Origin of the sequence: Lysinibacillus cavernae (assembly GCF_009724685.1) — a bacterium.
Classification (GTDB): domain Bacteria; phylum Bacillota; class Bacilli; order Bacillales_A; family Planococcaceae; genus Lysinibacillus; species Lysinibacillus cavernae.
In genome coordinates this window covers 1-57671 of record NZ_WMEF01000012.1, presented here as the reverse complement: position 1 = coordinate 57671, position 57671 = coordinate 1, and the positions used below count along the sequence as shown (strand labels likewise).

Below are 57671 nucleotides of genomic sequence, written 5' to 3'. Positions count from 1 at the left end.
GTAAAAGTGGGTGTCAATATCCAACCAGGTCAGTACTTGTTAGTGAATACATCAGTAGAAGCTTTAGATTTTGCGCGTTTAGTTGTAAAAGAGGCATATAAAGCCGGCGCAGGGCGTGTTCATGTTAATTTTTCAGATGATGAAATGGATCGTGCGTATTTTGAATATGCTTCCGATGAGGAATTTACTCGCTTCCCTGAATGGGTCGTGAAAATGCGTGATGAGGTCATTGAACGTAAAGGTGCTCTATTATGGATTGATGCAGCAGATCCTGATAAATTGACAGGGATAGCTGCAGACAGATTAGCCACACATCAAAAAGTATCTGGGGTTGCATTGAAAAATTATCGTAATGCAGTCATGAAGGATTTAATTGCTTGGTCTATTGTTGCAGTACCTTCACCAAAATGGGCGGCTAAGGTATTCCCAAATTTAACAAAAGAAGAGCAAGTACCTGCATTATGGGAAGCGATCTTTAAAACGGTTCATATTGGGGAAGGCAATGCAGTTGAAAATTGGAGTGAACATGTAGTCAATTTAGAATCTCGTGCACAACTTCTAAATAATAAAAAATATGCAAAACTTCACTATACAGCACCAGGTACAGATTTTACAATCGCCTTAGCACCACAGCATAAATGGCTTACGGGTGGTAGTAAAACGCCAGAGGGTAATGTCTTTATAGCCAATATGCCGACAGAGGAAGTTTATACGCTTCCGATGAAACAAGGTGTAAACGGCTATGTAAGTAATACGAAGCCTTTAGTGTATCAAGGAAATATCATTGATGGTTTTAAATTAACATTTGAAGAGGGCAAAATTATCAAGGCAGAAGCTGAAGTAGGTCATGATTTATTGCAGGAGCTTATTCAAGTGGATGAGGGCTCAAGCTATTTAGGTGAAGTAGCACTTGTTCCGCATGAATCACCAATTTCGGCGTCAGAGATACTATATTTTAATACGCTATTCGATGAAAATGCTTCAAACCATTTAGCTATTGGTGAAGCATATCCCACATGCTTAGAAGGTGGTAGAGACTTAGAGAACGGTCAACTTGAAGCATTAGGCGCTAATATTTCTGTGACGCATGAAGATTTCATGATTGGTAGCGGTGAAATGGATATAGATGGTATTTTACCAGATGGTACTGTAGAGCCAATTTTCCGTAAGGGTAGCTGGGCTTTTTAATCTTTAGTCAAGAAGAAATGGAGGAGAGCAGATGAAGCGATTATGGAGCTTGGTGTGTATTATGATAGTATCAATGACTTGTTGGGCTTCATCTGCTTTTGCTCAAACAGAAAACTATGTAGCTATTGGCGATTCCTTAGCTGCTGGTCAAACTCCTTATCAAGAAATTGATATGGGGTATAGTGACTTAATTGCCATGAAATTAAGCTCGATTGGTCAATTGAGCTTTTATACAAAAGAACTTGCTTTTCCAGGCTTTACAACGGCAGATGTGTTAGAACGAATACAATCTGAGGAAGCACGCGACTTATTAGCAAACGCAACACTTATTACTGTTTCGGCAGGTGCCAATGATTTATTACGTCTTGTCCAGATGAACCCGACTGCTGGTACATTAGCCTTTTCACAGCTTCAAACAGATTACGCTTTAAATATGGCGAGAAAAAATATGGGAACAATTTTAGATGAATTGGTCGAGCGTGCACCAAAGGCTAAAATTTATATCATGGGCTATTATTTTGCCTATCCAACTGTTCATCCGTCACAAAAAGAAGGAACCAATGCACAGCTAGTCAAGTTAAATACGATTTTACAGCAACAGGCGGAACTTGCAGGAGCGGTTTATGTAGATGTCTATGATGTCTTTGGATTGAATGCAACAAACTACTTACCAAATAATGCTGATGTCCATCCGAATTTTGAGGGCTATCGTCAAATGGCTAATGCATTTTTACAAGCTTATAGTGGTAGTGATGTGTTAACTATCTTTTCATCGGAATTGCCCAAACCGAATCCTCGCTCGTTTGAGGAAATCTTAAAGGAACAATCGACGGTGAAGTCAAAGAAAAAAGAAGTATCACAGCAACAAACTGCTCATACGGCATATATTATTCAGGGTTTCCCTGGGTATATAGCTTTTATGGAGAACATCTAAATAATCGTTATAACAAGGCATCTTACTTATAGGATGCTTTTTTATATGAAAGCCAGTATTGGATAGAACTGCTAAACGCAAGGATAACACTAGAGAGGCAATAGTCATGCTAAAATATAAAGAAGACTAGGAGGTACAACAATGAAAATATTTCATACAGCAGATTGGCATTTAGGAAAGCTTGTACAAGGTGTCTATATGACAGAAGATCAACATTATATTCTACAGCAATTCATACAAGCAATTGATGAGGAAAAACCAGATGTAATTGTCATAGCAGGTGATCTATACGACCGTTCGATGCCTCCTATTGAGGCAGTCAATTTACTAAATGATGTCTTAGCGAAAATAGTATTAGAAAAGAAGATTCCTGTTTTAGCAGTTGCGGGAAATCATGATAGTGCAGGTCGATTAAATTTTGGTAGTCGTTTAATGAGGGATAGTGGTTTATATATTAAGGGCCAATTTACGAAAGATTATGCACCTATTATTTTAAATGATCCATATGGGGAAGTGTATTTTCATCTTATTCCATATGTGGAGCCTGCTTCTATTCGTAGTATCTTTGAAGAGGAAACAATTCGTTCTCATCAAGACGCCATGCAGAAAATTATAGAGCATATAACTCAGGGTATGGACTCAAGCAAACGTCATGTTTTTGTAGGACATGCATTTGTGACGAAATATGGCGAGGAGGAAGCCAATACAAGTGATTCAGAGCGACCGCTTTCCATAGGGGGGTCAGATTGTGTGAATGCAGCTTTATTTAAACCTTTTCACTATACAGCCCTTGGGCATTTACATAAGGCACATTATGTCTTAAATGAAACCATTCGATATGCAGGCTCTCCGTTAAAATATTCATTATCTGAGCATTTACATGAAAAAGGCTTTTTGATCGTTAATATAGATGAACATGGTCATAGTACAGTAACAAAAAGAAAGTTAGTGCCAAGAAGGGATTTACGAGTAGTAGAAGGTCAATTAGAGGATCTATTAACACTCGCACCAAGTGATGATTATGTATTTGTCAGATTGACGGATACAACATCCGTATCTTCGCCGATGGAACGCATTCGCACCGTTTTTCCACACGCTATGCATGTGGAACGAAAAGTACTACGACAAGAGATGCCACGTGAACTGCAAGTAGTAGAAACTGAAAAATTAGAGGATATTGATTTATTCCGCTCTTTCTTTACAAATATTATCGGCATTCAGCCAGATGAAGATACCGAACGTCTTTTTACTGAAATGTTACAGGAATTATTAGATGAGGAGCGAGAGACAGTAAAATGAAGCCATTAAAGTTAACGATAACTGCATTTGGTCCATATAAAGACACTGAAGTGATTGATTTTCAAGAACTAGGGGAACACCGTTTGTTCGCCATTTCAGGTAAAACAGGTGCTGGGAAAACAACAATTTTCGATGCAATTTGTTATGCGCTCTATGGATCTGGCAGTGGTGAGGATCGTCAGGATACGGCTTTACTGCGAAGCGGCTTTGCTTATGATGATGTCTATACAGCTGTAGAACTCATTTTTGAAATGCACGGAAGAGTCTATCAAATAGTACGTCAGCCAGGACACATCAAGGAAAAAAATAAAACGATCACTGGTAAGAAAATCGAGTTAGCAGAAGTAAAAGAGGGCAAGCTTGATTATAGTATTGTTGAAAAGCAGCAAACGCTTGAAGTCGATAAAAAATTGCAGGAAATTATAGGTCTCACAAAAGATCAATTTAGCCAAATTGTGATGTTACCACAAGGTGAGTTTCGCAAACTATTAACTTCTGATTCTACAAATAAAGAAGTTATTTTACGGAAAATCTTTAAAACAGACCGCTTCGGTGTTATGACTAAAATGCTGGATGCCAAACGAAAAGAGGCAGAAAATGATCTTGAACGTGCAAAGCAATTAAAAGAACATCTACTTGGTCAAATTGTTGGTGCTTTACCACAACGGCCATCCCCTTTATTCACTCTGATTGCTAACAATACGGAGAATTTGCACCAATTGAAGCAGGCACTTGATGAAGAGTTTACCTACTATACGAAATGTATAGAGGAGGAACAGCTACAATACAAAGAAGCTTATAGTCATCACCAAAAAGAGCAGGAAAGTTATCGATTAGCTAAAACGCTTAATGAGCAATTCGATGAGCAAGAAAATCGTCAGCAACGGCTACAAATACTGTTAAATGAGCAGGATATTTACCGTGCGAAGGAGCAGGAGATTGCTTTAGCGGAACAGGCAGAGCGACTTGTGCTGCTGGAACAACAATGCATTGATGTACGGGCTGAACTAAATTTAAAAGAACAAGCTTTTCAACAGGCGAAGGGTAAACAGCAACAAACAGAAGAACTCCTACAACGAGCACAAGAAAAATATGTGGTAGAAGAGACAAAGGAACCTGAACGTCAACAGATAGTGCAGCAGGAATTGCAGTTACAAGCGCTATTGCCAAAATTCGAAGCATATGAGAACAACGTCCAGCAGCTACAAATTGCCAATCAATATGTTGAAACTGCGAAGCGAGCAGTGGCTGATAACCTTTTACTATTGGAGAAAGAGCAAGGGCAGTTACAGCAATTTACACAAACAATGGAACACTATGAGACGCAAGTCGAGCCCTATGAGAGCTACTTAGAGCAGTTACCAAAACTACGAGAACAGGTAACTTTAGTAAAGCAAGTTGAAAAATATACAAGTGACGTAGAATTAGCTAAGCAGGATGTAGGTACTTCAAACGCTCACTATCAAGAAAGTAAAAAAGCTCTTCAACTATTAGAGCAACGCTGGCTTACAAATCAGGCTAGCATTTTAGCAGAACAGCTAAAGGAAGGGGAGCCTTGTCCTGTTTGTGGAAGTATGACGCACCAAAAAACACATACAGAGCAACTAGAAGTTGTTGATCTTGCGCAGGTGGAAACGTTGAGAGTAAAGGCTTCTTCAGACGAGCGTATATATCTAGAGAAAGCAGCGCTTTTAACAACCAAGCAACAGCTTCTTCAAGATGCACGTATGCAACTAGAAGCTCAGCATATTAATCAAGAAGAACAAGCACTTTTAGTCGCTTCGTTGCACAAGGTTGAGCAAGAAATCGCTAACTTAAAAGTGATCAATCATCAATTAGCAGATGTGAGATTAAAACTAAAAAGTCAGCGTGATAGAATTGAACAGCTGCGGAACAAACATATAAAATTAGAGCACTATTTGGCTGAACAGATGAAAGAATGGGCTAGATTTCAAGCAGTTGTAGAAGAACAGCAGAAACAGATGCCAGCCAATTTGCCAACTATACAGCAATTAAGGCAAGAACTAACTAATGTAAGTAAACAGAAAATGGTTCTGCAAAAAATATGGCAAGAGAGTCAAGAAAATTTACATGCTGCAAAGGAAGTTACAAGCAATGCAAAACTGACTGCGGAAATTGCAAAACAATCTTTTGAAGAATTACAACTCAAAATGAATGAAAAGCGTAAGCAATTTTCAGCCAGCATGCAAGAGATAGGCTTTGACAGCTACGAGGAATACGCTGCTGCCAAACGGAGTGCGATACAATTAGAGGCACTTCGAAAAGTATGCAGTGATTATGCTTTACAAGTACACACCTTGCAAATCCAAATTACTGAAGGGGCTATGTATCTGAAAGGAAAGGAAAAGCAAGATTTAGTGTCTATGGAAGAGAAAGTAGAACAACTTCGTATCTCATATGAGGAAGCATTTAAACGTTTGCAACAAATGAAAGGTTTTGCGCAATCATGCCAAAGCTTTATTGATAAGGTGGAAGAAATAGCGAGAGAGCTCCTTTTACTTGAAAAAGAAGCAGGGAGAGTAAAGGAGCTCTACGGATTATTGAATGGGCAGAATTCGAAAAAGCTGTCCTTTGAGCGTTATATTCAGATTAATTACTTAGACCAAATTACTGAAGCTGCAAATATTCGTCTTTATCATTTATCAAACGGTCAATTTGAGCTTAGACGCTCAGATAGGCTGGAAAAGCATGCGAAACAAAGTGGACTTGGTCTTGATGTTTATGATGCCTACACGGACCAATTGCGAGATGTTAAAACACTATCAGGTGGCGAAAAGTTTAATGCCTCATTAAGTCTTGCTTTAGGAATGGCAGATGTCATTCAAAGCTACCAAGGTAATATTCATATAGAAACCATGTTTATTGATGAGGGCTTTGGTACGCTCGACGAGGAATCATTGAATAAAGCAATTGATACATTAATTGATTTGCAGGATTCAGGTCGAATGATCGGCGTTATCTCTCATGTGCCTGAATTAAAGTCTGCGATGCCAGCTGTTTTACATGTTGAAAAAACGTTGAACGGACATAGTCAAACACACTTTGACGTGAAATAAAAGGAAGGCGTATTTCCGAAAAGGGAATACGCCTTCCTTTTATTTTTTTCGAGGAGTGGCTGTAGGAGGAGTTGAGCCTTTCTTTGCAGCCATTACTTTTTTTACGATAGGGATAACAATTGGTGCTAATTTTACGGCAGTTTTTACAACATTTGATACTTTCATCAAAAAACAGCTCCTTTTATCTTGATTCAGTGGGTGTTCAAGCATCCGCTGAAATAGTGTCACGAATCCTAAGGTGGATGTTAAAGATTTGCACAGAGGCCAGTATGACACAAGTCAGTTAGTTCGAAAAAATTTGAACGTATTGTTTATCTGTGCGAAAGAGAAGCACCAGTGGCAATTATGTTGAGGCGTAATTGATAATTACTTTACCTGTTTAACGTAAAAATGAAACATTAGCGGACAACACGAATAGCCTGAATAATGTTCCATATAACGATACCAAGTGAGACGATGGCATAAATGGCGAACGAAACGAACCAAATAATCATCATCGAATTAGTATTGGAAGTTGGATCTATACTAAATGTAGAAAAAACAAAGACAATAAAGAACAGGATACCAAAAACAAAAGGAATTAAATGAGAGACAAGTGCACGAATCGAATGTCTTTTTACGTCGCTATCTTTCGTAACAAAGTAAACAATTAATGGGACAATAAATGGGGCGAAGAAAATACTAAGATAACTAAAGGCAGATAAAATTTTTTGGTTCTCCATAGTTGTACCTCCTTTTTTAATATTTACGCATGAAAAACAGCAAAGTTTCAAAAATAATAGATGGAAGAGGTTGTAATCCTTCTATCCTTTGCGTACAATGAGAATGTTCAAATAAATAAATTCAGATGTAACGACCACAAGGGGAGCTGATGATGTCAGCTGAGACTGGGCACGTAATGCCTTCACTCTTTGAACCTGTAAGCTAACACTTGCGTAGGGATGTGGATAGAAACCGACACTTGTACGATGTGAGGCTCTGTCCTGGCATCGTTTTTTCATTCTTGATGGAATAAAAAGATGTCAGAGAGAGACATATCAGCGCATTTCTATTCCTGCTCTTGTATCCTACATCGGAACAAAGGAGAGAATATATATGGACAAAAAAAGACTATTAATGCTTGTGGAGATTGCGATATTTGCAGCGATTGGTCTTGTGCTTGATCAGGTTTCCTTTAAAGTATGGGCACAAGGTGGCTCTGTTAGTCTTGTAATGGTACCGATTATGTTAATAGCATTTCGTTGGGGCTTAGTAGCGGGACTAACGACTGGTCTACTCGTTGGTGTTATGCAAACAATGTTTGGTGCATATATTGTGCACTGGCTCCAAGGGTTATTGGATTATGGTGTTGCCTTCACAGTTGTAGGGCTAGCCGCAGTCGTACGTGGGCCGGTACTGGAGGCTGCTAAAAATCTAAACAAAACAAAAATGGCACTTTACATTATTGTAGGTACTGTATTTGCAGGTTTCTTACGATATGCAGCACACACTGTTGCTGGAGCTGTATTTTTTGCAGAATATGCTGGAGATCAAAATGCATGGATCTATTCCATCATCTATAATGGTACATATATGCTCCCAGCAACCATCCTAACAGCAATTGTGGGCGTTCTTTTATTCACAGCCGCTCCACAATTAATGCAAAGAAAAGCATAGAGCAAACCCCTTCACATTAGTGAGGGGGATTTTTTTATCGCTACAATAGGTAAACAGCTCTTTTAGCACTTTGCAAAGTAGGGAAGCATACAATATTTAAAGCGTTTATCGTTATACGCATAAAAAGTTATGTTATATTAATTAGTAGATATTAGATGAAAGGGACGTTAGACATGATTGTAAAAACGCAAGAAGAAATTGAAGCTTTTAAAAAAATAGGACGCATTTGTGCTGAAATTCGTGAAGCGATGAAAGCTGCTACAAAACCAGGTGTTACAACACTTGAATTAGATGAAATTGCTGGTCGTATGTTTGCGGAGGCAGGTGCAATTTCTGGACCTAAAGGGGAATACGACTTCCCAGGATATACTTGTATTAGTGTCAATGAAGAAGTGGCGCATGGTATTCCAGGAAAACGTGTTATTCAAGAAGGTGACATTGTTAATATTGATGTTTCTGGCTCATTGAATGGTTACTTTGCAGACACGGGTATTTCATTTGTCGTTGGGGATGGCTATGAAGACAAAGAAAAGCTATGTCGCGTTGCTAAAAGTGCTTTTGATCGAGCGATGACAAAGGTAAGGGCTGGATCTAAACTCAATCAAATTGGTAAAGCAGTTGAACGTGAAGCGAATGCTAATGACTTAACTGTTATTATGAATTTAACAGGACATGGCTTAGGTAAATCCTTACATGATGAGCCAAATCATATTTTAAATTACTATGATGCATGGGATTCTACGATTATGAAGGAAGGCATGGTTCTTGCGGTTGAGCCGTTTATCTCAGCGCAAGCAGAACATATTGTAGAAGCTGGTGATGGTTGGACATTCGTCACACCTGATAAATCACTTGTTGCTCAAATTGAACATTCAGTCATTGTTACAAAAGATAAACCAATTATTTTAACTTCATTAGAAGAAGAATAAGATGCAATTAAAAATCCTGCTAACCAATTTATTTTTGGTAGGCAGGATTTTTTTTAATAAATAAAATACCAACAAAGAGAACACCACATAAAAAGAAGGCGGCTGTCGTTACAAGTAGCTCATCAAAACCATTATGTAAAGCGATTCCTATATAGGCCCAAATAAAAACACTTGGATACATGATATCAAAGTGATGAAAACGGATATGTAGCGCGATTGCTCCACCTAATGTCAGTAAAATCACTGCCCAAAGAGGTGTGCTAAGACCAAAACCGTTCCAACCATAAGCTGTTAACGTAAAGCTGATATTCGTAATCAAAATAAATGTCATCCATGCAAAATAAATGGCGAAAGGAATACGACCAGACAATGCTTTGTTATGAAGAGGGTACGTATTATACAACATAAATAAATACAAGACTAAAAGTAATGTAATGCCAAGAGAAACAATAAATAACTCATGATGCCATACGTATATTGTCAATGCTTGCAAAATATTTATGCAACTAAAGAGAGCAGACTGTTTCATAGATGTCTTTTTGATGTTCATAACTAACCAATAACCGATTAACATATAGATGATAATCCAAATTACATGACTTATATCAACAGGTGCAAATACCACAGAAAACCGATTAGAAATTTCTAGAGAAGATTGACCGTTTATCTTCATGAAAAAGGACGAAAAGGTTAGGATGAGTGAGACAAGATAAGAGATTGTCATCAAAATAAACCGAGGCATTGTTTCCTCTCCCTTCGTGTTAGATTGTATAGGGAAAAGACAAATAAGTATAGTACTGTCACTTTTTTATTATAACGGAAATTTACATCAATGTATCGTGTTGTTTTGCGAATAATATCTACAATTTACCATCTCAATAGGCATCCATATATTTCTTTAGTACAATAAGATTATGCAAATAAAAGGAGTGAGTTTCATGGCACAAAATTTGAAAAATCTAGACCTATCCATTGAACTAGATAAAAAGATGTACAAAAAGAAATTAAAAGTACTCCAATATGAAATGTTAAACGCTCAGCAATTTTTATTAAAAAACAAAATTGGCTTGATCTTGGTATTTGAAGGTATGGATGCTGCTGGTAAAGGTGGCGCTATTAAACGACTGATTGAACGCGTTGATCCGCGCGGTTATGTTGTTCATCCAATTTCAGCTCCACAGCCACACGAATTACGCTACAACTATTTACAGCGATTCTGGAGAAAATTACCTCAGCATGGCCAAATCGCGATTTTTGATCGTTCTTGGTATGGTCGTGTATTAGTAGAGCGTATTGAAGGGTTCGCAATGAAGGATGAATGGTCTCGTGCTTATGAAGAAATTAATAATTTTGAGAAGATTTTAACTGCAGGAGATTACATAATCATTAAGTTCTGGCTTCATGTTTCAGATGAGGAGCAATTAAAACGCTTTAAAGAACGTGAACAAAATCCTTATAAGTCTTGGAAGCTAACAGACGAGGATTGGCGAAATCGTGACAAAACCCCACAGTATATTGAAGCAGCAAATGCAATGTTTGAAAAGACAGATAAAAAAGATGCTCCATGGATTTTAGTAGCTGGAGATGATAAAAAACATGCACGTGTTCAGGTGCTTCAAGAAACGATTGCACACATTGAACGTGAGGCTAAAAAACGTGGTCTCCATCTAACAAATGTATTAGACAATGGTCAACTTGAGGATGCTGAATCATCCAGTTTAGAAATAATTAACGAGAAAATGAAAGAGCAAAAAACCAAATAAGATAATCGTGCTGCTGTGACAATAAGACTGAGCTGTTTTAGTTGTAGCAGCATCTTTTTTTACATACAATAAAAAAACTAGGGTTTTCAACGACTGGATTGTAGCTCGTGAGAACAAAGAATAAGAAATGTACTGATTTTTATTGGAAGGCTAGTGTGGAGAAATGGTGCTTAAAATTTGGAATCTACTGAGAAAAAAGGGTGGGAATGTGGTAACGATAAAGGGGGAAAAATGCTACATCCGCACATTCCAAGAAAAAGATGCACGAAGTTTAACGGGTCTCGTAAGCCGCAATAAATACTTTTGGTCTGTTTACGAGCCACTACAAAGACCAGAATATTATACAATTGACGCTCAATATAAAAAAATTCAAGAGAGTCTCTATTTATTGGAGTCAAAGCGAGAATTTACTTTTGGTATTTTTGAGCATGGTACAAATAATCTAATAGGGCATATTGCACTTTATGCTGTAAAACGCTTACCGTACTCGAGTGCATTTGTTGGCTATGCGATGGATGAAATTTATGTAGGTAAGGGAATCGTCACAGAGGCAGTGAATATGGTGGTCCGATTCGCATTCGATCAAATTGGCTTACATCGCGTAGAGGCATATGTATCGACACAAAATAGCGCCTCAATGCGTGTATTAGAGAAGTCGGGATTTCAGCAAGAAGGGCTGTTGAAAAAGCTATTATATATTAACGGTCATTGGGTAGACCACTATATGTATGCACGTTTAGAGGACGAATAGAAAAAACAAGTGCCTATCTTTCACAAAATGAAAGGTAGGCACTTGTTCATCTAGTAACTTTAAATCAAGAAGTGATTTCTATTGTTTAGTACCATCTGCAATTAAATCTAAATGTCCCGTATTTGGATCAATAATTAAGCCGTGAACAGGTACATCCTTTACCATTAATGGGTGGTTACGAATCGTATCGACACTTTTCTTAACACTTGTTGCAACGTCACCGAAACCACGTAAAAATTCTTTTAAATCAAAACCGGAATATTCCAACATAGAAATTGTTTCTGGATTAATACCTCTTTTAACCATTTCACTTAACATGGCATCAGGATCAACGGCACTCATTCCACAGTCATAATGTCCAACGACATAAACTTCATCGGCTTGTAGACCATAGACAGCAACTAATAAACTACGCATAACTGCTCCGAAAGGATGGCTCACTAATGCGCCAGCACTTTTCACTATTTTTACATCGCCATTACGCAAATTCATTGCTTTTGGTAAAAGCTCTACAAGACGAGTATCCATACAAGATAAAACAACAATACGTTTATCAGGATATTTCGTGGTGATGAATGGTTCATATTTTTTTTCTTGTACAAACTCTTTGTTAAATTCTAAAATATCTTGTAACATTGTCATGAATATTGCTCCCTTCCTTACAAAAAATATTTTAGAGCAAAACTTTAAATATGCAAACAATAAAGACTTTATTCAGATAATTTTTACAATAAAGGAGCAGTTTTATACGCTTTAGTAGATTAAAAATAAATTTTAACCTAAAAAAACAGCTACCTTTTCAGTAGCTGTTTTTTAAACATTAAAATTTTTCACTTGGCTTTGGATCTACAGTTACTGAAGACTTGCTATCTAAACCAACTTGTAGGTAGTGGATGAAGAATCCCGTTGAAATTAATAAAACTGCTGAAAAACCAAGAACAGTTGTAATGAACATTATTAGAGCTCCTCTCTACTTAAATGATCTATTAAAATACTCTACAACAATTATACAATAGGTTACTAGGAAAATCTAAGGATAATTTATGACAACCTTAACATACTTAGCCTAGAATACTATTAGTAGGAATGGATTATTTAGAATGCCCAATTTCCATCGCGGAATATTGGGTCTTTTTGATCATCATGAGTAATACCATCTATATTCATTTTGTTCGATCCGATCATAAAGTCTACATGTGTCAAGCTTTGGTTAAGACCATGGGCACTTAATTCCTCAGAAGTCATTTCTTTACCACCCTCAATACAAAATGCATAGGCACTACCAATGGCTAAATGATTTGAGGCATTTTCATCGAACAACGTATTGTAAAATAATAAATTGGATTGTGAAATAGGCGATTTGTGTGGCACTAATGCTATTTCACCAAGGTAATGAGCGCCCTCATCTGTTTCGATAAGGGAAGCTAAAATTTCTTGCCCTTGTTCAGCTTTTACGTCAACGATACGCCCATCTTTAAATGTTAATGTAAAGTTATCAATAATGTTACCGCCATAGCTTAATGGCTTAGTGCTCGTTACATAGCCATTCACACCTGTTTTTAAAGGTGCTGCAAAAATTTCTTCTGTAGGCATGTTTGCCATAAATGCTTGGCCTTGTGTGTTGACACTACTACCACCTGTCCACAAGTGATGTGCAGGTAACTCAATTGTTAGGTCTGTGCCTGGAGCAGTATAGTGAAGTGACTTATACTGTTTATTATTTAAATAATCAGCTTTGCTATGTAATTCCTTATCATGTGCAAGCCAAGCATCCACAGAATGTTCAACGTCAATACGTGTCGCTGCAAAGATTGCTTCCCATAATGCATCCATTTGTTGTTCTTCTGGTAAATGAGGAAATACTTTTGACGCCCAAGCCTTGGAAGGAGCAGCAATGACTGACCAGCTAAATTTATCTGCTTGTAACCATTGATAATAGTTAGAAAGTGCTTGACCAGATGCTTTTTGGAAAGCCATGATTCTGTCACGCTCAATCCCTTTTAATAGATCTGGATTTTGTGAGCTAATGCTTAAGAAAGCGGCGCCGTGTTCAGCCAACCATTCACGCTCTTGCACTTTCCAAGGCGGAAAGAAATCAAATGAGTCTTTTGGTGCTCCTTCATAACGAGCACGTACAAGTTCGTCATCTGATAAATCGACAAATACTTGTTTTGCACCATTTTCATAAGCGATTTTAGTAATTATTTGTGCTAGTTTTAAGTTGTCGGTCGAACAGCTTATATAAAGATACTGACCTTTTTGGATATTTACTCCTACTTTTACTGCTAATTCGGCATATTTTAGTAATTTTGTGTTGAATGATAATAACAAATTCATATCCCCTTTCGATTTAAGACGGTTTAGTGTAATATTCTTAATTCAATATAATCAAAAATGGTCGAAATGTGAATAAAAAGCATTAATTTCATCGAAAAATAACTGAAATACATTTATACTAGGTTTATACATATTTAAATTATGGAAAAACAGCCGAAATTAACATTATTAGTAGATTTGGAGGTTCTAGAATGGATAAATCGTCGATTATAGGGTTAATAATTGCGTTTATAGCGCTGTTAACAGGGATGGTAATGAAGGGTGTAAGTTTAACAGCTTTTTATAATCCTGCAGCCATTCTAATTATCATCTTCGGTACTATTTCCGCAGTAACAATTGCCTTTCCTATGCAAGAGTTAAAGCGTGTACCAAAGCTATTTAAAATTCTTTTTAAAGAAACAAAATTAGCGGATGAAATAGAAATAATTAAAATGTTTTCACAATGGGCTGATTTAGCTCGCCGTGAAGGGCTATTAGCACTTGAAAGTAAGGCTTCAGAAATTGAAGACCCATTTTTAAAAAATGGTCTTACATTAGCAATTGATGGTCAAAATGCTGATTACATCCGTGATGTACTAACGGAAGAAGTAGAAGCAATGGAAGAACGTCATGCTAGTGGGTCTGCTATTTTTACGCAAGCAGGTACATATGCACCAACTTTAGGGGTTCTTGGTGCAGTGGTAGGGTTAATCGCCGCATTGGCTGATATGAACGATATCGAAAAGCTTGGACATGCTATTTCGGCAGCATTCATGGCTACATTACTCGGTATCTTTACAGGTTATGTTTTATGGCACCCATTTGCGAACAAGTTAAAGCGTAAGTCTGCTTTAGAAGTAAAACAAAAGAGAATGATGATTGAGGGTATCCTTTCAGTATTAGAAGGGGAGGCTCCACGTGTAATTGAACAGAAACTATCATCATACTTAACGATGGAAGAACGTCGTCAAATTTCTGGTGAAAGCGGGGCGGGTGGCCTTGGCAAAGAAAGCTAAGAAAAAAAAGCATGATGAACATATTGATGAATCTTGGTTAGTTCCTTACGCAGATATTTTAACTTTGCTCTTAGCTGTGTTTATTATTTTATTTGCATCAAGTTCAGTTGACCAAGAAAAGTTAGAGAAAATGTCGGCGGTATTTAGTCAAGTATTTGACGGTGGAACAAGCTTTCTAGAGCAACCTGCACCAGTACCAAGTCCGAATGCAGATAGCGACCAAACCCCACAGCAAAATTCAGCCTATTTAAAAGATCAGCAGGAGTTAGCTGAAATTAAAGATAGTGTGGATAACTTTATTGCTGTCAATGAGATGGAAGGTCAATTTGCTACGGAAATGACAGATGAAGGGCTGCTTGTAACTATTCGTGATAGTATTTTATTTGATCCGGGTCAAGCAACGATTAAACCAGAATATATTCCAATTGCAAAAGAACTTGCGGATGTATTAGTGTCTAATCCACCACGTAATATTGTCATTACAGGTCATACAGATAATGTGCCAGCGGGCCCTAACTTCTCATCAAACTTAGAGCTATCATTAATGCGTGCGTCCAACTTTTACATGGTATTATTAGACAGTAATTCGCAATTAAAGTCTGAGAACTTTAGTGCGAAAGGCTATGGTGAAAACCGAGCGATTGCTCCAAATGATACAGCAGAAGGTCGTTCACAGAATCGTCGTGTAGAAGTGCTCATCCAGCCATTAGTTACCGAGGATGGTTCAGAAGCAAAAAATACACAATAAAAAAAAGCTATTAGCAGCTGACCAATCGTCACACGCTAATAGCTTTTATTTACTTTATTTACGTAAAGATCCCAATTCAGCAACAATCGCCTGCATTTCACTTGGACTAAATGTTTCTCTTTTCATCACCATCTCATATAAATACACTAAATCTTCATAATTAGCTTCATCGAAATGTTCTGATTTCATCGCGTCGACATTAACCATACGTAGTTTATCTTTCATTTGATCAACCATATAAATAACGTTTTCTTTAGATGGAACTGATAAATCCATTTTTTACCCTACCTTTCGTACTCCTCGCACATATCATTTCATTGAATAAAAAAAATGTCAACTCTCTATTTGAGCATTGCTTTAAAAATAGACAGTAATTGGGTAGAATAAGGACAGTAGACTGTTTAATTATGAAATAATAGGGAATATGCAATTACACAAGCAGGAGGTTATTAATATGGGTCAAAGTAAATTATTAGCATCTATCGTAGCAGGAGCAGCAGTCGGTGCTGCATTAAGTATGCTTGATCGCGCTACTCGTGAAAAAACGATTGCCACAACTAAGAAAATGAAGGAAGCCATTTCATACTACGCGTCAAATCGAGAAGAATTACAGGTTTTAGTTGAGGAAAAAGTACTGGCAGCGAAGGTACTTTGTGAGAGTGTGTCAGAAAATGTCAATACAATTGCAGGAAAGGTTGATGAATTTAAAGATTTACCTACCACGATACAAGGGATGATTGAGGACACGAAATCAGCCTTCACTGTCCCTCATAAGGAATAACGGTAGTTTTAGGAGGAATTGTATGGAGAAGAGAAAAGCAACTATGCATAATGCTTTTGGTTATGTAAAATCGTTTGTCTCGCCTGAGGAGGAAACGATAGATGTGATGACATCCAAAGGCTTTGTCCAAGATTTAATAGGTCGGCTAAAGCGAGTAGAAATGTCTGCGCTTGCTGCACAATTAGCTTATTTCTTTCTACTATCGTTCTTTCCCTTACTTATATTTTTAGTGACGTTATTGCCATATCTTAATTTAGAAACGACGCAGGTATATTCGTTTTTAGTAAATGTATTGCCAGATGAAGTTTATAAACTGATTGAAAATACACTGAATGAAATATTAACGAATCGTAATAGTAGTTTATTATCCATTGGGGTTCTAGGTACAGTTTGGTCTGCATCTAAAGGGATTAATGCGTTGATTAGAGCCTTAAATAAAGCCTACGATACAGAGGGTAGGGCAGGTATTTTAGATAGAGGGCTGTCACTAGTTTTTACAATTGCTCTAGTTTTTGTAATGGCTTTGGCTCTCTTATTACCAGTCTTTGGACAGCAAATTGGACATTTTCTTTTTTCGATAGTTGGAATAGAGGAGCAATTTGAGTCGGTTTGGCATAGATTAAGATGGTCGATACCACCACTACTTATTTTTATCGTTTTAATGGGGATTTACTGGTTTGTACCTAATACAAGTCCGCGTTTGAAAATAATGGGCGTTTGGCCAGGAGCTATGTTTGCTACAATCGCCTGGTTAGCAGTCACATATGGTTTCTCTTTTTACATTAATAATTTTGCGAATTATTCAGCTACATATGGTAGTATTGGTGGCGTCATTATTTTAATGCTTTGGCTATATTTTACCGGTATTATCATAATATTTGGTGGCGTATTAAATGCTACAATGCAGAAAAGAGCGTTGCAAAAAGAAATTCATGACTAAGGAAATGCCAATATTAAAAAAAGCCTTGCTTTTCTTGTTTAGAGAAGCGAGGCTATTTTGTCGTTATACATTTTTATTTAGCATACGTAAACCGTTTAAAATAACTAGAATTGTACTACCCTCATGCCCGATTACACCTAAAGGTAGGTCGACTACTTGTAAAAAGTTAGAGGCGATTAATAACACAATAACCCCGATAGAGAAGAATATATTTTGTTTCACAATACGCTGCATTTTCCGAGACAAGCGTACAGCATAAGCAATTTTAGATAAATCATTTTTCATTAATACAACATCAGCTGTTTCTAGTGCAACGTCTGTACCTTCACCCATAGCAATACCAGTGGTTGCAGTAGCAAGTGCAGGTGCATCATTAATGCCGTCGCCGACCATTCCAACAAATTGATGTTCTGTAAGTAAACGTTTCATTTCTGTTACCTTTGTTTCAGGTAGACATTCCGCAACATATTCAGTAACTCCAGCTTCCTTAGCAATAACTCTAGCCGTTTTTTCGTTGTCACCTGTGAGCATCACCACTTGAATGCCAAGCTCTTTTAATAATGCTACAGCTTTTTTAGCTTCGTTGCGTACGGTATCTTTTAGAGCTGTTAAAGCGACAACCCCATGTTGATCACGAATGAAAATAACTGTTTTCCCTTCCGATGCAAGTTTTGTGGCAGCGCTGTTTGCAAAATCATTAGCAAGTTGGACACCAACAAACTCTGGTTTTCCTACTTGATATACCTTGTTTTGAATTGTGCCCTTTATACCCCAGCCAGGAATATCCTCAATTGTTGCTTGTGGCAATGTGCTGATTCCTTCAGCCTTAGCATATGAAGTAATGGCTTGGGCGAGTGGGTGATTTGACTGAGACTCAATTCCAGCAAGAATTGCTAAAGTCATATCACGATCTACGCCATTTCGAACAATAAAATCTGTAACGACTGGTTTACCTTGTGTTAAGGTACCTGTTTTATCGACAGCCAGTGCACGTAAAACACTGATATGCTCTAAATGTAAACCGCCTTTAAATAGCACACCATTTTTCGCACCATTTGAGATTGCAGCAAGTGTAGCAGGCATAATGGATGCTACGAGTGCACAAGGGGAAGCAACTACTAATAATACCATTGCTCGGTAAAATGTTGTTGTCCAATCCCAACCAAGCAAGAAGTGGGGAAGGAACATCATGATTGCAACACTTAATAAAACAAACTTTACATAAGTCCCTTCAAATTTTTCAATAAACTGTTGAGAGGGAGACTTTTCACTTTGAGCACTTTGGACAAGCTGTATAATTTTTTGGAACAGTGTTTCTGAATTTGCTTTTGTCATTTCCATTGTAATCGCACCGTTCAAGTTAACTGTACCTGCGAATATTTCATCCCCTTCACTTTTTAAGACAGGTAGTGGCTCACCGCTAATGGCGGATTCATCAATTGAAGATTGTCCTTTAAAAATAACACCATCAGCTGGGATGCGTTCGCCTGGTTTAATCAACAAATGATCGCCTATTTGTAACGTAGAAACTGCTACTTTCATAGGCTCAAAACCGCCACGGACTAACCAAGCTTCTTCTGGCTGTAAATTCATTAGTGCTGATATTTCACGATGACTTTTGTTCATAGCATACGTTTCAAGTGCACCACTTACTGCAAAGATGAAAATAAGAATGGCACCCTCTGTCCAATAGCCGATTGCCGCTGAGCCAATTGCCGCTAGTACCATCAGTAGCTCCACATTTAGCTTTCGATCCTCTATCGTTTCTTCGATACCTTCTTTTGCTTTTGCAAAACCACCTATACAAAATGCAATTAAATACAGTAAAACAGAAGCTGTTGTTTGTCCGCTGGTATCTAAACGCCATGCTAGTAAGATGAAAATACCTGCTATAAGTGCAGCTAGTAATTCTGCATGCTCTTTAATTTTCTCAATTAAATTTATATTTTCTCGATTAGAGTATTCCATTCATATCCCTCCTGATAATGAAAATCAATATCAAAACCTTTATATACAAACATTTTGATTAAATTTGTAATTGAAAATGGATTTCAATTACCATCTCTTTTATTTAGAATTATTATAACAAAGGAATATATAAAAATAAAGTAGGAAGTTTGAAAGAGATTTTATGATCGTAAAGAATTAGGAGAGGTTGTTTAAGAAGTGTTTGTTAAATAGAAAAAAGGCACAGTCTATTCAATAGGAATATTCTGTGCCTTACAATATTGTGCAGTAAAACGGGTTACTGCTTACATTTATTTAATTAGAAAACTCTTTCCGCATGCAAAGCAAGTTTTTCTAATGATGATTTATCAACATCTGCATGTAGTGAGTTACCGTGTGAGTCCATTGTTACAACTGCTGTAAATTTTTCAACATTTAAGTGCCACATAGCTTCTGGGACACCAAATTCCATTAAATCAACACCGTCAACGCCTTTAATGCAATCTGCATAGTATTGAGCTGCACCACCGATGGCATTTAAGTAAACGCCACCATGTTCATTAAGCGCTTTTAACGTTTTTGGTCCCATTCCGCCTTTACCAATAACAGCACGGATACCGAATTTTTTCATGATATCACCTTGGTAAGGCTCCTCACGAATAGAAGTAGTTGGACCAGCCGCTTTTACTGTCCAATTGCCTTCTTCATCTTTTGCCATAACAGGTCCACAGTGATAAATAACTTGACCATTTAAATCAACTGGCGCATCATGACTCATTAAATGATGGTGGATAGCGTCACGGCCAGTATACATACGACCAGTAATAGAAACAACATCTCCAACTTTTAGTGAGCGAATTTGTTCTTCTGTAATTGGTGCAGTAAGCTCTACTTCAGTAGTAGTATCTTCAGTTGTTGCAGCTACTTCATCTTCTTTAAAGGTAATTTTTTCGCCTTCTTGATAGTGCCAATTAATAATTTCGCCAGTTTTGGGATCGATGTCAACAGCCATACGACGGTATGCCCAGCAGTTATATGCAACAGAAACATAGAAGGAAGCAGGGATACGGTGCATTACACCAATTTTACAACCTAATAATGTTGCTTCCCCACCGAAGCCCATTGTACCGATGCCAAATGTGTTAGCTGTTTTGACAACATACTCTTCTAATTTAGCAAGATCAGGATTTGAATTTGTATCTTCAACATGACGGAATAATTGTTCTTTTGCTAAATCATAGCCAGAAGAACGGTCTCCACCAATACCTACACCGATGAAACCAGCTGAACAGCCTTGACCTTGTGCTTGGTATACAGAGTGTAAAATACATTTACGAATACCGTCTAAGTCACGACCTGCACGGCCAAGACCATCCAATTCACATGGTAGACTGTACTGAATGTTTTTATTTTCACAGCCCCCGCCTTTTAGAATTAATTTAATTGTAATGTAATCTTTTTCCCATTGTTCAAACTTCATAACTGGTAAACCATCACCAAGGTTATTACCACTATTTGCACCAGTTAATGAATCCACCGCATTAGGACGTAATTTTGCATCTGCTGATGTATCATTGATTGCTTTTTTAATTGCAGCTTTAATTTCTAATTGGTTTACGCCAACAGGTGTATAAATTTTGAAAGTTGGCAGACCTGTATCCTGACAAATTGGTGACACGTTATCTTCTGCCATAATAATATTATTTGAGATTGTGTCTAAGCTCATTGCTGCACGAGTACCAGCACTCTCAGCCTCTTTTGCTTTTTTAATAGCACGACGTACATCCTTCGGTAAATTCGTAGATGTTTCAGTAATTAAATCGTAAAGACTTTTCTCCAAAGTTTCTAGATTCATTGGTATTGCCCCCCATAGAAAAAATTGATTATTTCCACGTTACATTATACTCTTTTCAACTAATGAAAAAAAGAGTCCTTATCTGAGAGCACTAAATTAAAGCATATTTTAATATAATTTTGATAGGGAGTTGATTTATTAGAACGTTTGTTCTAAAATAAGGTTAAACCCACAATTAGGAGGAATTTGTATGTCTGTTAATAATTCACTTGAATTACCGGAAGCATTTGAACAATACAAACCGTTAATAGAAGAAACAATGAAGCCTGTTGTATTGATTGATACGGAAGTAAGTAAAACAACTTTGTTTCAAAGTAAGTTTGCAGGAGACCCTTATTTTCCACTGTCAATGGAGTATCCAAAAAACAATGATGGACATCCATTAAAGCTTCTAGCTCAAATTAATTTTGCAGAGGTACCGAAGCATCTACCAAATTTCCCTGAAGAGGGGATATTGCAGTTTTATATTGATGGTTATGATGATGTATTAGGAATGGATTTTGATAATGGACAAAATCAAGAAGGTTTTCGTGTTCTATTCCATGAAACAATCGTGCATGATGAATCACAGCTTGTGCAAGATTTTTCATTTGTAAAAATAGAGGATGAGGAAATGTTTTTTCCAGTAGAGCGGGAAATGGCATTATCCTTTAAAACAAATTATGAACCATTATCGATTAATGATTTTAGAAGTAATGACATGTACGGGAGCATCTTGACATCCTTAGAGGATGATGAAACATTAGAGGATGCCTTCTATGATGCTTTGGCTAGTGATGGTCTGAAAATAGGTGGCTATCCGTTCTTTACACAGGAAGATCCACGAGCATACGGTGATTATACTGACTCTACAATCATGCTGTTACAGATTGATAGTGTAGGGGATGATATACTTTGGGGCGATTGTGGCGTTGGTAACTTCTTCATTACGGAGGAAGAACTACTAAATAAAGATTTTAGCAAAGTACTATATAACTGGGACTGTCATTAAAAAAACAAGCGAGCATTTAATGTGCTCGCTTGATTTCTATTCATTATTGTTCACGAGCATTAAATTGCTCCATTTTGTCTTCTAAATCATCCATCATTTGAATTAAGCGATCAATATCTTCTAATTCAGCTGTTTCAGGATCAAGGGCATCTAATACTTCTAAAAATATTTCAAGACGCTCTTTTAAATAGGTTACTTGCTGCTTTTTATCAGTGATTGGCTTTGACATTCGGACACCTCATTTCATCCCTTCCATAGTAGCCGATTTGGGCTTAAATTTCAATCTTTAGGCAAACAACTAGGTCTAAGAGATTAATTTTAAAAATAAATAGACAGAATATTTACAATATTTACGATGTGTGTTAAAGTTGTTTTAAGATAAAGTAAAGGAGCTGATTGAAAAAGTCATTCACTACTCTAACTCGAAAAGGAGGGAGTTTAAACAAGTACTCGGTAATAATCAAAAGCCGAAATTCGTGTTTATACAATTAAATGAATATAAGTATTAGTTAGGCCTTAGCGTAAAATCACATGTGGTGAGCGCTAAGGCTTTTTGGTATGCTGTTCTTTGGAAGAATGACTTGATATTGGAGGAAAAGATGACGTACTTCTCAGATTACAGCAAAAAAAGATTTACCATTTTAGTAATAATTGTATCCATATCAGGCTTTTCGCAAGGTATGCTATTACCGCTTATTTCTATAATTTTCGAGCGTGATGGTGTATCCTCAGCATTGAATGGCTTGAACGCGACAGGCTTATACATAGGTACATTACTTATTTCACCCTTTATCGAACAGCCCTTACGGAAGTGGGGCTATAAACCGATTATTTTAATTGGTGGAGCACTTGTTTTTGCGTCTTTGCTTGCATTTCCATTATGGAAAAGTGTGACCTTTTGGTTTGTGCTTCGTTTACTGATTGGTGTAGGTGACCATGCCTTGCATTATGCGACGCAAACATGGATTACCAGTACAGCTGATCATAAAAGCTTGGGAAAAGGGATGGCCATCTATGGCTTATCATTTAGCATAGGCTTTGCCGTTGGACCCCTTATGGTACAGCTGATTGAAATTGCTGAGGCTTTACCGTTTATCGTATCATCCATTATGTGCCTATTTGCATGGTCCTTTGTATTTTTCTTACGAAATGAAAAACCAGAGCGATTAACGGGCGACTTAAATGCCAGAGGGTGGCAACGTTATAAAATGGCTATTTTATTTGGATGGATTGCATTTTTAGGCCCTTTCGTTTATGGGTTTCTTGAATCCTCACTAAATGCCTTATTTCCTGTGTATGCATTACGTAAAGGCTTTGAAGTAGGCATGATCCCTATTATTTTATCTGTCTTTACATTTGGTGGTATTTTAACGCAAGTGCCACTTGGTGCACTTGGAGATAGAGTGGGAAGAAGGAATATTTTAATGGTAGGGTCTTTCGGTGGCGCTATTATTTTCGCAATTGCTAGTTTTTTAGAGCATTCACAACTAGCTGTAGCTGTAGCATTTTTCTTAACGGGTACATTAGTTGGCTCCATGTTTTCATTAGGGATTACATTTATGGCTGATTTAACACCAAAGGAGCTACTTCCTACAGGGAATTTACTTTGCGGAATTGCGCTAAGCATTGGTAGCTTAACGGGACCATTTTTAGGTGGAGTTTACTTAGAATATGTAAAAAATTATAGCTTCCTTTTACTTGTGGCAATGCTGTTGCTAGCTGTTGCATTGGTTTTACTCATATTTGGACGTCAAAAGAACAGACAAATTTCAATGGCAAAATAAAAAGAGCGGGGCTCATCATCCCGCTCAAAAACAAAAAACGCCCAGCAAATCCGTGCTGTTATGGCGTTTTTTGCGTAACAAGGATGTTCCGTCCAAGTTACATAGGTTTGGCACCTAGAAAAATATTATACAGGCAAGTTCTTATGAAATCAAATAAAAATTAAAAGGTAAATTTTGGACTTTGTCAATCTGTCTATATTATAATGAAAGAACACTTGTTTAAGAAGGAGGTTTTATCATGACCGAAATGAAAAAACTATCTATTCACCGCGCATTAACAGAATTAAAAATGTTAAATCTACGTATTGAAGCTGCAACAAATGAAGTTAGCTCGGTATTAGCTAATCGAAAAAGTAATAGTAAAATAAATGGTGTAGATATTCATGAATATGAGAAGCACATGCAATCCTCTTATGATAAAGTGGTAGGCTTAATTAGCTATCGAAATAAAATAAAAGCTCTAATTGTGCAGTCGAACGCAAGCACATTGGTGAAGGTTGGCAAGGAAGAAATGACTGTAGCCGAGGCGATCGAACGGAAACAATCTATTCAATATGAAAAGAACCTGCTAGAAATCATGCAACATCAATACCGTTCAGCAATAAATACTGTCGCCAAAGAAAATGATGCATTACCTGCTAAACTGGAAACTTATTTAATTAACATATTAGGTAATAAAGATAAACAATCCCCAGAAGAAGTCAAATTACATACTGAAACATTTATGAAAAGAAATGAGTATGAAATCATAAATCCACTGAATGTCAAACAGCAAATAGAGACATTGAGAAATCGTATTGAAGAATTTGAATCAGAGGTTGATGCTGTCCTATCGGAGTCAAATGCCACAACATTTATTGAAGTGCGAGCTTAGTGAAATATGCATGGCCTAGCGAAAATGGAAAACGAAAAGTCGCTCGCGCTTAAAGGCATGTGTGCGAGTTTAAACGTGAAACATGCCTTAAACAAAGGAGAACTTTCAACTAAACTGGTATGAAAGCTCAAAGGTTAAAGATGAAAGTTCAAAGCTTACGTGTCAAAGTTCTTTTCATAAAAGTTAAAAGTTTACAATTTAAAAATCTTTTAAATCCTGGGGTATTGGTTAAGGTATCGACTTTTCTGGACCGTCCATCATCCACCAGGCAGCCTGTGCTGTGCATAACAAGTAAAGGACGTCTCAAGTTATTTTGAGACGCCCTTTTTAATATCAGTTATTTTTCAACACAAGCTTAGCCACACATTCTACCTGTGCTGTCTGTGCAAACATATCCACCGGCTGAATGTACTCAATACTGTACAGTTTTGATAGTTGCTGTAAGTCCTTTGCCAAAGTGGATGGATTACAAGACGTATAAACAATACGTTTAGGTTTAAGTTTAAGCACTGTTCGAATAAATTCAGGTGCTAGCCCTGTACGTGGTGGATCTACTGTAATAACATCTGGTGTAAATCCTTCTTTTCGCCATTTTGCTAGGACACTTTCTGCTGTACCAACTGCATATTTAGTATGCTTGAAGCCATGGTTGCGCGCATTTTTACGCGCATCTTGAATACTTTCAGGAATGACATCCATCCCACGAACTTCTTTTGCTTTATCTGCTAGCCAAAGTCCAATTGTTCCTACACCACAATACGCATCTACTACAGTTTCTTTCCCCGTTAAAGCAGCAGCTTTTTTAATTTCATCATAGAGATGAACAGTTTGTATTGGATTAAGCTGGAAGAAGGCACGCGCCGATAAATCAAAGGCCAATTCCCCAAGCTCTTCGTGAATCGTTTCCTTGCCATCAAGAACAAGGGTTTCATCACCAAAGATTAATGATGTTTTTTCCCGATTAATATTTTGTGCAATGGATACGATACTCGGATCTATTTTTTTAATTCGTGCAATAAGCTCAGCTAAATGGGGAATTTCTTTTCTAGTCGTAATAAGAACGACCTGTGTCTCACCAGTACGAATTCCTGTACGTACAACAATGGTACGCACTAGACCATCTAGCGTACGACCATCGTAAATGGTGATGTTTAATTTTTGTAAAATTTTACGTGTTGCTACGGTAATTTTAGATGTGACTGGGTGCTGCACAAGGCAATCATTAATATTTAGTAACTTATTGCTACCTTCAGTAAATAGGCCTGCATATACTCGCTTGCCCTCTTTACGCACTTGGAATTGACTTTTATTACGATAATGCCAAGGGTCATCCATACCAAGTGTTTTACGCACTTCAATCGTTTCAGCTATAGGTTTTGTATAACGCTCTAATGCTTGAATGACAATATCACGCTTTTCTATTAGCTGTTTGTCATACGTCATATGTTGAAGCTGACAGCCACCACATTCATTGTAAACAGGGCAGGGTGCTTCCTGACGATGCTTTGAAGCTTTACGAATGTCTAAAATTTCTGCTTCAGCAAAATTATGCTGCGTTTTCGTCACCTGAGCCGTAATTTCTTCTCCAGGAATGGCTCCTTTTACAAATACCACATTACGTTTATAAAACCCTACACCTTCACCATTAATACCAAGCCTTTTTATTGTTAGTGGGAATTTTTGTCCCACGGTCATTGTTGTTTGCTGCGTCAAACGTTCCACGTCCCTGCTCTATAATATCATCTCCCCATTATAACGAAGGAGCAGACGATTGCAAAGCGACAGGGAAATCTTCATATTCTAATACTAAATCGTCAAGCGATAAGAATGTATAGCCTTGCTTTTTGGCTTCCGCAATAAACATTGGTAAAGCCTCAGCATTATCCTGTGCTACAGTGTGCATTAAAATAACGGCACCAGGATGTAATTGTTCCATCAGTGCATTATAAGCATAATCCGCACCTCGACGCTCATCCTTCATCCAATCCTTGAATGCGACAGACCAGAAAATGTGACGATAGCCTTCAGCATTTCCCACTTCTAAAAGTTTGGCATTGAAAGTTCCTTCTGGTGGACGAGCATATGTCGTGCGATCGATGCCTGTCAATTCACGTAACTTCCCATCAAACTTTCGCCATTCTGTACGCATTCCATCTGGAGAGAGTCGTGCCATATTCGGATGACCGTATGAGTGATTCCCGATAGTATGGCCGTCCTTCACCATACGTTTCACTAAACCACTGGCGCTGTCTAAATAATGTCCTGTTAAAAAGAAAGTTGCAGGTACATTTTCTTTCTTCAATGTATCCAAAATACTTTCGGTAAAGCCGTTTTCGTAGCCATTATCAAATGTTAAATAGGCAATTTTTTTATCTGGCTTTCCTTTATAAATAGCACCATATTGATCGAGTAACTGATCAAGCTGTGCCCCTGCCTCTGCCTGTTCACCATTTTTAGCGCGTTTAAAGCCCCAATGATGTTCATCAGAACCAGCAGCAAAATAAGGATTAAAGCTAATTCCTGCAGCAATAATAAAAGTAGCAATTACCGCACCTACAATATGTTGTTTCCACATAAAAAACGCATCCTTTCTTTTTCATTTAGGATGCGTAAAAAAGCTATAAATTATCCAATCTAATTTCTAAGCATTTAATAAGTCTTCAAGTGCTTGCTTTAAATATGGATATGTAAATGTAAAATGGTGTTGTTCTAAAACTGTAGGCAAAACCTGTTGTCCTGTTAAGACAAGCGTACTTTGTTCACCGAGAGCTAAACGCATTGCAAAACTTGGGACAGGTAGCCAATGACGTCTTTTCATGATCGCTGCAATGGTTTGTCCAAATTCTTTCATCCGCATAGCGTTAGGCGCTGTTACATTAAATGGGCCGTGAATCGTTTCATTGATTACAGCGAAATAAATAGCACGTGCTACGTCTTCAATATGTACCCAAGATAGCCATTGTTCACCAGAACCAATAGTTCCGCCTACATGCATTTGGTAAGGCAATAGCATAGGTGGGAGTGCACCGCTATTTCGTCCTAATATGACACCAAAACGTGCAAGAGCTACGCGAATCCCTAATGATTCTGCTCGTTTCGCGTGTCGTTCCCAATCATGAACGGTAGTACCTAAAAAATCGGTAGCGTAATCAGCAAAATTCTCATCATAGATGACTTGTGTAGAAGTGGGGTAAATACCTACTGCACTAGCATTGACAAGTACTTTAGGCTTTTTTGTGAGCCTCTCCATTATACGCACTATTTCAAGTGTCGCATTCATTCGGCTCCAATAAATAGCCTTCTTTTGTTTTTTTGTCCAACGTCCATTATTTAATGATACACCTGCTAAATTAACAAAGGCATCAGCACCTTCTAATACTTGCAAAGGTGTTTCGGATTGCTGTAACCATTGTACATAGTGAACACCTTTTTCAAAGCTTGACTGATGACGTGTTAAAACAAAAAGGTCATGTCCATTGTCTTGCAAAAGCTGTATAAGCGCATTTCCAACAAAGCCAGTACCACCAGCAATAACGATTTTCATCACAAGCACCTCTTTTCGGCTCGAATAAATATTCTTACTAATAAGTTTACCACTTAATCCAAAAGCGAACATCTACAGTGCTTTCCCGAATGAGAGTAAATACTCGCGGAAGGAAGAGGAATACCCGTGAAACGAAGTAAAATACCCGGGAATGCAATCGAAGTCCTCGCGTCAGATCACAGCTCACTTAAACGAGAAATGCTATAATGAACAATAGTGAGGTGTTTGCTATGCGTATGATTACGAAAATTGCACGTCAAAAAAACAATCCTGAACGCTATAATATCTATTTAAATGAGGAATATGCTTTTCCAGTTGATGAAGCCATTCTTCTACAATTTGGTTTGACAAAGGGAAAGGTGCTTGATGAATTCGAAATTCAAGAGATTGCCTATGAAGATGAGATACGTAAGGCATTTAATAAGGGATTAAACTTTCTGTCTTATCAAATGCGGAGTGAGCATGAGGTTAAGAAAAAACTTCTCGCATTAGAATTCGGAGAAGCCGTAGTATTAGAGGCAATACAGAAGTTAAAATCATATGGCTTTATAAATGATGAAAATTATTCAAAGGCTTTGCTAGATACAAAAAAAGCGACAATGAAAAAAGGGCCGAGAGCCATTAGACAAGACCTTATCAAAAAAGGCATTGATAAAAACTTGCAGGATGAGGTGCTTGCTACATATAGTTCTGACGAACAATTAAAACTGGCGATGCAGTTAGCTGATAAAATTGTTCGATCAGAGAACAAGAGAACGCCAACACAAATAAAAGCCAAAATCCAAGATTTTCTGCTAAGGAAAGGGTATGCATTTCCTATTGTTGAAGAGGTACTTAGTCAAATAGAGGTTGGACAAGATGAGGATAACTGGCAGCAACTACTCGATGCTCAAGGCGAAAAGGTTTGGAAAAAGTACGTAGCGAAGTATACTGGTTATGAGCTAAAAATGAAAATCAAACAGGCGCTCTATCAAAAGGGTTTTCCTATAGAAGTAATAGATCGTTTTATAGAAGAGAAGGAGAATGAAGAATGAACGAAAAAAATTATGCTGCAATGTCTGAGCATGAACTACGTCAGGAAATTGCTATGTTAAAAGAGAAAGCGCGTAAGGCAGAGCAGCTAGGAATCATCAATGAGTTTGCCGTTTTTGAGCGTAAAGCTTTAATGGCAGCTGCCTATTTAGTTGATCTGGATACGATCGTTCCAGGAGAAATGTATCGTATTGATGGTTCGGATAATGAATTTTTCCAAGTAGATTATTTGAAGGGACGCTTTGCTTGGGGACACCGTTTAGGTGGGGATAAGTACCAAGAGGCATTACCAGTTTCTATGCTGTCACCTGTAAAGGTGGGCAAGTAAATGGAAGAAAAAATTGAGAATTTGACAGCAGAATTGCTTGCAAAAAACCCACAAATGTCAGCTGGACGTGCACGCGTCTGGGTTGAACTATTATGGAGTGATTTTGAATCAACAGCCGCAAAAGCGGGGTATGACTATCGAGGCGCAGACTACACAGAAAATCTTGTACGTCAATTAATTACAAGCTATGGTGATAAACTACACGCGTTTGCAGGACGCAATCCGAAATATGTGCATTTACTAGATGCTAGTGATGATATGTTACAATAACGAAACCCTGACCAATACTGGTCAGGGTTTACTGCTTAGTTACTTGCACCTATTTGTAATTTTTTCTGGAGTTTATCTTCTGTAAAAATCCAGCCCGTGTAAGATGTAATAATTTCATTGTCATCGTTTAAATGTGCAACTGCTACGAAAGGATAGCGATTGTCACTACGATAACGAAGATCGATTAATCTTACTTCTGTTAAGCCGTTTTCGAGTTCAGAAATTTCCCATCGGTACATTGGAGAAAAGGATACAAATGCATCTAAATTAGGATCTTTCATTGCCGCATTGATTAGCGACGTTTTTGGTAAAGGCTTAATTTCAAATTTATCGTAAATATTAACAGTCCTTCCATATGCTCGCCCGACATAATAATGTGTTTTGGACTTGGCTGCTATTCGCCAATGGAAGAAGCGCATTGTTGGTGCGACAATAACACATTCCTCATCTTGTATCGTATTGTGAACAGCTTTTTTTACTGCTTTTTGAACAGCGAATCGTAAAATATAGTAAATCACAATAACGAAATACATGATACTAAACGTCCAAACTGGATTTGTGCCAAATGCCCATAACACAATGCCGAGACAGTGGAAGGAAAAGATAATTGGATCAAATGTGTTGATAACACCTAATGCAACCCACTTTCTAGAAAATGGCCGTATTGCTTGTGTACCATATGCGTTAAAAATATCAACAAAGACGTGAAGCCCAACAGCTAAAAATGTCCAAAGCCATAAATGAAACACATTTACGTCTTGCAAAATAAGCGATAAAACAACTGTAATTAAAATGGGCCAAATCGCCACAGCAGGTAGTGAATGGGTAATTCCACGATGATGTCGAATATAGATTGCGTTATTACGTAGTTTTAACACAGTGTCGACATCAGGAGCTTGTGAGCCAATAATTGTACCTGCCATTACTGCAGTAAAAGTCATTGAATGACTAGCTACTACAGGGTCGGCTAATGCAAGACCGCCAAGGGCTATACCCATAACGAAATGTGTACCTGAATCCAAAAATATCCACTCCTAGTATGCATTAAAATCGAGTACAATGTGCATACATCTTTATTTCAATAATATAAAAGGTGTATTAAGTTTTTTTGACATTCGGTCATGCAAGAAAGACGATTTTTGTCGATTATACGAATGTTCTTTTCTTAATTGTATACCCTTTTAATCATAAATTAAATCGTAAAAACATCGGAGGTCACTGTGAATTACCCATATGTAACAGAATTTCGACAATCTTTAGTCGACTGGTTTAACGCTGAGAAACGCGATTTACCGTGGAGACACACAACAGACCCTTATAAAATTTGGGTATCGGAAGTGATGCTACAGCAGACACGTGTTGACACAGTTATTCCTTATTACAATCGTTTTATGGAAAGTTTCCCAACATTAGATTTGCTTGCGGAAGCACCACAAGAATATTTACTGAAGCATTGGGAAGGTCTTGGCTATTATTCCCGTGCTCGCAATTTACAAGCAGGTGCTCGTGAGGTTTTAGATAATTACGGAGGCGTAGTACCTGACAATCGCCATGAAATATCCAAATTAAAAGGTGTTGGCCCTTATACTGCAGGAGCTATTTTAAGTATTGCCTATAACAAGCCCGAACATGCAGTTGACGGTAATGTTATGCGAGTTTTAAGTAGAGTGCTTGATATACATGATGACATAGCCTTACCAAAAACGAAGAAGGTTTTTGAGGTGGCAGTTGAGGAGCTAATTGATCCTGACAATCCATCCTCTTTTAATCAAGGTTTAATGGAACTTGGGGCACTAATTTGTACACCTACCTCTCCAAAATGTTTATTATGTCCTGTGAGAGAATATTGCACAGCGTTTAATGAAGGCGAACCAGAAAAACTACCTGTCAAATCAAAAAAATTAAAAATGAAGCATCTGACGTATGATGTTGTTATATTTGAAGATGAAAATGGAAGATTTTTAATGCAGCAACGTCCTGAAGAAGGCCTACTAGCTAATCTATGGCAATTTCCCATGATTGATCCTAACGATACGTCAGTAGAAAACTTTACAAAAGAATATACAATACATGTACAAGCTAAGCAGGAGTTGCTTACATTTAAGCATGTTTTTTCACATTTAACATGGCACATAAATAGCTATTATATGAAATGTGAGTCTGCTTCCATGGGCGATTGGCTAACCCGAGAGCAAATAGAACTTTTGCCAATGCCTGTTCCGATGTTAAAAATTTGGGAAGAAATAAAAAGCAAATCGCAGGAAAATAAATCCTACTAAAAATAATAAATTTATGAGCATAAAAATCTTCACCTCCGTACACAATAACTAGCGTGGAGGTGAATGAAGGATGAAAAAACAAAACAACCAGAATTTCCAACCGAATAAAAATATGCAACGTCAAAGTGAAGAGTTTGGTTATGAAACGGACGTAAATGAAGTGCAAAAGCAAAATGCTAAAGCAGAGCAAAAAAAAGCTCCAGCTTCAGGTCGTTTCTCCAAAACTAACCAAGATCTAGGTGAATAACACTTTGTAACTGCATAATTGCATTTACCTCTAAGGGGCTGTCTGAAATCCGAAAAGATGAAAAAGACAGCCCCTTTCTAATTATTCTGGAAAGTAAAAAATAGCTGTAAAGGAACTCCTCTAAAAGTAGAATACTTGTGGAATTAACTAATAAATCCCAGAAAAGCTGATAGTATAATAAAATTCGCTTACAATTGACTAAATTTTATACTAATTCAAAATAGCGTAGTGAAATTTGTGGTTTTCTAACTACACCTTTCGTGTTCACATTGCTATAATATACTAGAGACTGCTAGATTTAGGTAGCATAGACGAAAAGGTGGGCTTCAAAATGGCATTACCGGTAGAAGGAGAAACGATACAAATACATAGTTATAAGCACAATGGCCGTATCCACCGTGTTTGGCAAGAAACGATGGTTTTAAAAGGAACGAAGAATATCGTAATCGGTGCGAATGAACGGACACTTGTGACAGAATCTGATGGGCGTACGTGGCTAACGAGAGAGCCTTCTATATGCTACTTCCATGCGGAACACTGGTTTAACATCATCTGTATGCTACGTGAAGACGGTGTGTATTATTATTGCAATCTAAGCTCACCATTTGTTTTCGATAATAATGCCATTAAATATATCGACTATGATTTAGACATTAAAGTTTTTCCTGACATGTCTTATACCCTCTTAGATGAGGATGAATATGAGCTGCATCGTAAGGAAATGTCTTATCCTGATGTCATAGATAAAATTTTAAAGCGCAATGTCGATAAATTAATAAGCTGGATTCAACAAAAAAAAGGACCATTTGCACCCGATTTCATCAATGTCTGGACAAATCGTTACAAATTCCAGCTTGATATGCAGTCAGATGATTGTTAAAGGCACCTATTAGTTTAACTAATAGGTGTTTTTTTCTTGTTTCATTTTGTTTAGGTACAGAAGCCTCCTCCTCTATAGGGAAGATGACTGCTTGTTATCAACGGATAGTCAAACTCATAGGGGAATACCATCAAAAAGCGCCACGGCCTGTGGGAATGACGGTGTGACCAACATTATGTTGCCCAAAGTCTCCTGCGGATGACACGGATTTTGAAGGTGGAGGCAAAATAGTTCGCTGTAAAGTCAACTTAACTGTATTTTAAGCAAAATATTGCTATAATACTTAGGACATTCATCATCGAATGTTTGTTTCTTTTTGTAAGGATGTGATGGAAAAATGGGAAGCATGAAGCGGTATATGCGCTTTGTAAAACCATATACATGGGAAATTATTTTTACGATTATCATTGGTATAGTGAAATTTGCTATTCCACTATTTATTCCTTTGCTCATTAAAATTGTGTTAGATGATATTATTGCAGCTGATGAATTAACAGATGTAGAAAAAACCAAAGAGCTGTTTTATTGGCTAGGTGGAACTATTATTGTGTTCTTTATTATCCGCCCGCCTATTGAGTACTATCGACAATATTTTGCACAACACGTTAGTAATAAGGTGCTATTCGATATTCGAAAAGAGATTTACGCGCATTTACAGCGATTAAGCTTAAGATACTATGCCAATACACGTGCTGGCGATGTAATTTCAAGGGTCATTAATGATGTTGAGCAAACGAAGAACTTTGTTATGACGGGTTTAATGAATGTGTGGCTGGATCTTGCGACAATTGTTATTGCAATTATCATTATGCTAACGATGGATGTGAAGCTGACTTTAGTAGCGTTAGTCGCATTCCCATTTTATGCATTAAGTGTGAAATACTTTTTTGGCAAGCTACGTGATTTAACACGTAAACGTTCTCAAGCACTTGCAGGCGTACAGAGCTATTTGCATGAACGTGTAGCTGGCATGAGTATTATTAAAAGCTTCACGTTAGAAAAGCATGAACAAAAGTTATTTGATACAGCAAATGGGGAGTTTTTAGAGAAGGCACTCGACCAAACAAAGTGGAATGCTAAATCATTTGCTGTCGTTAATACAATTACGGATGTTGCTCCATTGTTAGTCATAGCCTATGCTGGCTACCAAGTAATAAATGGTTCACTTTCAGTTGGAACGATGGTTGCTTTTATTGCTTATATTGAACGATTATATGGTCCACTTCGCCGGCTTGTAAGTTCTTCAACTACTTTGACGCAATCTATCGCCTCAATGGATCGAATGTTTGAATTAATAGATGAGCCTTATGAAGTGAATGACAAGGACTATGCTCGTGAACTACCACGTGCAAGTGGAGAAGTTCGCTTGCACAACGTATCCTTTAAGTATGAAAATGATGGTTCATCTATTTTAAATAATATTGATTTTACGATTAATCCAGGAGAGACTGTTGCCTTTGTGGGAATGAGTGGTGGTGGTAAATCCACGATTATTAGTTTGATTCCCCGTTTCTACGATACAACAAGTGGGAAAGTGACGATTGATGGATATGATGTAAGAGACGTTACAATCCATTCGTTACGTTCACAAATTGGCATTGTCCTACAGGATAATATCCTTTTTAGTGATTCTGTAAAAGAGAATATTTTAATGGGAAGACCGGATGCAACAGATGAACAAGTCATCGTAGCTGCTAAAGCTGCAAATGCACATGACTTTATTATGAGTCTGCCTAATGGCTATGACACTAAGGTAGGAGAACGAGGAGTAAAGCTATCTGGTGGACAAAAACAGCGAGTTGCCATTGCGCGTGTGTTTTTAAAAAATCCTCCTATTTTAATCCTTGATGAAGCTACTTCTGCGTTAGATTTAGAAAGTGAAGCATTGATTCAAGATTCATTAGATAAACTTGCTCATGAACGGACGACTATTATTATTGCTCACCGTCTTTCTACGATTACTCATGCTGACAAGATTTTTGTCATAGATCACGGACAATTAATCGAAAGCGGAACACATGAGCAGTTAATGGACAGACAAGGAACGTATTATAATTTGTTCCAAGTGCAACATTTAGATTAAAAATTACCGTAAATTATACGATTTATGAATTTTTTTCAAAAAAGCCTTTCATTTATAATTAAATGAAAGGCTATTTTTTTGTGATAAATTTTAAAAACTATCTCTTAATAAGATTTAATTATTACAGAAGACGATTGATGTAGAAATTCTGTGTAATTTGCAGAATATTAATGATTGAAAGAGTTGCAATTATTGGTTAGAATTATCTGACAATAGAGAATTTTATAAAAAGTTATATTATTCTATTAATATTATTATACAATTAAGTAAAATATAGGTAGAGTGGGGCGTTACACATGAGGAAGAAGCTACTAGAAATAAAAGGTTTAAAGACAACCTTTTTCACAGATAATGGACAAATTCCTGCTGTAGATGATATCGATTTTTCTGTCCATGAAGGGGAAATTTTAGGGATTGTAGGAGAGTCAGGTAGTGGTAAAAGTGTTACGTCGCTGTCCATCATGGGCTTAATCCCATCACCGCCAGGGAAAATAACAGGTGGCGAAATTTTGCTAGATGGCAAAAATCTTGCGCAATGTACGGATAAACAAATGCAAAAAATACGTGGAAAAGACATAGCGATGATATTCCAGGAACCAATGACTTCTCTCAACCCTTTGTTTACGATTGGTGACCAGCTAAAAGAAGCCATATTAATTCATAATCCAAAATGGTCGAAAAAGGAAGCGTATGCTAGAGCGGTTGAAATTATGAAACTTGTAGGTTTACCACGTGCTGAGGAATTACTAAAAGATTATCCACATCAGCTATCAGGTGGTATGCGCCAACGGGTCATGATTGCCATGGCACTTGTCTGTGACCCGCAAGTATTAATTGCAGATGAGCCTACAACTGCATTGGATGTTACGATTCAAGCCCAAATTTTACAACTTATGAAAGATTTAAATAAACGGTTGAATACAGCAGTGTTACTAATTACACATGATTTGGGTGTTGTAGCGGAGACTTGTGAGCGAGTGATTGTCATGTATGCAGGGCAAATTGTGGAAGAGGCACCCATTAAAGAAATTTTCACAAATCCTAAACATCCTTATACACAGGGACTCATTCAATCAGTGCCTGATATGCGTTATAAAAAGGATAATCTATATTCCATTCCTGGCAGTGTACCAAAACCAGGAAGTATTCAGGTCGGTTGTCGTTTTGCGGCACGCTGTGAATATGCGATGGAACGTTGTTTACAGGAAACACCACCTTTATTTGAAGCAGCAGAACACCATAAATCGAGATGTTTTTTACTAGAGAAGCAGGGGGTGGAGCAACGTGTCGAAAGCGTTATTAAAGGTTGATGGTTTAAAAAAATATTTTCCGATTCGAAAGGGTGTCCTTAATACACATGCGGGGGATGTAAAGGCAGTCGATGATGTTTCATTTGAAGTATTTGAGGGAGAAACATTGGGAATTGTTGGAGAGTCAGGCTGTGGCAAATCTACCACAGGTCGCTTATTAATGCGTTTATTGGAGCCAACTGAAGGTAAAATAGAATTCTCGGGCAAAGTGATTTCAGAATTATCTAACAACGAAATGAGGAAGGCGCGTAGAGATATTCAAATGATTTTCCAAGATCCCTATGCCTCGCTAAATCCACGACATAACATCGGTAAAATATTAGAGGAGCCTCTTATTGTACATGGCATAGGTAATGCGAAAGAGAGAAAGCAAAAGGTGTTGGAGCTACTTGAGATTGTTGGATTGAATGAATATCATATCAAGCGTTATCCGCACCAGTTTAGTGGAGGTCAAAGGCAACGTATCGGTATTGCTAGAGCCTTGATGACCAATCCTCGCTTAATCATTGCGGACGAACCAGTATCTGCGCTCGATGTGTCCATTCAGGCACAAGTATTAAATTTATTGCAAAAGCTGCAAAAAGATTTAAAGCTAACGTATATTTTTATTTCCCATGATTTAGGGGTAGTTCGCCATATCAGCAATCGTGTTGGCGTAATGTACCTAGGTAAATTAGTCGAGTTGACAGCGAGTGAGGACTTATATGCCGAACCGCTTCATCCATATACACAGGCACTTTTATCTTCGGTTCCTGTTCCTGATCCGATGTTTGAACGGGAACAGATTATTATTTCGGGAGATATTCCGAGTGCATCAAACCCGCCAAGCGGTTGTACTTTCCATACGAGATGTCCTTATAAAAAGGAACAATGCTCGCAAGTAGTACCTAAAATGCAAGAAGTGAAACCAGGTCATTATGTTGCTTGCCATCTTTATGAGGCGCTCCAACATTAAATGATATAAAAACTCTTAGGGGGAAATTCAATGAAGAAAAAGAAGCTTTGGACTTTGGGTGTAATGCTGCTCCTTATTCTCTCGACAATCTTAGCAGCTTGTGGCGGCTCAGATACTAAGGATACGGGTAGTAAAGATACTTCGACTGGTGGCGATACAGCTGGCAGTGGTGAACCAAAAATTTTAGTTTATGGTCGTGGTGGAGATTCTGTAGCACTAGACCCAGCTGTTGTCACAGATGGTGAATCCTTTACGGTGACAGCTAATATTTATGAAACATTAGTAAACTTTGGTGAACAAGATGTAACGATTCAACCAGGTTTAGCAAAATCATGGGAGGCATCAGAGGATGGCCTAACTTATACATTCCAGCTACAAGAAGGTGTAAAGTTCCATGACGGCACAGATTTCAATGCTGAAGCAGTTGCCAAAAATATTGAACGTTGGAAATCAAGTACTGATAAATATCCTTATTTTAGTTCACAATTTATTGTTGGAGACAAGCAAGTAATAGAATCAGTTACTGCTGAGGGAGACTATACAGTTGTCTTTAAGTTAAGCCAACCACAAGCACCTTTCCTGAAAAATTTAGCGATGTCTCCATTTGCTATAGCTTCTCCAACAGCCTTTGAAGCAGATGAAGAAGGGTTATCAGCTAATCCTGTAGGGACAGGTCCATTCAAATTTGTCAGCTGGGTACGTAATGATTCTGTAACAATTGAGAAAAACCCTGATTATTACATTGATGGTTATCCAAAATTAGATAAAGTTATTTATCGTTCTATTCCAGATAACTCTGCACGTTTAAATGATTTAACGGCAGGTAATATTGATGTGGCTGATGGCTTAAGTCCATCTGATAAAGGAACAATTGAAGGGGATGCTAATTTACAGTTAATCGAACGTCCATCTATGAACGTTGGATATCTAGGTTTAACAGTGACACGTCCTCCATTCGATAATGTAAAAGTTCGCCAAGCAGTAAACTATGCAATTGATAAACAAGCATTAGTAGATGCATTTTATGAAGGGCTAGCAGAGCCAGCTAAAAATCCAATGCCACCAGTAATTTCTGGTTATAACGATGAGGTTACAGGTTATACGTATGATCCTGAAAAAGCGAAAGCACTACTTGCTGAAGCAGGCTATGATGGTAAGGAAATTGAGTTATGGGCAATGCCAGTACCACGTCCATATATGCCAGATGGACAAAAAGTAGCAGAAGCGATTCAAAAGAACTTAGAAGACGTAGGCATTAAATCTAAAATTGTGTCATTTGAATGGGCTACGTATTTAGAAAAAGCACAAAATGGTGAAGCCGATGCATTCCTACTTGGCTGGACAGGCGATAATGGAGATGCGGATAACTTCCTATATACGTTATTAGATGGCGATAATATTGGATCTAACAACTATACATTCTATGACAATCCAGAATTACACAAGCTTTTTGTAGCTGCTCAAACAGAAATCGATGAGGACAAGCGTAATGAACTTTATAAGCAAGCTCAAGTAATTATCTCTGAGGATGCTCCATGGGTTCCACTTGCTCACTCTACACCAATTTTAGCTGCAAATAAGAAAGTAACGAATTATATTGCGCATCCTACAGGCTCTGACCGTCTAGATGCAGTTGATATTCAATAGTAAACTTCATTGTCTAATTGAATAGAGGAAATGTAAGAATCTGCTTGCTTTTCTGCGGGTAAGCCGTGGAAATCTAGCAGATTTTTATTCTTTTCTAGTAATAGATACTCATTTTTCTCCTGTATGAAAGACCACTCATCTAACATTCAAAAACGTTTGGTGAAGGCTCAACCTTTCAACAGTATATAAAGACTTCAAAGAATAATATGAAAATCTTAGAGAGGTGATGAAAATGCTTCACTATATGGGGAGACGTTTACTCCAACTAATCCCAGTTTTGCTTGGAATGACTTTTATCGTCTTTATGTTGATACGTGCAATCCCTGGAAATCCAGTGCAAGTTATTTTAGGGCAACAGGCGACAAAAGAGGCGGTCGAGGCGTTAAACGCAAGTTTAGGATTAGATAAGCCTTGGTATACACAATACTTTAGTTATTTGGCAGGTATTTTTCAGGGAGACATGGGCGTTTCTCTACGAACAAAATTACCTGTTTCAGAAGAAATTTTCCCATATTTAGCAGCAACAGCCGAGCTGGCATTATTCGCCATGATTATTGCCATTGTTGTTGGAGTTAATGCAGGTATTATTTCAGCATGGTTCCAAAACTCTTGGTTCGATTATATTGCCATGATTGTGGCATTAGTCGGTGTTTCTGTACCTGTATTTTGGCTAGGTTTGATGGAGCAGTGGGCATTCAGTAGCCAGCTCGGCTGGTTCCCTACTTCAGGTAGAGAGGATGTTCGAGATCCTATTACCTCGATAACCCATTTCTATTTACTTGATACGCTCATTCAAGGACGTTTCGATCAATTTATTGAAGTATTAAAGCGATTAGTATTACCAGGAGTAGCACTTGCGACAATACCAATGGCTATCATTGCTAGAATCACGAGATCTTCTATGCTAGAGGTTATGCGTTCAGACTATGTACGTACTGCACGAGCTAAAGGCCAAAAAATGTTTATCGTTGTTTATAAGCATGCACTAAAGAATGCTGTTATTCCTGTGTTAACAGTAATTGGTTTACAAACAGGATTACTGCTAGGCGGTGCAATTTTAACAGAGACGATTTTTAGTTGGCCAGGAATCGGTCGTTATATTTATGATGCGATTGGCTTCAGAGATTATCCTGTTATTCAATCAGGTATTCTTATCGTTGCATTTATTTTCATCATGATTAACTTAATCGTGGACTTGTTGTATACAGTGATAGATCCACGTATTAAATACAAATAGAAGGGAGTTGCAATGATGACTGGAGCAATTGACATAAAAAAAGAAGCAGCACCAGTTCAAGAACGGGCAGTAGGTCCTTGGTTAGAAGGCTGGCGTAGCTTTAAAAAGAGCAAGGTCTCTTTATTAGGAGCAGGGATTGTTATATTTTTCATTTTACTGGCTGCAGTAGGCCCATTCATAGCACCACAGGGAATCAATGAGCAGGATTTAACGAAACGTTTACTGGCACCATCAGGTGAACATTGGTTTGGTACGGATGATTTTGGGCGAGATATTTTCTCTAGAATCATTCATGGTGCACGGATTTCACTATGGGTAGGCTTTTTTTCGGTTGTTTTATCCGTAATTGTTGGTAGTTTGCTTGGTATTATTGCAGGTTATTATGGAAAATGGATTGATACAATTATTTCACGTATATTTGATATAATGCTAGCTTTCCCTAGTATGCTATTAGCGATTGCAGTCGTGTCGGTGCTAGGGCCATCCTTACAGAATGCATTAATTGCCATTGCAATTATTAACATACCTAATTTTGGTCGTTTAATTCGCTCTAAAGTTCTGAGTGTCAAAGAAGAAGAGTATATTGTAGCGGCAAAAGCAATCGGTATGCGTGATTCAAGAATTTTATTTTCCCATATTTTGCCAAATTCAATGACACCCATTATTGTCCAAGGTACGCTTGCAATTGCGACAGCTATTATTGAAGCGGCAGCACTAGGCTTCCTTGGACTGGGAGCACAAGCGCCAGCACCTGAGTGGGGAAAAATGCTAGCCGATGCCCGGAAATTTTTATTAAATGCTCCATGGACGATGATTTTCCCAGGTTTAGCTATTATGCTAACAGTTCTTGGATTTAATCTAATGGGGGATGGGCTGCGTGATGCGCTTGATCCAAAAATGAAAAGTTAGTAAATAGATACAATTGCCTTCTACAAGTTAGAAGGTTTTTTCAGCTGATTCGCGAATATGTACTAAGGAAATAAAAGGAACTTTTTTATAGCGAAAACGTTCTAAATTTATAGAAGAGAACGTGAAGGATTTTATAAAATCAGTGGAATACCTTTTCGGAGCCATTAATTGAATTTTTTGTCATGTTATTTTAGACTTAATTAAGTAGAAACTTTTTATTTTAATGGATTATTGCTTACTATATAATCTTTCAGTTGAAATACATATTTTAGGAGGGTGTTAAAATTGGGGATTAATTTACAAAAAGGGCAACGAGTTGATTTAACGAAAGGCAATGCAGGTTTAAATAAAATTAAAGTTGGTTTAGGATGGGACCCTGTAAGTCAAGAAAAAAGTGGCGGCTTCTTAGGTGGTTTATTTTCTAGTAGAAATAGCGATAGTGGCAGAAGTGTCGATTGTGATGCCTCCGTATTAATGCTGCAGGATGACAAAATTTTAGCTGGAGACGATGTTGTCTATTTCGGAAAATTAACAAGTAACTGTGGTTCTGTACAACATTCAGGGGACAATCTAACTGGTGATGGCGCTGGTGATGATGAAGTGATTACAATCGAGCTATCGTCTATACCAACGCAATATAATAAACTTGTGTTTGTAGTAAACATTTATGATGCAGCAGGTCGTAATCAACACTTTGGCATGATTCAAAATGCATATATTCGTGTGTATGATGACAGGACAGGAAGTGAATTAATTCGCTATAATTTATCTGATAATTATTCGAACTTAACGACGTTAGTCTGTGGTGAAATTTACCGTCATAATAGTGAATGGAAATTTGCTGCAGTTGGTACGGGAACGAATGATATAAAACTTGGCGACGTTGTTCGAAGATATCAATAAATAAATGACTAAATAGGAGGAATAAAGAATATGGGCATTTCACTACAAAAAGGTCAAAAGGTAGATTTAACAAAAACAAATCCAGGATTAACAAATGTTATTGTAGGTTTAGGTTGGGATACAAATAAATATGACGGTGGTAATGATTTTGATTTAGACTCATCTGTATTTTTACTTGCTGATACTGGAAAAGTAGCAGATCAAAATGATTTTATTTTCTACAATAATACAACAGGTGGCAACGGCTCAGTTGAACATTCAGGAGATAATTTAACGGGTGTAGGTGAAGGTGACGACGAAATAGTAAAAGTCGCATTAACTCAAGTGCCTGCACATGTTCAACGACTAGCATTCACTGTAACAATTCATGATGCTGAATCACGCAATCAGAACTTTGGCATGGTGTCTAATGCCTATATTCGTATTATTAATGCTGCTTCAAATGAAGAAATAGTTCGCTATGATTTAGGTGAGGATTTCAGTATTGAAACAGCTATTGTTGTAGGCGAATTATACCGCCATAACGGAGAATGGAAATTTAATGCGATTGGCGCTGGTTATCAGGGTGGCTTAGCTGCTTTATGTAATGATTATGGCTTGAATGTAAACTAAAATTTCATCTTTGGACAGAAAGGGAGATTTTGAATGGCTATTCAGTTAAGTAAAGGGCAACGTATTGATTTAACAAAACAAGATCCAGGCTTAAATAACATTGGCATTGGCTTAGGCTGGGATGTAAAACAATTTGATGGTGGGCAAGACTTTGACCTCGATGCATCTGTATTTTTACTAGATGCATCAGGCAAATGCCGTAATGAGCAAGACTTTATCTTCTACAATAATTTAGCGAGCCAAGATCAATCTGTTGTCCATGCGGGTGATAATCGTACAGGTGCAGGTGACGGGGATGATGAAAAAATTCTTGTCAACTTAAAGCAAGTATCTCCTCAAATAGAAAAAATTGTGGTGACGGTTACGATTTACGATGCAGAAGGGCGTCATCAAAATTTTGGTCAAGTCCTAAACGCCTATGTTCGTTTGACGAATGAAGAGTCAGGATCAGAGGTATTACGTTATGATTTAGGTGAAGACTTCAGTATTGAAACAGCCGTTGTATTTTGTGAACTGTACCGTCATAATGGCGAGTGGAAATTTGCCGCAATAGGCTCAGGTTATCAGGGTGGACTAGCAGCATTAATCAACACATATGGACTGCAGTAACTAGTAGGGTATAGATACATGACGGAGGATCTTGTGTGGATGTATTAAACGAGATATTAAATACATATACACAGTATGTTTACTGGCAGATGTGAGGACATGTTTTAACCGATGCAGCATCCGTACCATCGCTGTTGCATTCCTATCATTAATTGAATGCTATAGAATCTATATGGTAATTGCCATTAGTATTTTTGTAGTCCATCTATCACATGAATTATTCATCTTTATTTTAATTGCTGCATTCTTATTGACATTTGTTGTTCACAAGATGAATAAGAAAATAGCAGTGTAAACAAGGCACTGTATTGGTCTGTATAGAACAGACTGATACAGTGCTTTTTTCACAAAAGGCACACTTATTAGGGAGAGGATTAGATGCAACACTTTGCAACAGAAGCAGAGACGATATTTTATAAGAAGCCACAGCCTTTTACTAAATGGGAAACGCCAGATATTTTGTCATATGCCTTAGGTGCGACTTTGTATATGCCAGCTTCCATGCCTAATATTGTGAGTTTAATCCAATCACAAAAATATCAAGAACTCACATCACTTGTTATTGATCTAGAAGATGCAGTAGGGGAAATGGAATTAGTAAATTGTGAAGCAAAGTTGATTGAGGATATTAATGAGTTATATACACTTTATCACCAAAAACAACTGCTACTTCAAGATTTACCATTACTTTTTATTCGTGTACGTCATGTTGAACAATTTCACTTTTTAACAACCACTTTAGGGAAAAAGCAAGAAATACTAACAGGCTATGTATTCCCGAAGTTTACAGCAGTGCATGGTGCCCGTTATTTTGAGCTTCTTGAACAAACGATTTTGGAGAATAATTTAATTTTATATGGTATGCCGATTTTAGAAAGTCGTGAAGTATTATATAAGGAATCTCGCATGGAAGCATTATTAAGTATTAAAGCCGTTCTACATCAATACAAAGCTCTTGTATTAAATGTACGTATAGGTGCTACCGATTTTTGTGGTATATACGGAATTCGCCGCCGAATGGACTCGACCATTTATGATATCAGTGTAATTCGAGATTGTATTGCAGATATAGTTAATGTCTTAGGTCGTGAAGAAGATGGCTTTGTGATATCTGGACCTGTGTGGGAGTATTTTAGTAATCAACGTATATTAAAGCCTGCTTTAAGAGTGACGCCATTTAGTGAGAAAGATGCGCTTGATACAAGGAAAGCGTTATTAGACGATTGCTTAGATGGATTAATGAAGGAAGTTTTAATGGACAAACAAAACGGCATTGTGGGAAAAACAATTATTCATCCTAGCCATATCCGTGTCGTTCATGCCCTATATGCCATTTCCTATGAAGAGTATTTAGATGCACTAAGTATTGTAGAAAATAATGATGGACGCAAAGGTGTTATGAAAAGTCACTATGCTAATAAAATGAATGAAATTAAGCCACATATGAGATGGGCACAAAGAATATTAAAACAGGCACATGTCTATGGTGTTTATCATGAATCTGTTGATTTTGCCTCACTTTTATTAAATTCTGAAATAGGTGGTAGTGTTTATGCAACAACAAATGAGTAAATTAAGCATTTTGCCGAATTATTCAATCGATATTGAAATTACCCACAATCCACACAATTTTGCTCTAACAGATTTGTTTAAAATGGCAGCTCGTATTAATAAAAAGAGACAATTTTTGTTTGTGAGCACTGTTCTTGGCAAGCATTTAGCTGTGCGACCACAAGTACCTTTACTGACAGGGACACTTTTAGCCATGATGTATCATCAGAATTTTACTGGACAAAAAGTGATTGCTTCGTCAGCCGTCATAAAATCTTTAAAGGAAGGTACGGAGTTGGATGAATTACCAAAATCTGTTGAAGGAAGCATAGAGTTAACAATGGAAACATTGTTTATTGGATTTGCTGAGACGGCTACAGCACTTGGGCATGCCGTATTTAATGCGTTTCAATCGAACGCGATGTATATCCACACAACACGTGAAGTTCTTCCAGGTTTTGAGCCATTTGTTACGTTCGAGGAAGAGCATTCACATGCAACAAGCCATAGAATTTATACAGAGGAGCCTGAAGTTTTACTGCAAGCTAAGCGCATTGTGCTAATTGATGATGAGATCACGACTGGTAATACGGTTATTAACATTATTCAAACGCTAAAACAAAAATTTCCATTAGTTCAACACTATACAGTTTTATCTATTTTAGATTGGCGTTCTGAACAGCAGCAATTAGCCTTTAAGCAATTAGAAGAACAATGGGGAATCTCTATTGAGTTTATCGCAATCATGTGTGGACACTTTAACTGTACAGGTGTTCCTAGCTTAACAAGAGCACAGCCTAGCTTACTTACACACACTGCTCAAGATATAAAACTATTGCCAATCAAAGAATCTGTTGATCGCAAATATTATCAATCTGTTGCTGAGAACGGTTTAGTAAACAATCAACCTTATTTAGTAGCAACGGGGAGATTTATGCTAACATCCAAACAACATTTTGAACAAAGGAAAATGGTACAAGCAATCGCTAAGCAATTAAAAGAGCTACGAACAGACGGACCAGCACTTGTTGTTGGAACAGGTGAGTTTATGTATGTCCCTATGCAGATTGCCTCTTACTTAGGAAACGATGTTTATTTTCAATCGACCACTCGTAGTCCTATCTATCGTACAGATGAATTAGATTACACGATTACAGATAAAATAGCTTTTGAGAGTCCAGAGAATAATGGAGTGGACAATTATTTATATAATGTCCAAAGTCAGTCATACTCGGAACTTTTCTTTATTGTGGAACGTATAGCAAGTAAAGAGGTAGTTGCCCGAGTGGTAAAGTCATTACAATCTGTCAGTAACGCAAAAATATACGTGATTTGTATGCATGAAATGGAGGTAGTACGATGATACCGACTTTACAGCCAGATAAAATGGGAAGCTATGCACCAGATGACGTTATTTTTTTATTGCGTGATATTGGGCATGTTTTTCTTGAAATGGATAATGAAAAGCGTGAACAGCTCATTCAATCAGGCACACATTATTCTGAAATGCTGCCAGTGGAATTTCAACCATCTGACACATATATGAATCTATTTTATAAGACATTAGATGCTTACGCAGAAAAAATCGCATTAGCTGTTGGCGTAGTGGCAGAGCAAATGATCAAGAATAGAGGGTTAGAAAATTTAATTTTAGTTAGTTTAGCCAGAGCAGGTACGCCAATCGGCATTTTAGTCAAACGGTATATTTTTAAGCGTTATCAGGTGAATGTTCCGCATTATTCTATCTCGATACTACGTGGTCGTGGGTTTGATGAAACGGCGATTCGTTACATTTTGACACAGCACCCTTTAGGGTGTCTTCAATTTATCGATGGTTGGACGGGAAAAGGTGCAATTACCAATGAATTAAAGCAATCTTGTCAAAAATTTAATGAGCAATATCAAGTACAATTAGATGCTAATTTAGCCGTTTTGGCAGATCCAGGGCATTGCGCTGCCATTTATGGAACACGTGAAGATTTTTTAATTCCATCTGCTTGTTTAAATTCGACTGTATCTGGATTGGTAAGTAGAACGGTTTTGAATCAGCAGTTTATGGATGCGAACGACTTTCATGGTGCAAAATACTACAAAGAATTAGAAGCTATAGATGTTTCCAATTTGTACATAGAACGTATCGTCACATGCTTTGACCAAGTGCAGAGTAAGATTGTGCAAAAATTTCAAGAGCAAGCCATCTCCCCGATTACTTGGCAGGGCATGAAGTCTGTGCAAAAGATTCAACATGATTTTGGCATTGATAATATACATTTCATCAAACCCGGTGTTGGAGAAACGACAAGAGTCTTACTTCGACGGATACCCTGGAAGATTTTAATTAATCCACAGGACATGCATGAGCTGGAACATATTTTACTGCTAGCTCGTGAAAAAAATGTATTAATAGAAGAATATTCGAATATGTCCTATGCATGTTGCGGTTTAATAAAGGAATTATAGAGGAGATTGAGATGATACTATTTACATCGGATTTAGATCGAACACTTATTTATTCTAAACGCATGATGGAGATATTTCCGCCTTTTACAGAGGCAATGGTAGTTGAACACAGGGCTGGGGAAGCAATGAGCATGATGACGCAGGAAACAGCGACTTTATTGCAGAAGGTACAACAACAAACACTATTTGTACCCGTTACGACTAGGGCATTGCATCAATATAAGAGAATCCATTTTATTAATGACCTATGCCCTGCTTTTGCAATTACAAGCAATGGAGGTACAATATTAGATAAGGGTCAGCCATATGAAAAATGGACGAAAGCATTAAGTAGACGTATTGAAGATTCTTCAATCCCGCGAGAGGACATGTTAAAGCATTTTCAGTCGATTAAATCCGATAAATGGCTACAACGTTCTTTGTATATAGATGATCTTTTTTACGTACATCATGTGGATCTTGAAGTTTTACAACACGATGAATTACAAGCAATGATTCAAGAGTTTGATGCTCATGGCTGGTATGTTCTTCTGCAAGGTAAAAAATTGTATTTTATGCCCAAGGTACTGACGAAGGAAGCTGCCATAGAATATATGAAAGAGTTCTGTACATACGATGTGCATATAGCAGCAGGCGATTCTATTATGGATTATGGAATGCTGGCAATGGCTGATTTAGCTTTTACACCGAATCATGGAGATTTGAAGGATAAACAGCCGAAAGTTCTACACAATACAACTTACTCGGCTCACGATGGTGAAGCATTTACAAAAGATTTGCTAGAAACTGTTTTACAGATGGCTTCACAACAAACGGTAGTATAGGTTATTCAACTTTTTTAGTTGTCATAAGGTAGAGTCATCCTATGACAAATGAATTCTTCAGCATATACTGAGGATGATTTTTTAGGAGGTGCGTTTGTATGCAAACAATCACAATTAAATCAGTGTTGGAGCGACATCCTGATGATTGGCTACAGGCGTTTCAAGAATCACCAAAGGATCGCGCATTTTATGAGGAAACAGCTCAACAAATAAGTTTTAGCAGGATAGCTGTTCGTGTATTGGGCGTACCAATCGAAGAAGATGATTATTTCAATTCAATATTTACATTGTCACAAAACACGAATATCCATATTTTAAGTGAAGAATTAAATAAGCATATTGAGCAAAAAGATTTTCAAGCCATACAAACGATTTTATCGCAGCATCAACAAACGCCAAAAGGCCTATCTATTAATCGTTTAGTTGCGATGATGTATGGCCATCAGTTAATTCCAAAACATGATGATAGCGTAATGAATCGACATTTACAGTTAGCGACCATTAAAGTAGTTGAGCTCTTTCAAAAACAACAATCCTTAGGCTTGCTCGCAAATGAGTTTCGCCGTTTTTTAATTGATATGGTGAAATGGTTAAAAAATCATTGGATTCAATGGACAAAAGCCATGAAGCCAACAGATGATTTTCCAAAAGTTGTTTGGTATGGGGAAACAACCATTAGTCAGCGCTATTTTTTATTGCTACTAATGGAGCTTGGATGTGACGTATTAATTTTTCATCCAGCTAAAATAGATGAATTTGCAGAAATAGATCCTACTGATACGTTCTCTATCACGTACTCATATGCAAATCAAACAACCTTACAGCCATTTCCTGACAAGCTTCGTGATCGCCAGGCGACTGTAGGTTATCGCTCAAGTCAGCATTTCGAACAATTGATGCATGATCAGCAATCAGGGGTCTATAAGCCTTGGCAGTTTAAAGACTTTATGCCACGTTCACTAACATTACGTATGACATACGATGATATTTTTATTTATGCAGATGAGAAGGCTATGGTTCGACCACAATTTGAAGTGATAGAAAATGAAGTAATCATACCAGTAATATTTGCAAAAATAAGCGGAGTGTCTAGCCGACGAGAAGAATACTGGCATTACATGCATCAGTTAATGGCAAATCAACAAACTGTTTTTGTTCAGGAATTCCCGTATGCAACAACGAGCAGAGCCAATTTCCATTTTCACTATAAGCATTGCTTAGTGAATGGTGAGCTTTCGATAGAGCGTATTATGCAAAGTGACTGGTGGCAGTATGGTGAACTAACATTGGAGCTACAGCGTGCAATTGCCCATACGATAAAAACATCATGTGAGCAACCAATGTTAAAACAACAGCCAAATGAGACTTTATATGATTTACAGTTATTTTTATTTAAACAAATGACGATGATTCCTCAAGATATACTACGGTTACTACAAAGCTTTGATTATTCACAAGAGGTACCAAAACTCTTATTGTACCAATCACCTGAGCAACCAGCATTATCACGTGAGGACATTGCATTATTAGCATTTTTAAATCGTTTTGGTATGGATATTGTCTTTTATAATCCCACAGGTCAACTTGATTTAGAAAAACATTTACAAGAAGATACTTACGATGTACACCGTTTAGAACATATGCTATTTGACTTGTACTATGAAGAACCAAAGCAGCAAAAAACAGCACCCGACAAAATCATTAAAAAACTCTTTAATCGTTTTTTCTGATGATAGGAAGGAGGCGGCAGGAATGTCAAATAACTCGTTGACGCTGGAGCGGCTGACACTGGAAACTGCAGAAGCCGTCAAAGAACAGTTAAGGGACCATGCAGAGGTACAGCACATTGCCAATCAAATTAATATAAAAAATCAGTTAGAAATACTGGCGTTGGGAAAAGAGCCAGCGACAAAACTAGCAAAATTCGCAGACCAAATTTTAGATATCCTCACCCAATCATCATCTTATGAATCGAGTGAATTATTTAAGCAACTCGAAGCCTTAATGTTGTCATTTGATAAAAAGGATTTTGCTGAGCAAAAGGGTTTTTTTAAAAAGTTATTTGCACGTAAAACCAAAAATGATGAAGATCTATTTGCGAAATATAGTGTACTTGGTAGAGATATTGAAAAAATTCATTATCAATTTGTGCTGATGGAAGAGGAATTAGCGAAGGATAATCGAGTACTTGCACGATTATATAATGAAGATTTGATGTTTTACCTTGACCTAGAAAAATATATCGTAGCAACCGACATGAAATTACATGAGGTACAAACAACACTGATCCCTATGTATGTCAAACAAAGTGAGGCAGGCAATCAGGTGGCCAAAATGGAGCTTAATCGTTTGCAAACAATTGCAGAGATGCTCCAACAAAAAATAGATGAGTTGGAAAAATCGCGTATGGTTGCCATTATAACAGCTCCGCAAATTGAGATGCTGCGTTATGGTAATAGTGAATTGATTGAACAGATTAATGGTGCTTTTGTTAAAACCATTCCTGTTTTTAAAATGGGTATGATGAATGCTGTTAATGAAAGGCGACAACAATTACAGAATCAATCTGCATCAGCCTTCGAAAATCGTATGAAGCAATTCGGAGGAGCTAGCAATGAAGCGGTTCAATTAAGCACTGCTATGGCTCAGCAATCAGGCACAACACAGACCCTTGAGGAAATGTGGGATATCATTGTTTCAGGTATTGCAAATTACCAGCATTTACGGGATGAGCAAACGGTTAAACGTCAACAAGCAGAGCAGCAACTACTAACATTGCGGAAATAATAAAAAGCGACAGATTCTTTTACATCAAATCTGTCGCTACAAAGTTGTTAGATGAATTCTTCTTCAAATTCTACGTTAATTTCGTGACCATGGTAGCTTTGATAAGACACAATAAGTGTGTCTAGATGCTCTAGATTTTCTTCATAATCTAAAATCCTTGATAAAATATAGAGTAGGTGATAACTAGAAAATTCCGTATCGCCTTCTTCACGAGCAAAATTGATTTGCTTGATGAAAATCTCCATCAGTTCATTGCGCTGAACATAGTCAATGTTTTTACTCCACTGTGAATGCTCAGGCTTTAGTTTCCCTGTATATTTTAAGAGCAGTTGTTCATGATACGTTAGCAAGGAATCAAGTCGCTCCTGAATCATTAAGTGAAATTGTGTTGGTAGCTGAGCTAATTCGTTTTCATGGTTATGCAAACGTTGAAGTAATTCTAAACTCTTTTTGGAGGTTAGAATCATTTGACGATAGACTACTAATTTACGTGCTTTCACATATTTTTTGTTTTTGAAGTAATTGCGCTCTTCCTTATATAAATCATATAATGTATCAACTCGTAGCATACGATTTTTAAACTTACTTAATGCACCCTTTGTGGATGTATGCTCAGAGGCCTGACGTACTGCAAGTCGTGTCCAACGAATAATATCATCCTGTAAAATATAGATTTTGCGAAATAGTTTTATCTCGTATTTCGGTGGTAAGAACACAAGGTTAACAACAAATGCTGCTAATACCCCAACTAAAATAGTGAGAAAGCGTATTAACCCAAATGTTAAAAAGTCATCCCCTTGAAACTCCATGATTGCCACGACTGATACTAATGCCAAAGAAAGAGATTTTTCAAGTTTAAACTTCAACATTAAACCAATAGCTATTATGACGGCTATACCGATGGCTACAACATGATGGCCAAAAAGTAAGCCAAAAATGACGGCTATGGTCGCCCCTATAATATTTGCTTGTACTTGCTCTACAATGGTTTGATAAGAACGATAAATAGAAGGCTGAATTGCAAAAATGGCTGCAATCCCAGCAAAAACAGGTGAAGGTAGTTTTAACAACTCTGCTATAAACAGGGCAAATACAATAGCGACACCAGTTTTAAATACACGGGCACCTAATTTCATAAAGATGTCCTTTCTGTCTAATATTTTTTAGTTTCTTTACATTATAGAAGGAAGTGCTCATAAAATACATAGATTTGTATGCATGAATAAGAAAAAGGCGACTTCTACTAGAAAGTCGCCTTTGTATTGTCACATGATTACAATTGAGAGAACGCGTAATCTACAGCTTTAATTGTTTCAACAATGTCTGCTTCTGTATGCTCTGTTGTTAAGAACCAAGCTTCATATTTAGAAGGAGCTAAATTAATGCCTTGCTCAAGCATTAGTTTAAAGAAGCGACCAAAAATTTCACCATCAGCGTTTTCAGCTTGCTCATAGTTTTCTACCTTCACATCTGTAAAGTAGATAGTTAGTGCTCCTTTGAGACGATTTAGTGTGATCGTCACATCATGTTTTTTAGCCGCTGCTAAAACACCTTCTTCTAAAATTCCACCTAGTCTATCCATTTCATCGTAAATGCCTGGTGTTTGTAGCACTTCTAGGCAGGCAATACCGGCTTGCATCGATGCAGGATTTCCAGCCATCGTACCTGCTTGGTAGGCTGGTCCAAGTGGTGCAACTGTATCCATAATTTCTTTACGACCACCATATGCGCCGATTGGTAAACCACCACCAATAACTTTCCCAAGTGCAGTTAGGTCAGGGGTTAGGCCAAGTAAATTTTGAGCTCCACCATAATGGAAACGGAAGGCTGTAATGACTTCATCGTAAATCGTTAAGGCACCTTTTTCTTTTGCAGTAGCATGTACTAATTCAAGGAAACCGGGGTTTGGCTCAACAATACCGAAGTTTCCAACAATGGGTTCTATTAAGATAGCCGCAATTTCTTCGCCCCATTTTTCCATGGCTTCAGTAAAGGCTTCAGGATTATTGAAAGGTACAGTAATAACTTCTTCTGCTGTAGATGTTGTCACACCCGCTGAGTCAGGTGTTCCTAATGTTGCAGGACCAGAACCGGCAGCTACTAATACTAAATCGAAGTGGCCATGGTAACAACCTGCAAATTTCATGATTTTTGTACGACCTGTGTAGGCACGTGCAACACGAATAGTCGTCATAACAGCTTCTGTACCAGAGTTGTTAAAACGTACTTTATCCATAGAAGGGATTGCTTCTTTTAACATTTTCGCGAAAGTAACTTCGTGTTCAGTCGGTGTTCCAAACAATGTACCATTTTCAGCTGCATGTGAAATGGCCTTCGCAATATGAGGGTGACCATGTCCAGTAACGATTGGCCCATAAGCCGCTAGATAGTCGATATAACGATTGCCATCTACATCCCAAAAATAAGCGCCTTTGCCCCGTGTCATTGCCACTGGAGAACCGCCACCTACTGCTTTATATGAACGAGAAGGGCTGTTTACACCACCAACAATATGCTGTAAAGCCTCTGCATGTATTGCTTCGGATTTTGTGTGATTCATAGTATTGCCTCCTAACTTTTTATACGTAATCTATTGTAGACCTATCGGTGTAAGAAATCCAAAGAAATTAAAGGATATGACTTGATTTGTACCTTAGAGTAAAATAGAACGTACAGAGGAGGAGATTTTTATGACTTTACTAGAAGGACAGAACGCGCCAGATTTTTCTCTAATAAATGAAAAGGGAGAGATGGTTCATTTAACTGATTTTAAAGGGCGGAATGTTATTTTGTACTTTTATCCAAAGGATATGACTCCAGGTTGCACAACGGAAGCATGTGATTTTCGTGATAAGTTTGAGGACTTCAGTCATTTAAATGCTGTTGTTCTTGGTGTTAGTCCGGATGATGTAAACAAACACACAAAATTTATTGATAAGCACGGGTTGCCATTTTCATTATTAGTCGATGAGGATCATGCTGTTGCTGAAGCATACAATGTATGGGTTTTAAAGAAAATGTACGGACGCGAATTTATGGGCATAGAGCGTTCAACGTTTTTAATTGATACAGAGGGTAGGCTTATAAAAGCTTGGCGCAAGGTACGAGTGAAAAATCATATTGAAGATGTGTATGCCTATTTAGCAGAACAGGAGGCAGCGCAATGAGAATCTATTTTACGTTTGAACCAAGACCCACTTTACGTGAACCATTACTAGCAGAATTTCCGCAGGTAGATTTTGTCTTCGGAAGTGGCTTATCAAATGAAGAACTTCAACAAGCCGATGTTTTAGTTACATATGGTGAAGATTTAACAGAAGAGAGTATCCAATTTGCGACTAAGTTAAAGTGGATTTTTGTTGCGTCAGCAGGTATAGAAAAAATGCCTGCTCATGCTATTATGGAACGTGGTATTTTAGTTTCAAATGTCCGTGGAATTCATAAAACACCAATGGCAGAATCGATGCTTGCCCATATTTTAGCGATTAAACGCGCCTTACCTTGGATGTATGAGCAGCAAAAGAAAAGCGAATGGTCAAAAAAAGCGCAACAAACAGAATTACGAGATAGTACAGCCCTTATTTTAGGTCCAGGTGCTATTGGCGCAGAAGTTGGTCGTCTATTGCAAGCTTTTGGTGTAACGACGATTGGTTGCAATCGATCTGGAAAAGAGGCGGCTAATATGGATAAAATCATTAGCTTTGCCCAATTAAAAGAAGCCTTACCTGATGCGGATATTGTCATTTCCGTGTTACCGAAAACAAAAGAAACTACACATTTATTAAAAGAAGAACATTTTGCAACGATGAAAAGTAGTGCAATTTTCATGAATTTTGGTCGAGGTAACTTGGTGGATGAAAAGGTTCTCATTCAAGCTATCGAAACAGAGCAAATTGGCTATGCTGTTTTAGATGTATTTGAAGAGGAGCCTCTGGCGTCGGACAATCCATTATGGACATTACCGAATGTCATTGTATCACCACATATATCTAGTCATTCTTCTCGTTACGTTGAACGAAGTCTAGAAATTTTCAAGCCAAGCCTAACAAAATGGCTGAAGGGTGATACGGATTTAGAAAATATCATGGATTTATCAAGAGGATATTAAGGAACGACCATTGATATATTGAGGATAAGCAATGTATGATTGTTGACGAAGTAGAGGTAATTGGATACACTATTTATAACTATTATAAATTAATAATACTTATGGAAGAGGTGCATGACGATGTCTGCAACGCATTTACAGGATGCACTGGACACGTTAAAAACAACTGGTGTACGTATTACTCCTCAGCGTCATGCTATTTTGGAATATCTGATTCAATCAATGGCACATCCTACTGCCGATGAAATTTATAAAGCACTTGAGGGCAGGTTCCCTAATATGAGTGTAGCGACTGTCTATAACAACCTGCGCGTATTTCGCGAAGTGGGTCTTGTGAAAGAGCTTACTTATGGGGATGCTTCAAGTCGCTTTGATTTCGTGACAAATGATCATTACCATATGATTTGTGAATGCTGTGGTAAAATCGTTGATTTCCATTACCCTGGACTCGACGAAATAGAGCATTTTGCATCACAGGTAACTGGCTTTGATGTGCATTCGCATCGTTTAGAGATATACGGCACTTGTCCATCATGTAAAGGTGCTACTGCTAAAGTACAATAAAAATCCTAGCTCTTATAAAGGGCTAGGATTTTTTTGTTTTATTATTGTAGGATTGATCGAACTCTTTACCTTCTAGAGTAGGATCAAGCGTTAATGGCTCATTGCAGTACATACACATATCTACACGACCTAAAACCTTTGTATGTTTATGACAATTAGGGCACTCAACTTGAATAGCTCTTGTTGACAGTAATCCTATCCAAGCATATACAACTGTACTACCGATAATACATAAAACACCTAGCGACATGAAAATTAAAACTAAAATCGGGCTATTTTTAAAGAAAATGCCTCCGTACATGACAATAAAACCGAAAAAGATTAGTGCTAATGCGAATGAACGAATTTTATTAATTTTACTTTTATAAGGTTTCATATTTCATCTTGCCTCCCAATCTAAAATCTACTATAACATATAAGGACAAAGTATTTTAGCTTTGAGATGAACGAAAGAAGGAATACTTTTAGAGTATGTCGAATTTTTAACGGAACAAGAGATGCTGTATGAATAAAGGGGGGCTGAACATGGAGCAAGTATTGCGTCCAATATATCAAGAACGTGCAAGTCAAGCGAATACATTAGGCGTAATTTTAGTGGAAAAGCGTGAGGAACAAAGTAACGTTACAGATACATTTGATACGGTTTTACTAATTATCGTAAAAGAAGCAGAGCAACCTGTCTTTTCGAAACATTACTTATATGAAGGAAATAAAGTCGCTCTACATACTGTTACGGAGAAGTTAATACGAAAATGGTTGCTCATCGGTTCTAATAAGAAGGTAGTAGATTGGATATTCTTCGGCAGAGTGCTATTTGATCGAAATGAATTTTTGCATAAATTAAAAATAGAATTGCAGGAATTTCCGTATAGCGGTCGTAAAATCAAAACAGGTATCCAATTTTCAAAGTTAATTCGCCGTTATTTGGCGGGGAAAGAATACTTTGATAAAGGAAGTTACTTGGATGCTTATAATCACGTAGTCGATTCCCTACATCATTTGGGCCGTCTATCTATTATTGATAGTGGACTATACCCTGAAGTGACTGTTTGGGCACAAGTGAAAAAAATTGAACCAGCCATCTATAAGCTATATGAAGAGCTTGTGACAAGTAATGAGCCAATAGAAAAACGCTTAGAACTATTGTTTTTAGCAAGTGAGTTTTTAATTCACTCTCGTACACGAGATGGAGCACAGCATATATTAGAAGTCATGCAAGCAAAAGAAATGTGGACTATTCAAGAGTTGCATGATCATCACGAGCTTATGAATTACTCAGTAGATTTAGAAGTGTTTGTAGAGTATTTGGTAGACAAAGGCTATATTCAAATAGAACCAATTGCTGCAAAAAATGATATGATCTTTCACCGTCATTACAAGGTCAATAAAGACGCTCTAGAAATGGGGCAATGACTGTAGTATGCTTGTAATCGAGGTATCTAAAAAATACCTCGATATTTTTTTAGAAAAGTAGTTGACGAATAATAACTTTGTATTGTATTATATTAATTGTCGCTAAGACATGACGAAAACTTAATGAAAAGCATAAAAAACTTTTTAAAAAAAGTGATTGACATGATTTGAGTGAGATGTTAATATAAAGAAGTCGCTGAAAAACGACTTAAATAATGAACCTTGAAAACTGAACAAGCAAAACGTAATCAATAAAGTTTTTAGTAACTA

At 37.4% G+C, this 57671-nt stretch carries 57 protein-coding genes and 1 riboswitch (1 of these 58 running past the window's edge); of the genes, 40 read left to right on the top strand and 17 right to left on the bottom strand.

What is annotated here, in order from left to right; genetic code table 11:
• The 4 genes from GJU32_RS19110 to GJU32_RS19095 form a co-directional block, all read left to right on the top strand.
• On the top strand, window positions 1–1188 hold the 3' portion of the coding sequence (locus GJU32_RS19110) for an aminopeptidase (protein WP_155593516.1). It extends 42 nt beyond the left edge of the window; only the last 1188 of its 1230 coding nucleotides appear in the window; its start codon lies beyond the left edge, outside the window; it ends in the stop codon at window positions 1186–1188.
• A 31-nt stretch (window positions 1189–1219) separates the two neighbouring features.
• Entirely contained in the window at window positions 1220–2122 is a 903-nt protein-coding gene (locus tag GJU32_RS19105) for an SGNH/GDSL hydrolase family protein (RefSeq protein ID WP_155593515.1), read from the top strand.
• A gap of 141 nt (window positions 2123–2263) precedes the next feature.
• On the top strand, window positions 2264–3421 hold the full coding sequence (locus tag GJU32_RS19100) for an exonuclease SbcCD subunit D (protein WP_155593514.1): 1158 nt from the start codon (window positions 2264–2266) through the stop codon (window positions 3419–3421).
• Window positions 3418–6498, top strand: coding sequence for an SbcC/MukB-like Walker B domain-containing protein (locus GJU32_RS19095; protein WP_155593513.1), 3081 nt, complete (start codon window positions 3418–3420; stop codon window positions 6496–6498). Before GJU32_RS19100 ends, GJU32_RS19095 begins: the two co-directional genes overlap by 4 nt.
• A 39-nt stretch (window positions 6499–6537) precedes the next feature.
• Here the strand turns inward: GJU32_RS19095 and GJU32_RS23655 are convergent, their stop codons facing one another.
• On the bottom strand, window positions 6538–6663 hold the full coding sequence (locus GJU32_RS23655; protein WP_274381831.1) for a hypothetical protein: 126 nt from the start codon (window positions 6661–6663) through the stop codon (window positions 6538–6540).
• A 233-nt stretch (window positions 6664–6896) separates the two neighbouring features.
• On the bottom strand, window positions 6897–7220 hold the full coding sequence (locus tag GJU32_RS19090; RefSeq protein ID WP_155593512.1) for a magnetosome magnetite crystal formation protein family: 324 nt from the start codon (window positions 7218–7220) through the stop codon (window positions 6897–6899).
• 129 nt (window positions 7221–7349) lie between these two features.
• A riboswitch (TPP riboswitch) is annotated at window positions 7350–7457 on the top strand.
• A 136-nt stretch (window positions 7458–7593) separates the two neighbouring features.
• Here GJU32_RS19090 and thiT point away from each other — a divergent pair.
• Both thiT and map read left to right on the top strand, forming a co-directional pair.
• Window positions 7594–8154, top strand: a complete 561-nt coding sequence (thiT, locus tag GJU32_RS19085) for an energy-coupled thiamine transporter ThiT (RefSeq protein ID WP_155593511.1) — start codon at window positions 7594–7596, stop codon at window positions 8152–8154.
• A 173-nt stretch (window positions 8155–8327) separates the two neighbouring features.
• Window positions 8328–9083: a type I methionyl aminopeptidase gene (map, locus tag GJU32_RS19080; RefSeq protein WP_155593510.1), complete on the top strand. Its 756-nt coding sequence runs from the start codon at window positions 8328–8330 to the stop codon at window positions 9081–9083.
• 28 nt (window positions 9084–9111) lie between these two features.
• On the opposite strand, the gene GJU32_RS19075 is transcribed toward map, so the two are convergent.
• On the bottom strand, window positions 9112–9825 hold the full coding sequence (locus GJU32_RS19075; RefSeq protein WP_155593509.1) for a hypothetical protein: 714 nt from the start codon (window positions 9823–9825) through the stop codon (window positions 9112–9114).
• Between the two features lie 196 nt (window positions 9826–10021).
• Between GJU32_RS19075 and GJU32_RS19070 the strand changes: the two genes are divergently transcribed.
• The gene (locus GJU32_RS19070; protein ID WP_155593508.1) at window positions 10022–10846 is read left to right on the top strand and encodes a polyphosphate kinase 2 family protein; all 825 of its coding nucleotides are present in this window, start codon (window positions 10022–10024) and stop codon (window positions 10844–10846) included.
• 163 nt (window positions 10847–11009) lie between these two features.
• Complete coding sequence (locus GJU32_RS19065; protein WP_155593507.1) at window positions 11010–11597, top strand: GNAT family N-acetyltransferase; 588 nt, start codon at window positions 11010–11012, stop codon at window positions 11595–11597.
• Between the two features lie 78 nt (window positions 11598–11675).
• Here GJU32_RS19065 and GJU32_RS19060 read toward each other — a convergent pair whose 3' ends face one another.
• From GJU32_RS19060 to GJU32_RS19055, 3 genes are all read right to left on the bottom strand, one after another.
• A complete protein-coding gene (locus tag GJU32_RS19060) occupies window positions 11676–12239 on the bottom strand; it encodes a beta-class carbonic anhydrase (RefSeq protein ID WP_155593506.1) in 564 nt (187 codons plus the stop codon).
• A 178-nt stretch (window positions 12240–12417) separates the two neighbouring features.
• Window positions 12418–12552, bottom strand: coding sequence for a hypothetical protein (locus GJU32_RS23650; protein WP_255250397.1), 135 nt, complete (start codon window positions 12550–12552; stop codon window positions 12418–12420).
• Window positions 12553–12692: 140 nt separating this feature from the next.
• Complete coding sequence (locus GJU32_RS19055; RefSeq protein WP_155593505.1) at window positions 12693–13934, bottom strand: aminopeptidase; 1242 nt, start codon at window positions 13932–13934, stop codon at window positions 12693–12695.
• Window positions 13935–14125: 191 nt separating this feature from the next.
• On the opposite strand from GJU32_RS19055, the gene motA reads away from it, so the two are divergent.
• The gene (motA, locus tag GJU32_RS19050) at window positions 14126–14929 is read left to right on the top strand and encodes a flagellar motor stator protein MotA (RefSeq protein WP_155593504.1); all 804 of its coding nucleotides are present in this window, start codon (window positions 14126–14128) and stop codon (window positions 14927–14929) included.
• On the top strand, window positions 14913–15677 hold the full coding sequence (gene motB / locus GJU32_RS19045) for a flagellar motor protein MotB (RefSeq protein ID WP_155593503.1): 765 nt from the start codon (window positions 14913–14915) through the stop codon (window positions 15675–15677). The genes motA and motB overlap by 17 nt, the downstream gene beginning before the upstream one ends.
• 54 nt (window positions 15678–15731) lie before the next feature.
• Here the strand turns inward: motB and GJU32_RS19040 are convergent, their stop codons facing one another.
• Window positions 15732–15953 carry a DUF1128 domain-containing protein gene (locus GJU32_RS19040; RefSeq protein ID WP_155593502.1) on the bottom strand — a complete coding sequence of 74 codons (222 nt, stop codon included), beginning with the start codon at window positions 15951–15953 and terminating at the stop codon, window positions 15732–15734.
• 178 nt (window positions 15954–16131) lie between these two features.
• Here GJU32_RS19040 and GJU32_RS19035 point away from each other — a divergent pair, with 178 nt between their 5' ends.
• Both GJU32_RS19035 and GJU32_RS19030 read left to right on the top strand, forming a co-directional pair.
• Window positions 16132–16458 carry a YtxH domain-containing protein gene (locus GJU32_RS19035; protein ID WP_155593501.1) on the top strand — a complete coding sequence of 109 codons (327 nt, stop codon included), beginning with the start codon at window positions 16132–16134 and terminating at the stop codon, window positions 16456–16458.
• Between the two features lie 22 nt (window positions 16459–16480).
• A complete protein-coding gene (locus GJU32_RS19030; protein WP_155593500.1) occupies window positions 16481–17398 on the top strand; it encodes a YihY/virulence factor BrkB family protein in 918 nt (305 codons plus the stop codon).
• A 63-nt stretch (window positions 17399–17461) separates the two neighbouring features.
• Here GJU32_RS19030 and GJU32_RS19025 read toward each other — a convergent pair whose 3' ends face one another.
• A complete protein-coding gene (locus tag GJU32_RS19025) occupies window positions 17462–19366 on the bottom strand; it encodes a heavy metal translocating P-type ATPase (protein WP_155593499.1) in 1905 nt (634 codons plus the stop codon).
• Between the two features lie 298 nt (window positions 19367–19664).
• Entirely contained in the window at window positions 19665–21200 is a 1536-nt protein-coding gene (locus tag GJU32_RS19020; protein WP_155593498.1) for a fumarate hydratase, read from the bottom strand.
• Between the two features lie 190 nt (window positions 21201–21390).
• Between GJU32_RS19020 and GJU32_RS19015 the strand changes: the two genes are divergently transcribed.
• Window positions 21391–22191: a YwqG family protein gene (locus GJU32_RS19015; protein WP_155593497.1), complete on the top strand. Its 801-nt coding sequence runs from the start codon at window positions 21391–21393 to the stop codon at window positions 22189–22191.
• 43 nt (window positions 22192–22234) lie between these two features.
• On the opposite strand, the gene GJU32_RS19010 is transcribed toward GJU32_RS19015, so the two are convergent.
• Window positions 22235–22420 (bottom strand): SE1561 family protein, encoded by a 186-nt coding sequence (locus tag GJU32_RS19010; protein WP_036123069.1) that lies wholly within the window; start codon window positions 22418–22420, stop codon window positions 22235–22237.
• A gap of 370 nt (window positions 22421–22790) precedes the next feature.
• Between GJU32_RS19010 and GJU32_RS19005 the strand changes: the two genes are divergently transcribed.
• Together GJU32_RS19005 and GJU32_RS19000 are read left to right on the top strand one after the other, a co-directional pair.
• Window positions 22791–23975 (top strand): MFS transporter, encoded by a 1185-nt coding sequence (locus tag GJU32_RS19005; RefSeq protein WP_155593496.1) that lies wholly within the window; start codon window positions 22791–22793, stop codon window positions 23973–23975.
• Window positions 23976–24213: 238 nt separating this feature from the next.
• Complete coding sequence (locus GJU32_RS19000) at window positions 24214–24849, top strand: hypothetical protein (RefSeq protein WP_155593495.1); 636 nt, start codon at window positions 24214–24216, stop codon at window positions 24847–24849.
• Window positions 24850–25182: 333 nt separating this feature from the next.
• Here GJU32_RS19000 and rlmD read toward each other — a convergent pair whose 3' ends face one another.
• The 3 genes from rlmD to GJU32_RS18985 form a co-directional block, all read right to left on the bottom strand.
• Window positions 25183–26562: a 23S rRNA (uracil(1939)-C(5))-methyltransferase RlmD gene (gene rlmD, locus GJU32_RS18995; protein ID WP_155593494.1), complete on the bottom strand. Its 1380-nt coding sequence runs from the start codon at window positions 26560–26562 to the stop codon at window positions 25183–25185.
• Between the two features lie 37 nt (window positions 26563–26599).
• A complete protein-coding gene (locus tag GJU32_RS18990; RefSeq protein WP_155593493.1) occupies window positions 26600–27424 on the bottom strand; it encodes a polysaccharide deacetylase family protein in 825 nt (274 codons plus the stop codon).
• Window positions 27425–27490: 66 nt separating this feature from the next.
• Window positions 27491–28393, bottom strand: a complete 903-nt coding sequence (locus GJU32_RS18985; RefSeq protein WP_155593492.1) for a TIGR01777 family oxidoreductase — start codon at window positions 28391–28393, stop codon at window positions 27491–27493.
• A gap of 230 nt (window positions 28394–28623) precedes the next feature.
• Here GJU32_RS18985 and recX point away from each other — a divergent pair, with 230 nt between their 5' ends.
• The 3 genes from recX to GJU32_RS18970 are packed head-to-tail and all read left to right on the top strand — an operon-like array spanning window position 28624 to window position 30023.
• On the top strand, window positions 28624–29427 hold the full coding sequence (gene recX / locus GJU32_RS18980; RefSeq protein ID WP_155593578.1) for a recombination regulator RecX: 804 nt from the start codon (window positions 28624–28626) through the stop codon (window positions 29425–29427).
• A complete protein-coding gene (locus tag GJU32_RS18975; protein WP_155593491.1) occupies window positions 29424–29753 on the top strand; it encodes a YfhH family protein in 330 nt (109 codons plus the stop codon). Before recX ends, GJU32_RS18975 begins: the two co-directional genes overlap by 4 nt.
• The gene (locus GJU32_RS18970) at window positions 29754–30023 is read left to right on the top strand and encodes a YfhJ family protein (RefSeq protein WP_155593490.1); all 270 of its coding nucleotides are present in this window, start codon (window positions 29754–29756) and stop codon (window positions 30021–30023) included.
• A 35-nt stretch (window positions 30024–30058) separates the two neighbouring features.
• On the opposite strand, the gene GJU32_RS18965 is transcribed toward GJU32_RS18970, so the two are convergent.
• Window positions 30059–31045, bottom strand: coding sequence for a metal-dependent hydrolase (locus GJU32_RS18965; RefSeq protein WP_155593489.1), 987 nt, complete (start codon window positions 31043–31045; stop codon window positions 30059–30061).
• Between the two features lie 198 nt (window positions 31046–31243).
• Between GJU32_RS18965 and mutY the strand changes: the two genes are divergently transcribed.
• From mutY to GJU32_RS18875, 18 genes are all read left to right on the top strand, one after another.
• Window positions 31244–32302: an A/G-specific adenine glycosylase gene (mutY, locus tag GJU32_RS18960; RefSeq protein WP_155593488.1), complete on the top strand. Its 1059-nt coding sequence runs from the start codon at window positions 31244–31246 to the stop codon at window positions 32300–32302.
• 70 nt (window positions 32303–32372) lie between these two features.
• Window positions 32373–32549, top strand: a complete 177-nt coding sequence (locus tag GJU32_RS18955) for a gamma-type small acid-soluble spore protein (RefSeq protein ID WP_008173504.1) — start codon at window positions 32373–32375, stop codon at window positions 32547–32549.
• A gap of 331 nt (window positions 32550–32880) precedes the next feature.
• Window positions 32881–33429: a nucleoside tri-diphosphate phosphatase gene (gene ntdP, locus GJU32_RS18950; RefSeq protein WP_036120520.1), complete on the top strand. Its 549-nt coding sequence runs from the start codon at window positions 32881–32883 to the stop codon at window positions 33427–33429.
• A gap of 337 nt (window positions 33430–33766) precedes the next feature.
• Complete coding sequence (locus tag GJU32_RS18945; protein WP_155593487.1) at window positions 33767–35512, top strand: ABC transporter ATP-binding protein; 1746 nt, start codon at window positions 33767–33769, stop codon at window positions 35510–35512.
• A 296-nt stretch (window positions 35513–35808) separates the two neighbouring features.
• Entirely contained in the window at window positions 35809–36822 is a 1014-nt protein-coding gene (locus tag GJU32_RS18940; protein WP_155593486.1) for an ABC transporter ATP-binding protein, read from the top strand.
• On the top strand, window positions 36797–37777 hold the full coding sequence (locus GJU32_RS18935) for an ABC transporter ATP-binding protein (RefSeq protein WP_155593485.1): 981 nt from the start codon (window positions 36797–36799) through the stop codon (window positions 37775–37777). Before GJU32_RS18940 ends, GJU32_RS18935 begins: the two co-directional genes overlap by 26 nt.
• A 30-nt stretch (window positions 37778–37807) precedes the next feature.
• Window positions 37808–39424, top strand: coding sequence for an ABC transporter substrate-binding protein (locus tag GJU32_RS18930; RefSeq protein WP_155593484.1), 1617 nt, complete (start codon window positions 37808–37810; stop codon window positions 39422–39424).
• 232 nt (window positions 39425–39656) lie between these two features.
• Entirely contained in the window at window positions 39657–40661 is a 1005-nt protein-coding gene (locus GJU32_RS18925; protein WP_155593483.1) for an ABC transporter permease, read from the top strand.
• A 12-nt stretch (window positions 40662–40673) separates the two neighbouring features.
• A complete protein-coding gene (nikC, locus tag GJU32_RS18920; protein ID WP_155593482.1) occupies window positions 40674–41570 on the top strand; it encodes a nickel transporter permease in 897 nt (298 codons plus the stop codon).
• 285 nt (window positions 41571–41855) lie between these two features.
• Complete coding sequence (locus GJU32_RS18915) at window positions 41856–42473, top strand: TerD family protein (RefSeq protein WP_155593481.1); 618 nt, start codon at window positions 41856–41858, stop codon at window positions 42471–42473.
• A 30-nt stretch (window positions 42474–42503) separates the two neighbouring features.
• Window positions 42504–43085 (top strand): TerD family protein, encoded by a 582-nt coding sequence (locus tag GJU32_RS18910; protein WP_155593480.1) that lies wholly within the window; start codon window positions 42504–42506, stop codon window positions 43083–43085.
• A 33-nt stretch (window positions 43086–43118) separates the two neighbouring features.
• Window positions 43119–43694 carry a TerD family protein gene (locus GJU32_RS18905; protein WP_155593479.1) on the top strand — a complete coding sequence of 192 codons (576 nt, stop codon included), beginning with the start codon at window positions 43119–43121 and terminating at the stop codon, window positions 43692–43694.
• Window positions 43695–44072: 378 nt separating this feature from the next.
• Window positions 44073–45266 carry an HpcH/HpaI aldolase/citrate lyase family protein gene (locus GJU32_RS18900; RefSeq protein ID WP_155593478.1) on the top strand — a complete coding sequence of 398 codons (1194 nt, stop codon included), beginning with the start codon at window positions 44073–44075 and terminating at the stop codon, window positions 45264–45266.
• On the top strand, window positions 45247–46608 hold the full coding sequence (locus GJU32_RS18895; protein ID WP_155593477.1) for a phosphoribosyltransferase family protein: 1362 nt from the start codon (window positions 45247–45249) through the stop codon (window positions 46606–46608). The genes GJU32_RS18900 and GJU32_RS18895 overlap by 20 nt, the downstream gene beginning before the upstream one ends.
• Entirely contained in the window at window positions 46605–47705 is a 1101-nt protein-coding gene (locus tag GJU32_RS18890) for a cysteine protease StiP family protein (protein ID WP_155593476.1), read from the top strand. The genes GJU32_RS18895 and GJU32_RS18890 overlap by 4 nt, the downstream gene beginning before the upstream one ends.
• 11 nt (window positions 47706–47716) lie before the next feature.
• The gene (locus GJU32_RS18885; RefSeq protein WP_155593475.1) at window positions 47717–48529 is read left to right on the top strand and encodes a hypothetical protein; all 813 of its coding nucleotides are present in this window, start codon (window positions 47717–47719) and stop codon (window positions 48527–48529) included.
• A gap of 98 nt (window positions 48530–48627) precedes the next feature.
• Window positions 48628–50259 carry a YceG family protein gene (locus GJU32_RS18880; protein ID WP_155593474.1) on the top strand — a complete coding sequence of 544 codons (1632 nt, stop codon included), beginning with the start codon at window positions 48628–48630 and terminating at the stop codon, window positions 50257–50259.
• 22 nt (window positions 50260–50281) lie between these two features.
• Window positions 50282–51316 (top strand): toxic anion resistance protein, encoded by a 1035-nt coding sequence (locus GJU32_RS18875; protein WP_155593473.1) that lies wholly within the window; start codon window positions 50282–50284, stop codon window positions 51314–51316.
• Between the two features lie 47 nt (window positions 51317–51363).
• On the opposite strand, the gene GJU32_RS18870 is transcribed toward GJU32_RS18875, so the two are convergent.
• Complete coding sequence (locus tag GJU32_RS18870; protein ID WP_155593472.1) at window positions 51364–52452, bottom strand: FUSC family protein; 1089 nt, start codon at window positions 52450–52452, stop codon at window positions 51364–51366.
• 137 nt (window positions 52453–52589) lie between these two features.
• Window positions 52590–53876 (bottom strand): glutamate-1-semialdehyde 2,1-aminomutase, encoded by a 1287-nt coding sequence (locus GJU32_RS18865; RefSeq protein WP_155593471.1) that lies wholly within the window; start codon window positions 53874–53876, stop codon window positions 52590–52592.
• Window positions 53877–54006: 130 nt separating this feature from the next.
• Between GJU32_RS18865 and bcp the strand changes: the two genes are divergently transcribed.
• From bcp to perR, 3 genes are all read left to right on the top strand, one after another.
• On the top strand, window positions 54007–54483 hold the full coding sequence (gene bcp, locus GJU32_RS18860; RefSeq protein ID WP_155593470.1) for a thioredoxin-dependent thiol peroxidase: 477 nt from the start codon (window positions 54007–54009) through the stop codon (window positions 54481–54483).
• Complete coding sequence (locus GJU32_RS18855; protein WP_155593469.1) at window positions 54480–55424, top strand: D-2-hydroxyacid dehydrogenase; 945 nt, start codon at window positions 54480–54482, stop codon at window positions 55422–55424. The genes bcp and GJU32_RS18855 overlap by 4 nt, the downstream gene beginning before the upstream one ends.
• A gap of 120 nt (window positions 55425–55544) precedes the next feature.
• Complete coding sequence (gene perR, locus GJU32_RS18850) at window positions 55545–55988, top strand: peroxide-responsive transcriptional repressor PerR (RefSeq protein WP_155593468.1); 444 nt, start codon at window positions 55545–55547, stop codon at window positions 55986–55988.
• A gap of 22 nt (window positions 55989–56010) precedes the next feature.
• On the opposite strand, the gene GJU32_RS18845 is transcribed toward perR, so the two are convergent.
• Complete coding sequence (locus tag GJU32_RS18845) at window positions 56011–56364, bottom strand: YgzB family protein (protein WP_004230509.1); 354 nt, start codon at window positions 56362–56364, stop codon at window positions 56011–56013.
• Window positions 56365–56513: 149 nt separating this feature from the next.
• Between GJU32_RS18845 and GJU32_RS18840 the strand changes: the two genes are divergently transcribed.
• Window positions 56514–57401 carry a nucleotidyltransferase-like protein gene (locus GJU32_RS18840; RefSeq protein WP_155593467.1) on the top strand — a complete coding sequence of 296 codons (888 nt, stop codon included), beginning with the start codon at window positions 56514–56516 and terminating at the stop codon, window positions 57399–57401.
• Window positions 57402–57671: the final 270 nt, after the last annotated feature.

Excerpts from the sequence above, each read along its gene's own strand:
- GJU32_RS19005 (WP_155593496.1), top strand. The coding sequence starts at position 22,791 with ATGACGTACTTCTCAGATTACAGCAAAAAAAGATTTACCATTTTAGTA.
- GJU32_RS18845 (WP_004230509.1), bottom strand. The coding sequence starts at position 56,364 with ATGAAACCTTATAAAAGTAAAATTAATAAAATTCGTTCATTCGCATTA.
- GJU32_RS19035 (WP_155593501.1), top strand. The coding sequence starts at position 16,132 with ATGGGTCAAAGTAAATTATTAGCATCTATCGTAGCAGGAGCAGCAGTC.
- GJU32_RS18940 (WP_155593486.1), top strand. The coding sequence starts at position 35,809 with ATGAGGAAGAAGCTACTAGAAATAAAAGGTTTAAAGACAACCTTTTTC.
- GJU32_RS18970 (WP_155593490.1), top strand. The coding sequence starts at position 29,754 with ATGGAAGAAAAAATTGAGAATTTGACAGCAGAATTGCTTGCAAAAAAC.
- ntdP (WP_036120520.1), top strand. The coding sequence starts at position 32,881 with ATGGCATTACCGGTAGAAGGAGAAACGATACAAATACATAGTTATAAG.
- GJU32_RS19040 (WP_155593502.1), bottom strand. The coding sequence starts at position 15,953 with ATGGATTTATCAGTTCCATCTAAAGAAAACGTTATTTATATGGTTGAT.
- GJU32_RS18865 (WP_155593471.1), bottom strand. The coding sequence starts at position 53,876 with ATGAATCACACAAAATCCGAAGCAATACATGCAGAGGCTTTACAGCAT.
- nikC (WP_155593482.1), top strand. The coding sequence starts at position 40,674 with ATGATGACTGGAGCAATTGACATAAAAAAAGAAGCAGCACCAGTTCAA.
- GJU32_RS18930 (WP_155593484.1), top strand. The coding sequence starts at position 37,808 with ATGAAGAAAAAGAAGCTTTGGACTTTGGGTGTAATGCTGCTCCTTATT.
- GJU32_RS18910 (WP_155593480.1), top strand. The coding sequence starts at position 42,504 with ATGGGCATTTCACTACAAAAAGGTCAAAAGGTAGATTTAACAAAAACA.
- GJU32_RS18925 (WP_155593483.1), top strand. The coding sequence starts at position 39,657 with ATGCTTCACTATATGGGGAGACGTTTACTCCAACTAATCCCAGTTTTG.
- GJU32_RS18975 (WP_155593491.1), top strand. The coding sequence starts at position 29,424 with ATGAACGAAAAAAATTATGCTGCAATGTCTGAGCATGAACTACGTCAG.
- GJU32_RS18985 (WP_155593492.1), bottom strand. The coding sequence starts at position 28,393 with ATGAAAATCGTTATTGCTGGTGGTACTGGCTTTGTTGGAAATGCGCTT.
- GJU32_RS19025 (WP_155593499.1), bottom strand. The coding sequence starts at position 19,366 with ATGGAATACTCTAATCGAGAAAATATAAATTTAATTGAGAAAATTAAA.
- GJU32_RS19000 (WP_155593495.1), top strand. The coding sequence starts at position 24,214 with ATGACCGAAATGAAAAAACTATCTATTCACCGCGCATTAACAGAATTA.
- map (WP_155593510.1), top strand. The coding sequence starts at position 8,328 with ATGATTGTAAAAACGCAAGAAGAAATTGAAGCTTTTAAAAAAATAGGA.
- GJU32_RS19015 (WP_155593497.1), top strand. The coding sequence starts at position 21,391 with ATGTCTGTTAATAATTCACTTGAATTACCGGAAGCATTTGAACAATAC.
- GJU32_RS19070 (WP_155593508.1), top strand. The coding sequence starts at position 10,022 with ATGGCACAAAATTTGAAAAATCTAGACCTATCCATTGAACTAGATAAA.
- GJU32_RS23650 (WP_255250397.1), bottom strand. The coding sequence starts at position 12,552 with ATGTTCATTACAACTGTTCTTGGTTTTTCAGCAGTTTTATTAATTTCA.
- recX (WP_155593578.1), top strand. The coding sequence starts at position 28,624 with ATGCGTATGATTACGAAAATTGCACGTCAAAAAAACAATCCTGAACGC.
- thiT (WP_155593511.1), top strand. The coding sequence starts at position 7,594 with ATGGACAAAAAAAGACTATTAATGCTTGTGGAGATTGCGATATTTGCA.
- GJU32_RS18945 (WP_155593487.1), top strand. The coding sequence starts at position 33,767 with ATGGGAAGCATGAAGCGGTATATGCGCTTTGTAAAACCATATACATGG.
- GJU32_RS19065 (WP_155593507.1), top strand. The coding sequence starts at position 11,010 with ATGGTGCTTAAAATTTGGAATCTACTGAGAAAAAAGGGTGGGAATGTG.
- bcp (WP_155593470.1), top strand. The coding sequence starts at position 54,007 with ATGACTTTACTAGAAGGACAGAACGCGCCAGATTTTTCTCTAATAAAT.
- GJU32_RS18895 (WP_155593477.1), top strand. The coding sequence starts at position 45,247 with ATGCAACAACAAATGAGTAAATTAAGCATTTTGCCGAATTATTCAATC.
- perR (WP_155593468.1), top strand. The coding sequence starts at position 55,545 with ATGTCTGCAACGCATTTACAGGATGCACTGGACACGTTAAAAACAACT.
- GJU32_RS18885 (WP_155593475.1), top strand. The coding sequence starts at position 47,717 with ATGATACTATTTACATCGGATTTAGATCGAACACTTATTTATTCTAAA.
- GJU32_RS18855 (WP_155593469.1), top strand. The coding sequence starts at position 54,480 with ATGAGAATCTATTTTACGTTTGAACCAAGACCCACTTTACGTGAACCA.
- GJU32_RS18905 (WP_155593479.1), top strand. The coding sequence starts at position 43,119 with ATGGCTATTCAGTTAAGTAAAGGGCAACGTATTGATTTAACAAAACAA.
- GJU32_RS23655 (WP_274381831.1), bottom strand. The coding sequence starts at position 6,663 with ATGAAAGTATCAAATGTTGTAAAAACTGCCGTAAAATTAGCACCAATT.
- GJU32_RS19030 (WP_155593500.1), top strand. The coding sequence starts at position 16,481 with ATGGAGAAGAGAAAAGCAACTATGCATAATGCTTTTGGTTATGTAAAA.
- GJU32_RS19100 (WP_155593514.1), top strand. The coding sequence starts at position 2,264 with ATGAAAATATTTCATACAGCAGATTGGCATTTAGGAAAGCTTGTACAA.
- GJU32_RS18840 (WP_155593467.1), top strand. The coding sequence starts at position 56,514 with ATGGAGCAAGTATTGCGTCCAATATATCAAGAACGTGCAAGTCAAGCG.
- GJU32_RS18870 (WP_155593472.1), bottom strand. The coding sequence starts at position 52,452 with ATGAAATTAGGTGCCCGTGTATTTAAAACTGGTGTCGCTATTGTATTT.
- GJU32_RS19010 (WP_036123069.1), bottom strand. The coding sequence starts at position 22,420 with ATGTCAAAGCCAATCACTGATAAAAAGCAGCAAGTAACCTATTTAAAA.
- GJU32_RS19020 (WP_155593498.1), bottom strand. The coding sequence starts at position 21,200 with ATGAATCTAGAAACTTTGGAGAAAAGTCTTTACGATTTAATTACTGAA.
- GJU32_RS19075 (WP_155593509.1), bottom strand. The coding sequence starts at position 9,825 with ATGCCTCGGTTTATTTTGATGACAATCTCTTATCTTGTCTCACTCATC.
- GJU32_RS18990 (WP_155593493.1), bottom strand. The coding sequence starts at position 27,424 with ATGTGGAAACAACATATTGTAGGTGCGGTAATTGCTACTTTTATTATT.
- motA (WP_155593504.1), top strand. The coding sequence starts at position 14,126 with ATGGATAAATCGTCGATTATAGGGTTAATAATTGCGTTTATAGCGCTG.
- GJU32_RS19095 (WP_155593513.1), top strand. The coding sequence starts at position 3,418 with ATGAAGCCATTAAAGTTAACGATAACTGCATTTGGTCCATATAAAGAC.
- GJU32_RS19105 (WP_155593515.1), top strand. The coding sequence starts at position 1,220 with ATGAAGCGATTATGGAGCTTGGTGTGTATTATGATAGTATCAATGACT.
- GJU32_RS18890 (WP_155593476.1), top strand. The coding sequence starts at position 46,605 with ATGATACCGACTTTACAGCCAGATAAAATGGGAAGCTATGCACCAGAT.
- GJU32_RS19060 (WP_155593506.1), bottom strand. The coding sequence starts at position 12,239 with ATGACAATGTTACAAGATATTTTAGAATTTAACAAAGAGTTTGTACAA.
- GJU32_RS18955 (WP_008173504.1), top strand. The coding sequence starts at position 32,373 with ATGAAAAAACAAAACAACCAGAATTTCCAACCGAATAAAAATATGCAA.
- GJU32_RS18875 (WP_155593473.1), top strand. The coding sequence starts at position 50,282 with ATGTCAAATAACTCGTTGACGCTGGAGCGGCTGACACTGGAAACTGCA.
- GJU32_RS18880 (WP_155593474.1), top strand. The coding sequence starts at position 48,628 with ATGCAAACAATCACAATTAAATCAGTGTTGGAGCGACATCCTGATGAT.
- GJU32_RS19055 (WP_155593505.1), bottom strand. The coding sequence starts at position 13,934 with ATGAATTTGTTATTATCATTCAACACAAAATTACTAAAATATGCCGAA.
- GJU32_RS19090 (WP_155593512.1), bottom strand. The coding sequence starts at position 7,220 with ATGGAGAACCAAAAAATTTTATCTGCCTTTAGTTATCTTAGTATTTTC.
- GJU32_RS18900 (WP_155593478.1), top strand. The coding sequence starts at position 44,073 with ATGCAACACTTTGCAACAGAAGCAGAGACGATATTTTATAAGAAGCCA.